This is a genomic window from Porphyromonas sp. HMSC065F10, assembly GCF_001808555.1.
Taxonomy (GTDB): Bacteria; Bacteroidota; Bacteroidia; order Bacteroidales; family Porphyromonadaceae; genus Porphyromonas_A.
Window position 1 is genome coordinate 25466 of the sequence record NZ_KV793803.1, and the last position, 45969, is coordinate 71434.

At 54.1% G+C, this 45969-nt stretch carries 34 protein-coding genes, 1 tRNA gene and 1 other RNA gene; 18 read left to right on the top strand and 18 right to left on the bottom strand.

Going from position 1 to position 45969, the window contains the following annotated elements:
* Positions 1-182: 182 nt before the first annotated feature.
* Genes HMPREF2890_RS07105 through HMPREF2890_RS07115 form a run of 3 tightly spaced genes read right to left on the bottom strand, consistent with a single transcriptional unit; the run spans position 183 to position 1906 of the window.
* On the bottom strand, positions 183-662 hold the full coding sequence (locus HMPREF2890_RS07105; protein WP_070467069.1) for a DUF4293 domain-containing protein: 480 nt from the start codon (positions 660-662) through the stop codon (positions 183-185).
* Positions 663-671: 9 nt separating this feature from the next.
* Entirely contained in the window at positions 672-1034 is a 363-nt protein-coding gene (locus HMPREF2890_RS07110) for a DNA-directed RNA polymerase subunit omega (protein WP_070467072.1), read from the bottom strand.
* A 44-nt stretch (positions 1035-1078) separates the two neighbouring features.
* On the bottom strand, positions 1079-1906 hold the full coding sequence (locus HMPREF2890_RS07115) for an outer membrane protein assembly factor BamD (protein WP_070467074.1): 828 nt from the start codon (positions 1904-1906) through the stop codon (positions 1079-1081).
* Between the two features lie 197 nt (positions 1907-2103).
* Between HMPREF2890_RS07115 and HMPREF2890_RS07120 the strand changes: the two genes are divergently transcribed.
* Both HMPREF2890_RS07120 and HMPREF2890_RS07125 read left to right on the top strand, forming a co-directional pair.
* The gene (locus HMPREF2890_RS07120; RefSeq protein ID WP_148130718.1) at positions 2104-2943 is read left to right on the top strand and encodes a hypothetical protein; all 840 of its coding nucleotides are present in this window, start codon (positions 2104-2106) and stop codon (positions 2941-2943) included.
* A gap of 42 nt (positions 2944-2985) precedes the next feature.
* Complete coding sequence (locus HMPREF2890_RS07125; RefSeq protein ID WP_070467078.1) at positions 2986-4305, top strand: mechanosensitive ion channel family protein; 1320 nt, start codon at positions 2986-2988, stop codon at positions 4303-4305.
* A gap of 88 nt (positions 4306-4393) precedes the next feature.
* Here HMPREF2890_RS07125 and HMPREF2890_RS07130 read toward each other — a convergent pair whose 3' ends face one another.
* The 11 genes from HMPREF2890_RS07130 to HMPREF2890_RS07180 all read right to left on the bottom strand — a co-directional run bounded on the left by HMPREF2890_RS07130 (position 4394) and on the right by HMPREF2890_RS07180 (position 17533).
* Positions 4394-5221 carry an N-acetylmuramoyl-L-alanine amidase family protein gene (locus tag HMPREF2890_RS07130; protein WP_083289873.1) on the bottom strand — a complete coding sequence of 276 codons (828 nt, stop codon included), beginning with the start codon at positions 5219-5221 and terminating at the stop codon, positions 4394-4396.
* A gap of 137 nt (positions 5222-5358) precedes the next feature.
* Positions 5359-6780 (bottom strand): trigger factor, encoded by a 1422-nt coding sequence (locus HMPREF2890_RS07135; RefSeq protein ID WP_070467081.1) that lies wholly within the window; start codon positions 6778-6780, stop codon positions 5359-5361.
* Between the two features lie 175 nt (positions 6781-6955).
* Complete coding sequence (locus HMPREF2890_RS07140; RefSeq protein ID WP_070467083.1) at positions 6956-8032, bottom strand: metallophosphoesterase; 1077 nt, start codon at positions 8030-8032, stop codon at positions 6956-6958.
* A 2-nt stretch (positions 8033-8034) separates the two neighbouring features.
* The gene (locus HMPREF2890_RS07145) at positions 8035-9450 is read right to left on the bottom strand and encodes an MATE family efflux transporter (protein ID WP_246825361.1); all 1416 of its coding nucleotides are present in this window, start codon (positions 9448-9450) and stop codon (positions 8035-8037) included.
* 19 nt (positions 9451-9469) lie between these two features.
* Positions 9470-10186 carry a Crp/Fnr family transcriptional regulator gene (locus tag HMPREF2890_RS07150; RefSeq protein ID WP_070467088.1) on the bottom strand — a complete coding sequence of 239 codons (717 nt, stop codon included), beginning with the start codon at positions 10184-10186 and terminating at the stop codon, positions 9470-9472.
* 27 nt (positions 10187-10213) lie between these two features.
* On the bottom strand, positions 10214-11257 hold the full coding sequence (locus HMPREF2890_RS07155; RefSeq protein WP_070467090.1) for an NAD(P)H-dependent glycerol-3-phosphate dehydrogenase: 1044 nt from the start codon (positions 11255-11257) through the stop codon (positions 10214-10216).
* A 2-nt stretch (positions 11258-11259) separates the two neighbouring features.
* On the bottom strand, positions 11260-12816 hold the full coding sequence (gene lysS / locus HMPREF2890_RS07160) for a lysine--tRNA ligase (RefSeq protein WP_070467091.1): 1557 nt from the start codon (positions 12814-12816) through the stop codon (positions 11260-11262).
* A 125-nt stretch (positions 12817-12941) separates the two neighbouring features.
* A complete protein-coding gene (locus tag HMPREF2890_RS07165; RefSeq protein WP_083289874.1) occupies positions 12942-15683 on the bottom strand; it encodes a TonB-dependent receptor in 2742 nt (913 codons plus the stop codon).
* Positions 15684-15831: 148 nt separating this feature from the next.
* Positions 15832-15904 (bottom strand) — tRNA-Thr (locus tag HMPREF2890_RS07170).
* A gap of 1 nt (position 15905) precedes the next feature.
* Positions 15906-16005: signal recognition particle sRNA small type (gene ffs, locus HMPREF2890_RS07175), an RNA gene on the bottom strand.
* A 217-nt stretch (positions 16006-16222) separates the two neighbouring features.
* Positions 16223-17533, bottom strand: a complete 1311-nt coding sequence (locus HMPREF2890_RS07180) for a replication-associated recombination protein A (protein ID WP_246825362.1) — start codon at positions 17531-17533, stop codon at positions 16223-16225.
* Positions 17534-17663: 130 nt separating this feature from the next.
* Between HMPREF2890_RS07180 and htpG the strand changes: the two genes are divergently transcribed.
* Positions 17664-19757 (top strand): molecular chaperone HtpG, encoded by a 2094-nt coding sequence (gene htpG, locus HMPREF2890_RS07185; protein WP_070467098.1) that lies wholly within the window; start codon positions 17664-17666, stop codon positions 19755-19757.
* 78 nt (positions 19758-19835) lie between these two features.
* Here the strand turns inward: htpG and HMPREF2890_RS07190 are convergent, their stop codons facing one another.
* The 3 genes from HMPREF2890_RS07190 to HMPREF2890_RS07200 all read right to left on the bottom strand — a co-directional run bounded on the left by HMPREF2890_RS07190 (position 19836) and on the right by HMPREF2890_RS07200 (position 23772).
* Positions 19836-20468, bottom strand: coding sequence for a superoxide dismutase (locus tag HMPREF2890_RS07190; protein ID WP_070467103.1), 633 nt, complete (start codon positions 20466-20468; stop codon positions 19836-19838).
* Positions 20469-20593: 125 nt separating this feature from the next.
* Positions 20594-21550 carry an NAD-dependent epimerase/dehydratase family protein gene (locus HMPREF2890_RS07195; protein WP_070467105.1) on the bottom strand — a complete coding sequence of 319 codons (957 nt, stop codon included), beginning with the start codon at positions 21548-21550 and terminating at the stop codon, positions 20594-20596.
* A 236-nt stretch (positions 21551-21786) separates the two neighbouring features.
* A complete protein-coding gene (locus HMPREF2890_RS07200) occupies positions 21787-23772 on the bottom strand; it encodes a 6-phosphogluconolactonase (protein WP_070467242.1) in 1986 nt (661 codons plus the stop codon).
* A 287-nt stretch (positions 23773-24059) separates the two neighbouring features.
* Between HMPREF2890_RS07200 and HMPREF2890_RS07205 the strand changes: the two genes are divergently transcribed.
* The 15 genes from HMPREF2890_RS07205 to HMPREF2890_RS07275 all read left to right on the top strand — a co-directional run bounded on the left by HMPREF2890_RS07205 (position 24060) and on the right by HMPREF2890_RS07275 (position 44770).
* Positions 24060-24788 carry a succinate dehydrogenase cytochrome b subunit gene (locus HMPREF2890_RS07205; protein WP_083289875.1) on the top strand — a complete coding sequence of 243 codons (729 nt, stop codon included), beginning with the start codon at positions 24060-24062 and terminating at the stop codon, positions 24786-24788.
* 37 nt (positions 24789-24825) lie between these two features.
* Positions 24826-26793, top strand: coding sequence for a fumarate reductase/succinate dehydrogenase flavoprotein subunit (locus HMPREF2890_RS07210; protein WP_070467108.1), 1968 nt, complete (start codon positions 24826-24828; stop codon positions 26791-26793).
* A 25-nt stretch (positions 26794-26818) separates the two neighbouring features.
* Positions 26819-27580 carry a succinate dehydrogenase/fumarate reductase iron-sulfur subunit gene (locus HMPREF2890_RS07215; RefSeq protein WP_070467109.1) on the top strand — a complete coding sequence of 254 codons (762 nt, stop codon included), beginning with the start codon at positions 26819-26821 and terminating at the stop codon, positions 27578-27580.
* A gap of 679 nt (positions 27581-28259) precedes the next feature.
* On the top strand, positions 28260-29552 hold the full coding sequence (gene glyA, locus HMPREF2890_RS07220) for a serine hydroxymethyltransferase (protein WP_070467111.1): 1293 nt from the start codon (positions 28260-28262) through the stop codon (positions 29550-29552).
* Positions 29553-29588: 36 nt separating this feature from the next.
* On the top strand, positions 29589-31997 hold the full coding sequence (locus tag HMPREF2890_RS07225) for a family 20 glycosylhydrolase (RefSeq protein ID WP_070467115.1): 2409 nt from the start codon (positions 29589-29591) through the stop codon (positions 31995-31997).
* A gap of 281 nt (positions 31998-32278) precedes the next feature.
* A complete protein-coding gene (locus HMPREF2890_RS07230; RefSeq protein WP_070467117.1) occupies positions 32279-32560 on the top strand; it encodes an HU family DNA-binding protein in 282 nt (93 codons plus the stop codon).
* A gap of 367 nt (positions 32561-32927) precedes the next feature.
* On the top strand, positions 32928-34634 hold the full coding sequence (locus HMPREF2890_RS07235) for an Rne/Rng family ribonuclease (protein ID WP_070467244.1): 1707 nt from the start codon (positions 32928-32930) through the stop codon (positions 34632-34634).
* Positions 34635-34797: 163 nt separating this feature from the next.
* Entirely contained in the window at positions 34798-34971 is a 174-nt protein-coding gene (locus HMPREF2890_RS08870) for a phage minor head protein (protein WP_083289876.1), read from the top strand.
* 766 nt (positions 34972-35737) lie between these two features.
* Positions 35738-35938 (top strand): hypothetical protein, encoded by a 201-nt coding sequence (locus HMPREF2890_RS07245; protein WP_070467121.1) that lies wholly within the window; start codon positions 35738-35740, stop codon positions 35936-35938.
* 766 nt (positions 35939-36704) lie between these two features.
* Positions 36705-37886, top strand: coding sequence for a M24 family metallopeptidase (locus HMPREF2890_RS07250; protein WP_070467123.1), 1182 nt, complete (start codon positions 36705-36707; stop codon positions 37884-37886).
* Positions 37887-37922: 36 nt separating this feature from the next.
* On the top strand, positions 37923-38786 hold the full coding sequence (locus tag HMPREF2890_RS07255) for a CPBP family intramembrane glutamic endopeptidase (RefSeq protein WP_083289877.1): 864 nt from the start codon (positions 37923-37925) through the stop codon (positions 38784-38786).
* Entirely contained in the window at positions 38770-40602 is a 1833-nt protein-coding gene (locus HMPREF2890_RS07260) for an alpha-L-fucosidase (RefSeq protein WP_070467127.1), read from the top strand. Before HMPREF2890_RS07255 ends, HMPREF2890_RS07260 begins: the two co-directional genes overlap by 17 nt.
* 11 nt (positions 40603-40613) lie before the next feature.
* Entirely contained in the window at positions 40614-41462 is an 849-nt protein-coding gene (gene nfo, locus HMPREF2890_RS07265; RefSeq protein ID WP_070467129.1) for a deoxyribonuclease IV, read from the top strand.
* A 3-nt stretch (positions 41463-41465) separates the two neighbouring features.
* Entirely contained in the window at positions 41466-42260 is a 795-nt protein-coding gene (gene ispE, locus HMPREF2890_RS07270) for a 4-(cytidine 5'-diphospho)-2-C-methyl-D-erythritol kinase (protein WP_070467130.1), read from the top strand.
* A complete protein-coding gene (locus tag HMPREF2890_RS07275) occupies positions 42257-44770 on the top strand; it encodes a S9 family peptidase (protein WP_070467132.1) in 2514 nt (837 codons plus the stop codon). Before ispE ends, HMPREF2890_RS07275 begins: the two co-directional genes overlap by 4 nt.
* A gap of 95 nt (positions 44771-44865) precedes the next feature.
* Here the strand turns inward: HMPREF2890_RS07275 and HMPREF2890_RS07280 are convergent, their stop codons facing one another.
* Positions 44866-45777, bottom strand: a complete 912-nt coding sequence (locus HMPREF2890_RS07280) for a metallophosphoesterase family protein (RefSeq protein WP_083289879.1) — start codon at positions 45775-45777, stop codon at positions 44866-44868.
* Between the last annotated feature and the right edge of the window lie 192 nt (positions 45778-45969).

Sequence of the window (45969 nt, forward strand, 5' to 3'; positions counted from 1 at the left end):
TATTAGAGAAATCTTTTATCGGTATTAGAGATTTCTTTTACCGGTAAAAGATTTTGCCCATCGGGAGAGGTGTAAATCAGCAGTCACCGCTCCCCTTGTCTGGATGCCTGCGAAAAAGACAAGAGAGAGACGGGCTTATCGACCCATCTCTCTCTTCTGTACTTAGTATAAGGTATGGTGAGTTACTTCCTATCCCTCAGCCTATACATAGACCGGACGGTCATCTCATCGATCGCAATGGCGCGGTACGCCAATACGTCCAGCACAATAGCCAGCAGGGGGAGGATGGCTACCAGCCACTTAAGCCGCCAGCCCATATAGCCCTCGCCCAGTGATGAGATGAAGCTGTAGGTGGTGACACCCGCTAGGATCATCACTCCGACTGTCAGTAGGATATTGAACACCGTGAGTCGCATCTGGAGGGGCCTCTTCTTGTAGAGGAATATCGTCACGAGGCTGACGATGATGATGATGAAATTGAGTATCATCAGTGGCCACTCAAAGGTGACAAGCTCATCCCCTGCACCCAGTTGCGTAAAGCCTGTGGTGTCTCCCTCAAAGAGGGTGTCTGCAGACGTGATCACCACGTAGGGGAAGAAGAGTGGCACCAGTAAGAGTAGTGCTGCGAGGAGGAGCCAGAGTGATTGTTTCCGCTGTATCATCCCGTGGTGTCAGTCGTCCATAATGTTGTCCATCAGGTCATCGTCCATCTTGTCTAAGGGCAGATGCCAGGTAAGCTCTCCATCCTCAAACTCCTTGATCGCCATCAGGAGGGGCTTGGGCTGCTTCTCGAAGTACTTCGAGAGCTCAGCCTGCTCGTTGTTGATCTCCTCGACATCCTCACCATCATCGGTGGTATAGGTCGAGAATTCCTTGACCTTGTCATCAAATTCCTGCTTCATGTCGGCGGCGATCTGATTGGCACGCTTTGCCATGATCAGGATGGAGTCATAGATATTCCCCGTAGGCTCGACAAACGCATTGATGTCGCGTGTCACGAGGGTCTGGGGTGCATTTTTGCTCTTATTGTCCATTTGTGCTTCTTGGATCAAGTGATCGTGATGTGAATTATGTGTGCTTACTCGTCATTGCCATCGATGAGACGATAGGCAAAGTCGTAGTATTTATCCGCTTCCTTGCGATGCTTCCCCTCAGGAAATTCGTTGACGAAAGCGAAGTACTCATCTCTGAGGGAGCGTACCCGCTCCTGTTTCTTGGACTCAATGCTGTACCTCGCAATCTCGTAGAGCGAGGAGAGGACGTAGAAGTGTATGTCCTCCCTATACTTGCTGTACGGGTAGTCCTTCAGGGCATTGCGCCCTGTGATGATGGCCGACTCGTAGTTGTTGAAGATATAATTACCGAGGTTGTAGTACAGCTCGACATTCAGCAGCTCCTTGAGAGCAAGGTTCTCCTGGAGGTCGAAGAGAAGCTGGGTAGCCTCCTCTGCCTTCTCGCTCTGGGGGTAGAAGTCGAGGAAGAGCTGCAGCTCCTTGATTGCGCGGTAGGTAGGCTCCTGGTCAAGACGCGGGTCGGGCATCTGCTTAGCCAAGCCATAGCCGCTGTAGAAGCGAGCCAGCTCGGTGTACTCGCCATTGGGGTAGGTGGTGTAGTATTTCTCAAAGACGTCTGCTGCCTCCCGATAGTTTTTGCTCGCATAGTAGCTCTTAGCGAGGAGGTAGAGGGCATCCTCCCCCTCCCCGGTGCCGCGGAGATAGGGTACTACCGTCTCAAGCAGCTCAGCAGCTTGCTTGTACTTCTCGGTATTGTAGTACTTCTTGGCGTACGAGTAGCGCTCTGTGACGTCGGTGCTTTGCTGCACACGCACATACTCACCGCACGAGGAGGCGATCAGTAGGATGAGTGTGCTAAGGAGGACGCAGGCTGGATAATGTTTCCGGATCATTATTCTCTGAGTATATAACGTGCAAATATACCGCTTTTTTTGAGATGATGGCATCACCCACTCTTTTTTGCTGGGGACCTCCCCTCTTTTTCTATCCTTTCTCTTCCGGAGGTGATCTTTCTTTGGGGATAAAATGGTAGATTTGTGTGTCTTGATCAAGTTAGCAAACCATTCAATAATAAATATCCTTATATAGTATGAGTCAAACTTCTATCAATGCAGCTGCTCGTGATGTCTTGAGAGACCTGGCGGCGATGTCTGTGGGAGCAGTGGGCGGCATAGTCCTGTACAATGCCCTGAAGAGCCGCTATCGTAGAGTGGAGACGCCCACGTCTCTGATTGACTCTATCACCTGCTATGAGGGACGGCATCCCTCGTCGGTGCTGACTTTTGGTTGGGATGAGGATGAGAAATTCTCTTGGGCGAGACGGATTTCTCTAGATAAGGAGGGCAACCGTCTCCATGAGTCACTTATAGAGTCTGAGGTGTACGATCGGAAGCTACTCGTCGTGGAGACCGACTGCATGGAGGGGTGCAATACACCTGAGATCACCACGGTCGATCTTGACCCCTTTGGTATGGGAACCTCCCTCTCCTTCCGCCGGACGAGTGGTAGAGAGGAGCACTGGGATCTGAGGCTCTATGGCGGTCAGCTTGACAGCATCATCAGTCAGGATGGTGAGATGGATGTGACTTGGGACACGGAGGGAAATATCACCTCTATCACCGGACACGAGGGAGAGTATCGTCAGGAGATGACCTACTATAGTAATGTTGGGAATCGGGTATTCCCTGACCTGAATTACCTCAGCGATGTGAGCTCGGTGAATTTCCTCTCCAGCTTCATACTCGGCTCCAGATCCTCCAACCTCATCTCCTCTATGGTGATCCGCCGACCGGACTACCACTACCACTTACTTGCCTCCTACCTGTGTGACCGCTTTGACCAGCCCCTACAGGTACGGCACGAGATCAAGGAGATCAAGGAGGGGGAAGTCAAGGAGTCAACCCTTCGGTACGATATAAAGTATCTGTAACTGATAACGCATTAGATATCCACCCAAAATAAATTTGTATCAATGGATGATATTAGAGCCTTGCTCCTGAGGATTATCACTGGCTTTGACCTCGGGATTGAGCATGGATCCCTTGCCTACGAGATGCTTGTGCTTGGGATCGTTGTTGTATTCTTAGTGATCGTGGACTTCATACTCCGGCTGATCTTCATCAAAGGGCTGAGGGGGCTCCTGGGTAAGATTCCGTGGTTCAGTAGCTCAACGGCCGACGCTCGCAGTAATAAGGTCCTGAGTAAGCTTGTGAGCTTGATCGTTAGCTCAATATTTATTGGTCTGCTTACACTGCCCTTCCCCAATGGCGGTGCGTGGTATGTCGGTTTGTTGTTAGTGGCTCGACTTTGTCAGACCTTCTTCTTCTTTAGCTTACTTACCGCTGTCATTGACACCGGTCGGGCATGGATGCTTAAGCAGCCGCAGTATAGGGATAATCCTATGGTCGCACTCTTGCAGGCCTTTAAGGTGCTGGCTATCTTCCTTGCGGTCTTGGTGGTGATATCGCTGCTCTTCCGCATTGATATGAGCACAATATTCGGCAGTCTGGCAGCACTATCTGCAGTGCTGATGCTGATCTTTAAGGACACCATCCTCGGATTTGTAGCCAGTATACAGCTGACAGGTAGTGATATGGTCCATGTGGGTGACTGGATCACCGTGCCGGGTAAGAGCGTTGATGGAAACGTCGTAGAGATCTCGCTTACAACGGTCAAGGTGATGGGCTTTGATAACTCAATGTACACCATACCACCCTACGACTTAGTGAGCAACCCTGTGCAGAATTGGTCTAATATGCAGCGCTCCAATGCTCGTCTCTGTGCTCGCTCGATCTATATCGACATCTCCTCGATACGCTATGCTGATGATCAATTGATCAAGCGCCTGCGTCAGTCGGGCCTGCTGAGCCAGGTGATGGATCAGCTGATTGCCGAGGTGGAGGATGAGAATAAGAAGCAGAGCCTGACGGATGACCTGACGCGGGTCAGGGTGACCAACCTGGGGCTCTTCCGAAATTATGTGCTTAAGTTCCTCGAGCAGTCCGATGCTGTGGACCACAACTACGATGCGATGTGCTTCCAGAAGCCGATGACTGAGATGGGACTGCCACTCCTCGTACGGTTCTTCACAAAGACCTCTAATTGGGGGATGCATGAGACCATCGCTGCCAATACCTTTGAGCATCTGATGGCAGTGATCTCGCTCTTTGATCTGAAGATATATCAGAAAGTCTCCTCCAGCAACTTAGCCTCGGCTACAGAGTCAGAGCTTAAGGAGATGCTTGCGACTAAGCAGGCTGCAGCGGACTCAGACAGCGAAGAGGCTAAGTGATCTGAGGGTCACACTTGGTAATGAAAAAGGGAGATGCACCCAAGCTGGTGCATCTCCCTTTTTGGTAGTTGGTATGGTCGTGTGGGGACTATTGCTTGCCGGATCGCCTCCGGATCTGCCGCTCGTACTCTATGACAGCCTTGGCGATCTCATTGGCGATCTTGGCCTGCCCACTCTGAGAGTTGATGTAGCGCTCTTCCTCTCTATTGGTGATGAAGCCGATCTCAATGAGGACGCTTGGCATGGCAGCCTCTCGCAGCACCAGAAAGCCCGCCTGGCGTACTCCTCGGTCGTATCGACTGGCGGACTTGAAGCCGCTTTGGACCAGCTTGGCAAGCCTCAAGCTATTCTCCAAGTGCTTATTTGCCATGAACTGGAAGATGATGTACGACTCGCTTGAGGTGGGATCAAAGTCCTCATACTTCTTGGAGTAGTTGTCCTCCAGGAGGATGGCACTGTTCTCCTTCATCGCCACCCTTAGGTTGTCCTCTGTCCGGTGAAGACCGAGCACATAGGTCTCGGTGCCGCTGGGGGAGTGGCTATTGCTTGCGTTGGCATGGATGGAGACAAAGAGGTCAGCGTTTTTCTTGATCGCAAATCGGGCTCTGTCCTGCAGTCCGATGAAGTTATCGTCTGGTCTGCTGTAGTATACCTTGATCTGTGGTGCCAGTTCATTGATCTTGGCCCCCACTTTCTTGGACACCGCGAGGACGACATTTTTCTCGTAGGAGACTTTGCCCTTTGCTCCGCTGTCGTGTCCCCCATGCCCGGCATCAATAACCACGATAAACCGTCCCTCCTTGTCCCTCGCATATAGGGTGGGAGATCCTATAAGGGTTAAGAGCAAGATGACTAAGAGGGCGCAGGTGGTTGACACTCCGAGGTATGAGGTAGTATGGGAATGGTATCTGGTCATATGGTATAAATGCTTGATGGATCGGAAAGATACCCAAATTGTCCGGAAGGATAAAGAAAGCCTGAAACTACTCAGGAAAAGTAGTCTCAGGCTTTACATAGCTGTGATAAGTGAGTCTCTACGGACGCACGAAGTCCTTACTCGGCAGGCTTCTCCTCAGACTCAGCCTCCTCACCGCTGTCCATAATGATCTTCTGGAGCTCATCGGCAGTCACCTCCTTAGTCTCCACAGTGATCACGTTGTCCTCGTGGATCTTCTGGGCAACCATCTGGCGAAGCATATTTTGCTGGGTGTTGTAGCGGAAGTTGTCATTGCTGAGGGCGCGCTGTACCTGTCCCTCAATCATGTCCTCCGTAGGAGAGGAGAGACCGATCTGTGCCAGCTGGTTGATCACGTAGGAGCGGGTGAAGTTCTTCAGATCCTCCTCAGTGACCTCAAGGCTGTACTTATCCGTAAAGTGGTTGATGATTATGTCCAGCTTAAGACCCTTCATCAGCTCCTTGAAGTTACTGTCGATCTCCTCGTCTGACTGATCCTTGGCCATCTCGGAGCCCTTGTACCACTCCTTGATGGTATCCTCTGCGAGATCCACCTTGTCGGTCTTCTCCTTTGTGATAAGGCTTATGAGATCCTCGGTGAACTTATAGTCAGCGTTGGCCTTGATATTCTGCTCCATCTTGGACTTCAGCTCCTCGCGAGCCTCCTCCTCAGTGTGTACCTTGTCGGGACCAAAGATCCTATCGAAGAACTCCTGATTAAGCTCAGCACGCTGGGAGTAGCTGATCTCCTTGATCTCGTAGGAGAACTCGCTCTCCTTGTACTTCTCCACCTCCTCGTCGGTCATGTCGTCAAGGTGGAAGAGCGCCTTGAGCTCAGACTTCTGACCGCCAAAGGCCTTATAGGGATTGAAGATTACGATGCTGTCCTTGGGGGCGTTCTCAAACTTCGCCTTCTCATCCTCATCGGTCATAAAGTCCACGTAGATCGTGGTCCGATCGAGCTGAATGCCTCCCTCGCGTGGCGAGTCTCCGTCAAGCTCTGCCAATGCTCCGGATACGAACGCATTGGGGACAATGTGGTCTCCGTCGACAAACTTGGAATTGGCCCTCTGGAGCTGCTCCATCTGCTTGGTTACCTCCTCGTCGTCCACGGTGGGCTGATAGTAGGTAAGGGTGTCCTCGCTGCTGAGAATGTCGTTGCTCAGGGTGGGGATCAGTGCCAAGTGGAAGGTGATGGTCATCTCATCCTGCAGAAGCTTATCTCCCTGGTTGAGCTCCTTTGGCATAATAGGCTGACCGATAGTCTTCAGCTCCTTCTCCCGGATGAAGTCCATGAGCTTAGAAGTAACAGCTTCGCTAACTGCATCGACGTGGATGCTGTCACCGTACATCTTAAGGATGAGTCCCTTAGGCACGTGACCCTTGCGGAATCCGCGCATTGAGGCGTTGGCGCTGATGTTATTGAGACGCTTCTTGTAGTCCTCTGCGTAGTCCGACTTCTCGACAGTTACGTCAATACGGGCAAAGTTGTCTTTCTGCTCTGCGAGAGTGATATCCATTGTTATGTCTTTATGTGATTTGGTTTCAGTTGTTAGCGTGCAAAGTTAGCATTTTTGCCTCTATTGCCCAACCCTCAAGCTCTACTCGGCATAGTCGCGCACCTGTGGTAGGAGTACCCCTGGGGGAGTCAAGTAAAATGGAGGGACCTAGCCTTTCCATTAGCCCTATCCGGGCTTATGTACCCTTGAAGTGGAGGTCGATGATTACGATCTCAGACCTGCTCCCGATACGGAGGCGCGAGGTGGAAGCGCCATAGCCGGAGGAGATGATGATCATGCCGTCACCGGAGGGATGGCAGCCGTAGTTGTGGCAGAAGAGGAGTGGTTGGAAGACCTGCATCGGGAAGATCTGCCCGGCGTGGGTGTGTCCCGTGAGAGTGAGGTCTATCCCGCTGACCTCTGGGTCCCTCTCCCAGTGCTCACGAGGCCGGTGCTGTAGCAGTATGGAGGTCGCACCATCGGGCACCAGATCCGCTAAGCTACTGAGTGGCACCACGTCCTTATCCAGGGCTTTGTAGTAGTCTCTGCCTATGAGGTAAAGGCTTGGGCGGAGCTTCACGACGCTGTCGCGGAGCAGTGTCCCCAGCGAGGAGATCCACTGCACATTCTCATCCAAGTCACCATAGTACTCATGGTTGCCAAGGACGAAGTAGAGACCTTGGGTGCTCTCTCTTATGCGGGCGAAGTGGTATGCAGCCGTGATGGTGTCCACATCGCTTAGACTTCTATCGATCAGGTCTCCCCCGATGAAGACATAGTCCGGCGAAGCTTTCTCTATCATTTGCTCCATCCTTGCAAGATGCTCCTCCCCGAAGAGTTCGCCCAAGTGGATGTCAGTCACGAGTGCTATGCGGACGCTGTCCGAGGGCTTCTCGTCTGGCAACATGATGCGGTAGCGGGTGGTGATCGGCTCCCTTACATTTCTTCTCCCCGCGATCATCACCGGTAGGATCAGCGATAGACAGAGTAGGGCGGTCACGCGACCATAGTGGCACTTCGTGGCGCTGTCGAGGAGTGTGAAGAGTGTGGCAAAGTAGATCTCAGCGAAGAGTAGATCTGTCACCAGCTCGGGTGTACTGCCACCGGAGAGTGAGGTGGTCAGGATTAGCCCTATGGAGAGGACCGGGATAGCTATGACGCTCCACTTGAGCACTTTACGGAGCAGCTGATCCCTGGGGACTCGACGTCCGGCATAGTGACAGAGGGCATAGCCCAGTGCGATCTGTACGAAGACAAAGAAAATGTATCGCATGCTTAAGCGCAACGCTTAGACCGACGATAGGGATGAGCCAGCTTGCGGAAGTAGGATGAAGTCATCGTCATGCATAAGATCATCGACAGTACATCCGCTACTGGTAGTGCGGTCCATACGCCTGTGAGACCCATGACACGTGGCAGGATCGCCAGTGCAGGCACGAGGAAGATCAGCTGTCGCGAGAAGCTCAGCAGGAGGGCACGGGCTGCCTTACCAAGACTCTGGAAAAACTGTACTCCGGTCAACTGGATGCCCACTGCCCACATGGCTGCCAGCTCGATCTTCAGCCCTACCTTGCAGACTGCGATCAGCTGAGGGTCAGACGTGAATGCGCGAGCAACAATCTCAGGCCATATCAGGGTCACGGAGGCTCCAAAGACACCGATCAGGAAATTCATCTTCCGAGCGATCCGGAAGGTATCTCTCACTCGCCCGAGGTTCCCCGCCCCATAGTTGTAGCCAAGGATAGGCTGTGTCGCCTGAGAGATACCAAACATAAACATCAGCGTCAGCATGGCCACGCTCTGGATCACTCCATTGGCTGCCACCGCCAGATCCCCGCTGTAGAAGTCTATCGGAGAGATCATCCCATAGTCGTAGAGCAGTCGGTTTTTGTAGATATTGACGATGCTCGCCATCAGGTGGGTCACAAAGGGTGCCACACCGATAGAGACGATTGCAAGGGTGTAATCCCAGTTGAACTTGAAGTTTCTCACCCTTAGCTTGACGTTGGTATCCGGTCGTGTGAAGTGATGCAGTACCCAGATCATGCCGATAAACATACTGATCACGGTGGCGAGGGCGACCCCTGCGATACCCATATGGAATACGAAGAGGAACACGGGGTCGAGTACAAAGTTGAGTGCTGCACCGATGAGCATCGTCTTCATCGCCTTCTTGGGATAACCGGTTGCCCTCATCACCGCATTGTAAGAGTAGGTGATGTTGGCAAAAATATTTCCCGGCAAGACGATATTTAGATAGTCGAGGGCATAGGGTAGGGACGCCTCCGAGGCACCAAATTGCATCAGAAGCGGCCGAGCAAACATCATCAGCAAGACGATCACAAGACTGCTGATCGTGAGCGACAGGAGGAAGGCACTGCCCAGCATTTTCTCTCCCTCCTCTCTCCTCTGCTGCCCGAGCAATATGGAGATCCTTGAGGCGGCACCCATACCGACGAGGGTACCTACAGCCTGAGTTACGCCCATCACGGGCATAGTGACCGAGAGACCGGATAGGGCCAAGCTATTGACCCCTTGTGCAATATATATCCGGTCGACAACATTGTATAGGGTATTGACGACAGCCCCTATGACTGAGGGCCAAGCGTAAAATTGTAATAGTTTCCTGATCGGAGCAGTGCCGAGGATGTCGGCATTCTCCATGTTAATTCTTTTCTCTTCTCTCTTCATCCATCCACTGTTTTGTCGTTCATCCGTGACGACTGACATCTACGAGGGCGGTCTCCTTAAGTATCTGTATCTCCTTTCCCTGTAGTGCTATCATCCCATCCTCCTCTAAGGATCGCAGGACTCTGGTGGCATTGCTGGTGGTCATATTGCTCAGACCGCCCAGCACACCCCTCGTCAGTCTCACCCGTAGCGTCTGCCCGTCCTCCTCTCTGCCGAAGAGCTGATCCAGATAGAGCAGCGTCGAGGCCATCCTCCCCGGCATGCGACGTGTATTGAGCACGATCAGGCGCATGTCCTTAGTGTGCAGAGTCCTGAGGGCTCGTGTCAAGAGTAGCTTGGAGGCCCGTGCATTATTGTCTATCACCATCTCCACGATCTCCGCCGGGAGAGCGAGGACGAGGCACTTTGTGAGCGCCTTGCAGATGTACCACTCCTCCATACCGGTGAGCAGTCGAGCGAGACCCAGCATCTCCTTACCGGTAAAGTGTATCGGCACTTCGCCATTGTATAGATAGTAGGTCAGCGCCTGACCCTCAACCAAGGTGATGACGCTCCTCTCCTCTCCCCGCTCCTTAGGTGTGATCGGGTAAATACGCTCCCCCTCCTCACAGGTGTACACCTTGCTCCGCAGGATGAATACCTCCCTCTCTCGGTCGGTGAGACAGTCCCACAGCTCCGGGATCAGCTTGGAGATGTGGGGAAAAGGGGTCCTCGACTCAGAGGTATGGTGCGACATATTTCTCCTATCTCGGTGGTCTTTGACTCACTTCAGGAGCGGCTTAAGGTCCTTAAATGCCTGCTCCGGCTTGACGTGCTCATAGAGTATGTCGTAGACCGCATCCGCAATCGGTATCTCGACGCCATATCGCTTATTCACCTCGTGGATGCACTTTGCTCCATAAAAACCCTCTGCGATCATCTCCATCTCGAGCTGCGCCTCATAGACGCCATAGCCCTTGCCTAAGAAATTTCCGAAGGTCCTATTGCGGCTGTATCGGGAGTAGGCAGTCACTAAGAGATCCCCTAAGTAGGCAGAGTCGTAGACCTGCGGTCGACTCTCGGTGGCGGTGCGGATAAAGCGCTTGATCTCCCCGGTGGCGTTGCAGATAAGCACCGCCATAAAGTTGTCTCCAAGCTTCATCCCCTGAGTGATGCCCGAGGCGATGGCGTAGACATTCTTCAGCACGCTGCTATACTCAATGCCCCTCACGTCGGTGCTGATCACCGTATGGACATAGGGAGCATGAAATAGCGGGGCGAGCCGTAGGGCTGTCTCCTTGTCTTCGCATCCAATAGTTAGGTAGCTGGTCCGATCTATCGCCACCTCCTCAGCGTGTGTGGGTCCGGAGATGACAGCGATCTGAGACATCGGTATGCCAAATTCGCTGGACAGGAAGTCTGATACCAGCTGATAGCTATCGGGGATAATTCCCTTGACGGCATTGAGGAAGACCTTTCCCTTATACTTCTCGGGATCAACCTTCTGCAGTACGCCCTTGAGGTAAGGAGAAGGGGTGCAGAGGAGCAGGGTGTCGCTCTCCTCTACCAGCTCTGTGAGATCGCTGTAGAAGTGGATCTTGGAGGTGTCAAAGCTGACAGAAGTGAGGTAATTGGGGTTATGCCCCTGCTTCTTGAATGCCCGGATCTGGCTGCGGAACCTGAAGTACCAATTGAACTCCTGGCCGGTCTCGTGCAGGATCTTGGCTAACGCCGTAGCCCAGCTCCCGCTACCAATGAGCCCGATCTTGGTCGCCGGTGTGGCGGAAGACTTAGGGTCTGTCGCACTCTTAGAGGCTGTCTCCTTCATACTCACTCGCTATCAGAGTCCGCTTCCTCCTCCTCCACTTCGCCCTTGGGCTGAGATATAGGCTTCATCGTGGGGAAGAGCAGCACCTCCTGGATAGTATCCTGCTCAGTCAGGAGCATCGCCAAGCGATCCATCCCTATCCCGAGACCACTCGTCGGCGGCATACCATACTCCAAGGCCCGGACAAAGTCTTGGTCGATAAACATTGCCTCATCGTCACCCTTCTCCGACAGTCTCAGCTGATCCTCAAAGCGCTCCAGCTGGTCAATTGGATCATTGAGCTCGGTGTAGGCATTGGCAAGCTCGCTGCCATTGATCATCAGCTCAAAGCGCTCCGTCAGTCCGGGCTTGGTACGGTGCATCTTCGTCAGCGGAGACATCTCCACAGGGTAGTCGGTAATGAATGTGGGCTGGATCAGGTGCTCCTCACAGATCTCGCCAAAGAGCTCATCAATCAGCTTGCCCTTACCGAAGGAGTCATCCACCTCGATCCCAAGCTCCTTGCACTTGGCTCTCAGCTCCTCCTCGGTCTTGCCGGTGATGTCGTAGTCCCCATACTCCTTGATGGCGTCGGTCATGGTGAGTCGCCGGTAGGGAGCCTTGAGGTCGATGGTCTTGCCATCCAGCTCCACGGTCGTCTTGCCATTGACCTGAAGTGCCGTGTACTCGAGCAGTTGCTCGGTCATCTCCATCATCCAATTGTAGTCCTTGTAGGCGACATACACCTCCATCCCGGTAAACTCGGGATTGTGTGTGCGATCCATCCCCTCGTTGCGGAAGTTTTTCCCAAACTCGTACACCGCATCGTACCCTCCGACGATCAGTCTCTTGAGGAAGAGCTCGTCCGCAATCCTTAGGTAGAGAGGGATATCCAGAGCATTGTGGTGAGTGATGAAAGGCCGAGCCGACGCCCCACCCGGGATCGTCTGCAGGATGGGCGTCTCCACCTCGAGGAAGCCTCGAGAGTTGAAGAAGTCCCTGAAGGCACTATACATCTTCGTCCGCTTGATGAATATGTTTCTATTCTGCGGATTGACGATCAGGTCCACATACCGCATGCGGTAGCGCTGCTCCGGGTCGGTGAAGGCATCATAGGTCTCCCCATCCTTTACCTTCACGACCGGGAGAGGTCGGAGGGACTTGGAGAGCAGGATAAGCTTCTGCACATGGACGCTGATCTCGCCCATCTTGGTGCGGAAGACAAAACCCTCCACCCCGATGATGTCGCCAATGTCAAGGAGCTTCTTGAAGACTACATTATAGAGCGTCTTATCCTCCTCAGGTGCAATATCGTCGCGAGTAATGTAGAGCTGTATCCTGCCCTCGCTGTCCTGGAGCTCAGCAAAGGATGCCTTGCCCATGATCCGGCGAGACATCAGTCGCCCGGCTATTCTTACCTGTCGAGGCTGCTGCTCATCATCCGAGAAATGGTCCTTGATGTCCTGCGAGGTGGCATCCACCACATACTCCTCAGCGGGGTAGGGGTTGATCCCCAGGTCACGCAACTTCTGTAAGCTATCACGACGCAGGAGCTCCTGCTCACTATATTGTCTCTCCATGTCTTTTCTGATGATGAGTTCTTAACTAATTAGAGTACAAGTGCATCATGGCTATCTGCCTGGTACACTTTATCTGCAAAGATAACGCTTTTGTAGAGCACTATAAAAGTACACCCCCCTCTTCCTCACATCCTGTGGTAGTACCGAGACTGGTATCTCAACCGTGAGGAGCGATCGGCAGAGGGGTCTGCTGTCGGCAGGGTATTGAACTTATAAGTGAAGGTCAGCATAACGTACGATGTGACTCCCTCGTAGAGCATATCGGTGATGGATTGAGCGGTTGAGGTGCGACGAAAGGTACTCCTCTGTCCCAGCAGATCCAGTGCCTCCAGCTCCAGTGTCCCCCTCCGATCCTTGAGGAAGGAGTACCCTATGCTGATGTCCCATATCCAGAGGTTTCGCTTCACATCATCATGGTACCCCTTGGCATCGCTGTAGGAGAGACGATGGGAGAGGCTGAGACCGAAGGGTGGCGTCCAGGTAGCTACGCAGAAGAGCCTGTAGTCAAGTGTCTTTCGGTCACTCTGCCGGGATACCGTATTTGTCAGATGGTTATAGTTCCCTGAGAAGCCCAGCGACGACTGCAGATACTCGCCCGACCAGGTGACTCTCTCCGAGAGATTGACGGTGCTGCTGAGAGAGGTATTCAGCTCTCCATTGACATACCCCTTGCCTCTATTGCCACCGACCCGGCCGTTGGTGAAGGAGGTCAGGCTCTTGGATAGGGGTAGGCTCAGTGACCCGCCGGCACTGTAGGAGTAGACACCATTCACGTTCTCGTAAGTGGTTTGGCTGACACCGGTCTCTCGGTCTAGTTCGCGACGGTTGATGATCGCATTATTCACCGTCCCCATATAGCCAAATATCTGCAGGCTCTGGAGCTTCTCCCGATTCTCCATAGATCCACGCATAAATATCATATGCCTAAACGAGGGAAGCAGGTCAGGGTTGCCGGTTGTCTGAGAGAGTGGCGAGGTCTGTATGGTGACGGGACTCAGTTGCTCCATAGAGGGCTGGCCGGTGCGCCCTCTGTAGTGCAGCATATACTGTAGTCCTCTGTCGTCCCTCAGGTCTACGATGAGCGAGGGCGCATAGTTGACGATGCTTCGCTCGTGATCGTAGGTGACCTCCTCACCATCCGTGGTGATCGTGTGGGTGTGGGTGGGCAGCGCATCGACTCCGAGGGAGATACTGCTCTTGGGTCTCGGTCGATACCTCGCCATGGCACCGATCCGGTGGTTTAGGTACTGGTTGCTGGAGCCTCTGGAGTACCGTTTGTCCAGTATGGTATACTCTCCCTCAGTGTCGGCCTGATAGGCAAGGCGATTGCTCGTCCTGTACTCGCCATCGAGGCTGTAGTTGCCCTGGAGTGCCCAGTACTTGCTGAGAGGCTCCATGTATGAGAAGGAGATACCACCTTGATTACTCTCGCTGCGGGAACTGGTCAGTTGATCCAGGGTCTCGCTTCGGTTGCCCTTGGCAAAGGTGGTGACGCTCTTGAGTGTCCCGTCGCTATTGCCCGACTGGTGTCGCCCAAAGACTCTGACGTAGATATTTCGTCCCTCGTCATTAAATGTGTGGCGGAAGTGGAGGTAGCCGCTCGCTCCATCGTTGCGGCTCTTCTCCTCCCTCTCCGAGGAGCCGGAGTTGATCGTCTCGCCCTCTCTTGCCTCTGTGCTGTACTGAGAGAGTGAGTGGGATCGGCTCCGGCCGATACTGATGTCGGGCATAAAGAAAAGTGCAGTCCTCTCGGAAGGGGTCCACTCGAGACGACCACCCATGGAGCCACGGCGTGAGAGGTCATCCTGAGAGGAAGTGGTGCGGTCGGTGGTGCTATGTGTGGCTTCTCCGAGGAGGTTTTCCCGAGTCATTCGGCTGAATAGGGTGTTATCGTCCTCTTGATATGAGAGCTCGGCGGTGACGTTGAGCTTATCACTTACTTTGTTGTCGTAGTTGGCTCCCACTGAGCGTTGCGTCCGGTCTCCTCTCCCTCGCCTTACCCCGTCGGTGTTATTGAGATTAGCGAGGAGGGTGATCCGCTCGTCTCCTCTAAATGCCGATCCCATTAGGTCTACTCTGTATCGGTCCTTTGTCCCGTATCCGGCCTTTAGGCTGCCGAGGAAGCCTTTCTTTAGCTCTTCCTTCACGTTGAGGTTGAGTATTTTCGTCTTCTCTCCGTCGTCCATACCGGTGAGCATGGATTGCTCAGACTTCTTGTCGACTACCTGTACGTTCTTGATCAGGTCAGCAGGGAGATTCTTAGTCGCCATGGTCGGGTCGGAAGAGAAGAAGTCTCTGCCGTCCAGCTCCACCCGCTCGATGGCCTCCCCATTATAGGTGATGTTACCCTCTGCGTCTACCTCGATCCCGGGAATACGGCGCAGCAGCTCCTCCACCGAGGCTCCGGGGCGAACCTTGAAGGCGCTGGCGTTAAATTGCACCGTGTCCTTCTTGATCGTCACCGGACTCGCCTGTCCCACGACCTTCAGCTCGCTCAGTGCCGTCGCAGAGGGGGAGAGCTTGATCCGCCCGAGGTCGATCTTAGAGCTCTCCCCAATGGATACCGTCTTGCGGTAGGGTGTGTAGCCAATGAAAGAGATGTCCACGAGGTAGCTTCCGGGCGTGGAGACCAGGAGCCTGAAGTGTCCCTGCTTGTCAGTCATCACCCCTTGTATCAGAGTGGAGTCGGTGGCACTCAGGAGTCGCACACTTGCTGCGGTCATCCACTCCTCCTCATCGGTGTCGTAGACACGCCCCTTGATCTCACTGGACCTGGTCTGGGCATGGGCTCTCAGCAGGAAGATCATACAGAGAGCTACGCCTATAAGCAGTAGAGTGGGGCGCTTAGGGGTGGATGTGCGCTGCATCGGATGATTAGGTAAGGAATGGTGAATGTGCAAAAACTGTCGAATGGAGTGCGGAGGTACTCCCAGGAGCAAACTTACCCAATATGGCACAAGTAAGGAAGCGACTGTAAGTACGATGACTCGTCACTTACAGTCGCTTCTTGATGAGAGCCTTCTATAGGACTCGAACCTACGACCATCTGATTACAAATCAGAAGCTCTACCAACTGAGCTAAGAAGGCGGGTGGGCAAGCTGTCTACATCGCGCCGCTACAACCCACTACCCTTGCTGCGATCAAGCCCTGGGGGGATTCGTGGGGAGCTGGCCGTGTAGGACTTGCCCGGATATTGTCGGCTTGACTATGCAAAGGTACAGACTTTTTCCCGTCCCTCAAAGGGGACCCTTCCTTCGGTCACTTCCGCTGCTCTCAATAAGTGATTGAGGGGTCAGGTAAAATGGGCGAAAATCAACTCTGCCTCCTTTGGCATTTTTCTTTTACCGATATTAGGCGCAACTAATATCGGTAAAAGAAAAGTCTAATATCGGTATTAGACTTCTCTCACTCCTGCTCTCCTTTCATTTGTCTCAGCCGCTGGAGTAGCTGAGCCTCTTGGGCATTGTCCGCCGGTCTCCAGAAGGAGGTGCCCACCACTTCGTCCGGGAGGTATTGCTGGGAGGCATAGTGTCCCTTGTAGTCGTGGGGGTAGATGTACCCCTTACCATACCCAAGCTCGTCCATGAACTCCGTGGGAGCATTTCTCAGGTGCATCGGTACAGGGTGGGGTGGGCTCTCCCGGACGAATGCAAGAGCTTGGTTGATAGCAGTGTAGGCACTATTGCTCTTGGGGGAGGAAGCGAGGTAGATGGTTGCCTCAGCCAGGGGGATACGCCCCTCAGGCCAGCCGATGCGCTCCACAGCGGTAAAGGCCGCTTCGGCGATCAGCATAGCATTGGGGTTGGCGAGACCGATGTCCTCTGACGCCGAGATGACCAGTCGGCGGGCGATAAACTTTGGGTCCTCTCCCCCATCGATCATCCTGGCGAGCCAGTATACGGCTGCATCGGGATCACTTCCACGGATGCTCTTGATGAAGGCCGATATGATGTCGTAGTGCATCTCGCCACCCTTGTCGTATACGCCGGGGTTCCTCTGGATCTGCTGAGACACGATCTCATCGGAGATGGTGAAGCTCTTTCGCTCCAGAGCCTCCGGTGTTGTCGCGATGAGCTCCAGGATATTGAGGAACTTGCGGGCATCTCCTCCTGAGGCTGCAAAGAGAGCGTCTGTGGAGTCGATCTGCACCTCGTACTCCGTCAGCACCTCATCCCGAGAGAGGGTGTAGTGAAGGAGCTCATCCAGGTCACCCTGTGTGAGAGGCTTCAGGACGAGTACCCGGCATCGTGAGAGGAGTGGGCGGATCACCTCAAAAGACGGGTTCTCGGTCGTGGCGCCGATCAGCACCACGCTGCCCTGCTCCACGGCATGTAGCAGAGAGTCCTGCTGGGACTTACTGAAGCGGTGAATCTCGTCGATGAAGAGTATCGGTGCCCCCTGAGCAAAGAGACCATTTCTGTAGTCCTCGGCCTGCTTGATCACATCGCGAACCTCCTTGACCCCCGAACTTACTGCGCTGAGGGTGAAGAAGGGGAGGTCAAAGTGCTTGGCTACGATCCTCGCCAAGGTCGTCTTACCCACCCCGGGGGGACCCCACAGGATGAAGGAGCGAAGGAGCCCCGTCTGAAGCATATCGTGAATAGGTCCTCCGGGGCGGACTAAGTCGCTCTGACCGAAGTAGCCCTCAAGTGTGCCGGGTCTCATCCGTTCTGCGAGAGGGGGTAGGTTGGTATTCATCTTTAAGTCAGTGATCATAAGTGTTATGTACAAAGGTACCACTATTGTGTGTGACAATCATACCCCCACGTGGCGTCTCTTGATTCTTTGGCACTGACTTTGCCTACTGAGATATAAACGAAGAATTAAGTCATAAAATAGATAGATAATGGACAAAAATCAGACGACAGGGAAGATTGGCGTGACAAGCGACAATATGTTCCCCATTATTAAGAAGTTTCTCTACAGTGACAATGAGATCTTCCTCCGGGAGATCGTCAGCAATGGTGTGGATGCCGTACAGAAGCTGAAGACTCTGGTCTCTAAGGGTGAGTATTCCGGTGAGGTCGGGGATCTCCAAGTCGAGGTGAAGATCGATGGAGACAAGCTGATCATCTCGGATAACGGCATCGGCATGACGGCCGATGAGATCCACAAATACATCAATGAGATCGCCATCAGTGGCGCTGAGGAGTTTGTCAAGAAGTATGAGGATCAGCACAGCATCATAGGGCACTTTGGTCTCGGCTTTTACTCCGCCTTTATGGTGTCCGATAAGGTCGAGATCTACACTCAGAGCTATGACGAGACGGCCCCCAGCATCCGCTGGTCTTGCGAGGGCAATCCGGAGTATCAGATGGAGGAGGCTGAGAAGAGGCCTCGGGGGACGGATATCATCCTCCACATCTCTGAGGAGGATAAGGAGTTCCTCGATGAGAATCGCATACTGGCGCTCCTAAAGAAGTACTGCAGCTACCTCCCTGTGCCGATAGTCTTCGGTAAGGAGAAGGAGTGGAAGGATGGCAAGCAGGTCGATACGGATAAGCCACGGGTGATCAACGAGACGGACCCGATGTGGATTAAGCAGCCCTCTTCCCTCACGGATGAGGATTACAAGGAGTTTTACCGGACGCTCTTCCCGGGTAATGATGCTCCGCTCTTCTGGATCCATCTCAATATCGACTATCCGTTTAACCTAACCGGGATCCTCTACTTCCCGCAGATCAAGTCCAATCTTGATATGCAGAAGAGCAATATCTCGCTCTACTGCAATCAGGTCTACGTGACCGACAACGTCGAGGGCATCGTCCCTGACTTCCTCAATCTCCTCCACGGCGTGATCGACTCACCGGATATCCCGCTCAATGTGAGCCGTAGTTATCTACAGTCCGATGCCAGGGTAAAGAAGATCTCGACCTACATCACGCGCAAGGTGGCAGACAAGCTGGCAGAGCTCTTCAAGTCCGATCGTGCTGCCTACGAGGAGAAGTGGCCGGCGCTCGATCTCTTCGTGAAGTATGGTATGCTGACGGATGAGAAGTTTGCCGAGAAGGCTAAGGGGATCCTGCTCCTCAAGGACACCGATGAGAAGTACTACACCTTTGAGGAGTACAAGACGCTCATAGAGGGCAACCAGACCGATAAGGATAAGAAGGTTATCCACCTCTACGCTCAGGATCCTGATCGTCAGTACAGCTATATCCGTGCAGCGAAGGATAAGGGCTACAGCGTACTCTTGCTCAATGGACCCTTGGATATGCACCTGATCGGGATGCTGGAGCAGAAGTCGGAGGATAGCCACTTTGTCAGTGTCGACAGTGACACACTGGAGAATCTCGTACGTAAGGATGAGAAGCCGGTCGGTCAGGTCGATATGACTGAGGAGGATCAGTCTATCCTTAGACAGCTCTTCCAGAGCCGAGTGCCTGAGGGTGACGAGAAGCAGATGATCCATGTCGCCACGGCCAATCAGGGCGCAGAGGCTAAGCCGATCGTGGTGATCCAAAATGAGTATATGCGGCGTATGAAGGATATGGCCCATATGCAGCAGGGTATGGATATGTACGGGTCTATGCCGGACAGCTACATGATGACCCTCAACATTGACCACCCGCTGATCGGTGCGGTGCTTAAGAGGTTCAGGGCATCTGACCAGATCGATACGTACACTCAGCTGATGGGTGACCGAAATGGCTTTGTTGCTCGGAGGGCTGAGATAGATAGTCAGCTCTATGATGATAAGAATAAGCCCGACGAGGCAAAGAAGAAGTCTCTCGAGGAGGATCTCAAGGAGACCAATGCCCACATTGATGAGCTGGATGCTAAGCTTAGCAAGATCTATGCTGACTTTGCAGCCGGTCAGCCGGTGATCGAGCACCTCATCGACCTTGCGCTCCTTGCGAGCGGTCTGCTGCGAGGAGAGGCGCTGGATCGCTTTGTCTCCGACTCCATGAGTGCTATCTCGGATAAGCTGGACGACTGACTCTGACGTCCGAAAAGCAAAAGGGGCTGCATCGCTAGCGATGCAGCCCCTTTTGCTTTATATTATGGTTGTCAGAGCTTACTCAGCCTTGCTGGCCTTGCAGGCGCACTTCATTGCCTGCTCCGGCTCTGCGTACCACTCCTCGATGGTCTTCCAGTCGATGATCTCCCAGAGGGCCTTGAGGAAGTCAGGGCGTACGTTGCGGTAGTCTACATAGTAGGCATGCTCCCAGACATCGGCAGTCATCAGCGGGTAGAGACCCTTGGTGATGGGGTTATAGGCGTTTGAGCCCTTGTCAATGCTGAGCTTCCCGTCCTTGTCGGCTACGAGGAAAGCCCACCCGGAGCCGAAGAGACCGGCAGCCTCCTCTTGGAACTTCTGCTTGAAGTCCTCAAAGGAGCCCCACTCCTTCTCGATCGCCTCCAGCAGCTTGCCGGTAGGAGCCTTCTTGGCCTCGTCCTTCGGACGGAGCTGCAGGAAGAAGAGGTTGTGATTGAGGATCTGACCGGCCTGATTGTACATCTTGCCCTCAGCCTCCTTCACGATTGACTTGAGGCACTTGTCCTCGAAGGCGGTACCCTCGATCAGCTTATTTAGAGTGTTGACGTATCCATTGAGATGCTTGCCGTGGTGAAGAGAGACTGTCTCCTCACTCATCACAGGCTCCAGAGCATCCTTGGCGTAGGGAAGGTCAATGAGCTTGAATTTCATGGTAAGAATAATATTTGTGGATTAGAAAAAACAAGAGCGTCATCACCTCCGATCACTCAGAGGAGTGGCTCCACTATCAGTGGAGTGAAAACTGTCGTGAGGTCTCCGTGCTCCACTATATTACATTACTTGCTGTATCTCTCCTTGAGTACACTAAGCATATCCGTGGTCATGGTGTCGAGGTCATACTCGGGCTTCCATCCCCACTCCTCTCTGGCGCAACTGTCATCAAGAGAGTTGGGCCAAGACTCAGCGATGCCCTGACGCAGCTCGTCGACATCGTAGGTCATGGTAAAGCTTGGCATCTGCCTCTTGATGGCCGCATAGATCATCTCCGGGTCGAAGCTCATGCTGGCGATATTGAAGGAGTTACGGTGCTTCAGCTTGGCAGGATCAGCCTCAAAGATCTCGTACATGGCGCGGAGGGCATCCGGCATGTACATCATATCCATATAGGTGCCGGCCTTGATCGGGCAGACAAAGCTCCCGTCCTGAACCGCCTTGTAGTAGATATCCACAGCGTAGTCGGTCGTGCCACCACCGGGGAGGGTGACATTGGAGATCAGACCGGGGAAACGCACCGATCTGGTATCGACACCAAACCTCTTGAAGTAGTAGTCGCTCAGGAGCTCACCGGATACCTTCGTCACACCATACATTGTGGTGGGGCGCTGGATGGTGTCCTGAGGGGTCTTATCCTTAGGCGTGGAGGGACCAAATGATCCGATGGAGCTGGGGGTGAAGACAGCGCACTTCTTCTCCCTCGCAACCTCGAGGACGTTGCAGAGTCCACCGATGCCGATGTGCCATGCGAGCTGGGGTTTCGCCTCTGCCACTGCCGATAGGAGGGCAGCGAGGTTGTAGATGGTATCGACATCATACTTCTCCACCACATCAGCGATCTGCTGTGCGTTGGTGATGTCTACGATCTCAGAGGGACCACTCTCCTTGAGCTCTCCCTTGACGGGAGCTGCGGGGATATACCCGGCGACGATTTGACCATTGGGGATGATGCTCCTCAGCTTCATCGTAAACTCTGACCCGATCTGTCCGGTCGAGCCAATGATAAGGACATTCTTCATAAGACAAACACTTGTCAGACGTTGCCGTCTTGCTCAGTTATTGTTTAAAGGTTGGTATGGATAAAACTATATGTGTAATTAACGGCGAGAGGGTATAATCCGCTCGACAATACAAAGGTGCACAAATTACTTGACACTACATACATACCCTCGTGACCATCTCCCTCATAGGAGACAGGTCCACGACCGACTTGTCAGTCATGGACCTGTCTGGATGATGTCACTTCGGTGGACGATCAGTCTACAGGGTGGTACTGTACAAAGGCCTCGATAGCCTCGTAGCGAGCAAATCCAAGGTCGTGATAGATCTTGGCCGTCCCTCTATTGCGATCCTCCGATCGCTGCCAGAAGAGACGCTCATCGTCACCGAGGAAGGGGGCAGCGTCCATCTGTGTCTGGTGCTTAAGGATAGAGTCACGCTTGAATCGGAGCTCCTCAGGACTCATCGGCACAGCCATCTCAATGTCGTCGATATTCCACTCTGCCCAGGCTCCTCTGTACATCCAGATGCGGCAGTCCTTAAGCCACGATTCGCCCCTCAGCTCATCGAGAGCCGCGAGTACCGCATTTGTGGCAACGCGGTGTGTCCCATGGGGGTCACGGAGATCCCCGGCGACAAAGATCATATGGGGCTTAATGCTCTGGATGAAGTCCTTGACAATCAGCACATCCTCCTCAGAGAGTGGCTTCTTCTTGATCGCACCGGTCTCGTAGAAGGGGAGGTCGAGGAAGTGGACGTGGTCATCCTTGAGTCCCACATGGCGATCTGCCGTGCGAGCCTCCTGACGACGGATTGTCCCCTTGAGGTACCGCGTCTCATCTGTCTCATTGTCTCCCTCTTTCTTGACTTCGGTCAGGTAGCAACGTGTCTCAAGCAGCTTCTTGCAGAGCTCATCGTCCTCTCGTCCTGCGTTTTGGTAGAGGGCGTGTACAAAGTCAATGTACCGAATCACCTCCTCGTCGTTGACAGCGATGTTTCCCGAGGTCTCGTAAGCGACGTGCACATCGTGACCATGCTTGACGAGTCTATGGAACGTCCCTCCCATGGAGATGACGTCGTCATCGGGGTGAGGGGAGAAGATAATCACGCGCTTGGGGAAGGGGAGAGCTCGCTCAGGGCGCTTGCTGTCGTCTGCATTGGGCTTGCCTCCGGGCCATCCGGTAATCGTATTCTGGATGTCGTTGAAGACCTTGATGTTGCACTCGTAGGCTGAGCCATACTGGCGTAGCAGGTCACTCAGCTGGTGGGTGATGTAGTCCTGGTTCGTCAGGTTGAGAATCGTCTTTCCGGTCTGATTGCAGAGCCAGACCAGAGCGCGACGAACCAACTTATCCGTCCATCGGGGATCGGTCACTCTCCATGGAGTGTGGATCCGGGCCAGCTCGTCAGCCGCCTCCAGGTCGGTGTAGACGCATGCCCTCGGGTGGGTCTGAAAGATAGAGGCCGGGATATTGTCATCCTGTGGCTCCTCAACGACCTGTCTTAGGATCTCCTTCTTCGCTTCGCCCCATGCCAGTAGGACGACACTCTTGGCCGCACGTATCTCATTCATCCCGATGGAGACAGCAGTCTCGGGGACGTTGTCGGAGAGATTGAAAGAGCTGATCGCCTCATTGCGTGAGGTGTCGTCAAGTACCACAAGGTGGTACGAGGAGCTGAGTACGTCACCGGGGGCGTTGGTTGCGACAGTGCCGCGGAGCCCGATTCCCATAAGGCAGAGGTCAAAGCCTCCGAGGTCACTGAGCGCTCTCTCGTAGTCTGTCCAAGACGAGGGGATGTCATCCTTGTCTATGCGGATGTCAAAGGAGTGGACGCACGAGTCTGATATGCTGATCTTGTTGAGGAACTCCTCACGCAGGTGGGCTAAGACGCCTTCGTTGTCATTAAGAAGGGGGTAAAACTCATAGAGGGGGAAAATGTGTACGCCCTCAAAGGAGAGCTTCTCACTCTCGTGGAGCTTAATCAGCTCGCGGAGGACCGGCAGGGGGCTGGTGCCTCCCGAGATGCCGAGGACATAAGTCTCCCCCTTGTCTTGGTGAGACTTGATGTCCTTAGCGATGCGGAGAGCGAGCTCAGCGCCTGCCTGCTCATCGGAGGGGTAGATGTGCGTGAGGATCCGCTCGTAGCTGGTCAGCATAGTCTCCTCATACTCGTTCTGAGGATTGTAGAGCCGCTCCTCTACCTGCTCTAGAGAAATCTGTGATGTGAGATTAAGTCGCATGGTCATATAGATATATATATTGTTTGATACTATGGTTAGGAAGATCGGCGTGCGACCTTCTAATTCGATGATAAAGATAAGAAAAAAATTTACCATCAAGTCGTGATGTCCTGATTTTTATACCTATTGCCCGCTTTCTATCCCACTATAGTGTTGATAGTTATAATTATGGAAATATGTCGGTAATCTTCTTGGGAAGATCGCAGAAATGGGCTAAATTTGCAACACCGACTGATTGTCGCACGACAAAGTTACTTCGAATACCAACAACAGTTTTATCAAATCCCATGTGGTTGACTAATTCTTCTATCGGAAGGAAGGTGGTGATGAGTGTCACCGGTGTCTGTTTCTTCCTCTTTCTGCTTTTCCACGGAGCAATGAACCTGGTGGCAGTCTTCTCGGCTGAGGGCTACAATGAGATAGCCCACTTCCTGGGGACTAATCCCGTCGTCCAGTTTATGGTGCCGATCCTGGCAGCCATCATCCTGATCCATATCATCTTCTCGATCATGCTCTGGAGCCAAAATCGCAAGGCTCGCGGTAATGATCGCTACGAGGTGGCTGGTAAGGCCAAGATTGACTGGGCATCCAAGAACATGCTGATCCTCGGACTTATCATCCTTGGTGGACTGGTGCTTCACCTGATCAATTTCTGGGCAAAGATGCAGCTCCAGGCCTGGATGGGCAATGCCTCTGTCTTAGCCTCTACTCAGATGGAGTACATCTTTAGTAAGGAGTGGATCGTGATCATCTATCTGGTCTGGTTCTGCGCCATCTGGTTTCACCTCTCTCACGGGATCTGGAGTGCGGCTCAGACAGTGGGGCTTAATAATAAGAAGTGGATCAATATCTGGAAGACGATCGGCTATGTCTTTGCGACACTTATCTTCATCATGTTCGCTTTCGTCGCCATCGCCTTCTACCTCAAGTCTGTAGGTGTCTGGCCTCAGGTCGGTGATATCTGGCACCTTGGTGCAGCCGGGGAGATCCCTGCATCACAGTACTACGGCTTCTGATCCGATTGTTTCACGCTCTAAATAGATAAGAATGACTATGTCTACACAAGATATAAATCTCGAGAAGAAGCTGGACGCCAAGATCCCTGAGGGTCCCCTTGCCGAGAAGTGGACCAATTACAAGGGTCATCAGAAGCTGGTCAACCCCGCCAATAAGCGTAAGCTCGATATCATCGTCGTGGGAACCGGTCTTGCCGGTGCCTCTGCCGCCTCTTCGCTGGCTGAGCTGGGATTTCATGTCAAGTCCTTCTGCATCACCGATAGCCCCCGTCGCGCTCACTCCGTAGCTGCTCAGGGAGGTATCAATGCGGCGAAGAATTACCAGAATGATGGTGACTCTGTCTACCGCCTCTTCTATGATACCATCAAGGGTGGTGACTACCGCTCTCGTGAGGCTAATGTCCATCGTCTCGCTGAGGTCTCTGCTGATATTATTGATCAGTGTGTGGCTATGGGTGTCCCCTTTGCCCGTGAGTATGGTGGCACGCTCGCCAATCGCTCCTTCGGCGGTACGCTCGTCTCCAGGACCTTCTACTCCAGAGGGCAGACCGGTCAGCAGCTCCTCCTCGGAGCCTACTCCGGACTGATGCGCCAGGTAGGGCTCGGTCACGTGGAGATGTACGCTCGCTATGAGATGGTCGACCTCGTCATCATTGATGGTCGTGCACGTGGTATCATCGCCCGCAATCTCGTCACCGGCAAGCTCGAGCGCTTCGGTGCTCACGCTGTGGTCGTCGCTACCGGTGGCTATGGCAATGCCTACTTCCTGACCACCAACGCTCTTGCCTGCAACGGCTCTGCAGCGTGGCTCTGCTACAAGAAGGGCGCATACTTCGCCAACCCCTGTATGGTACAGATCCACCCGACCTGTATCCCCAAGCAGGGCGATTACCAGTCCAAGCTGACCCTTATGTCGGAGTCGCTCCGCAATGACGGGCGCATCTGGGTACCTAAGAAAAAGGAGGATGCAGAGGCGATCCGAAATCGCACGAAGACCGCCCTCGACATCCCTGAGGAGGATCGTGACTACTACCTCGAGCGTCGCTACCCGGCATTTGGTAACCTCGTACCTCGTGATGTGGCCTCTCGTGCTGCTAAGGAGCGCTGTGATGCCGGATATGGTGTCGGCACGGGAGAGGCTGTCTACCTTGACTTCTCTGAGCCGATCCAGCGACTGGGACGGGAGGCGATCACTGCCAAGTATGGCAACCTCTTCGATATGTACAAGCTGATCACGGATGTGGATGCGTACACCTACCCGATGGAGATCTTCCCTGCTGTCCACTTTACCATGGGCGGTCTCTGGGTAGACTACGAGCTACAGACTACCATCCCCGGTCTCTTCGCCATCGGAGAGTGCAACTACTCTGACCACGGAGCCAACCGCCTCGGTGCATCTGCCCTCATGCAGGGCTTGGCGGACGGCTTCTTTGTGCTGCCCTACACGATGCAGAATTACCTCGCAGACCAGATCGAGCAGGGTCACGTAGACACCAATGCGCCTGAGTTTGTGGCTGCAGAGAAGGAGGTACATGAGCGTGAGAAGAAGCTGATGGATATCAAGGGCGACCTGACCGTCGACGACATCCATAAGAAGCTTGGTGCTATCCTCTGGGAGCACTGTGGCATGAGCCGAAATGAGGCGAGCCTCAAGGAGGGTCTCCGCAAGCTTGATGAGCTGACCAAGACCTTCTGGACCCGGGTCCGCATCCCCGGTGAGATCGAGGATCTCAATACCGAGCTGGAGAAGGCTTGGCGTCTCGCTGACTTCATCGAGATGGGTAAGCTGATCGCCCACGATGCGCTTGACCGTAAGGAGTCCTGTGGTGCCCACTTCAGAGAGGAGTACCAGACGGAGGAGAATGAGGCTCTCCGCAACGATAAGGACTTCAGCTATGTATCTTGCTGGGCTTACACCGGTGAGGATACACCCCCTGTGATGTATAAGGAGGAGCTTAACTACCAGTATGTAGTGCCTCAGACACGTAATTACAAGAAGGCATAATAGAGACGACGCACACTTAAGTATTATGGATAAGTTTATTGACATTAAAGTTAAGGTTTGGCGTCAGCGGAACCGTCATGAGAAGGGTCACTTCGAGACCTACGAGGTGAAGCATGTCGATGAGAACGCTTCCTTCCTTGAGATGATCGATATGCTCAATGATCAGCTCATCCGCGAGGGCAAGGACCCGGTTGTCTATGATAATGACTGCCGCGAGGGTATCTGTGGCGCCTGCTCCATGTATGTGGATGGTCACCCCCATGGTCTCCTCCCCGGAGCAACCACCTGCCAGCTCTATATGCGTAACTGGAAGAGTGGTGACACCATCACCGTAGAGCCGTGGCGCTCTGCAGGCTTCCCGGTCATCCGTGACCTGATGGTGGATCGCTCCTCTTTTGATAAGATCCAGCAGGCCGGAGGCTTCATCTCGATGAACGCCGGCTCCGCCCCTGATGGCAACGCGATCCCTGTATCGAGGGTTAACTCTGAGCTGGCTATCGATGCCGCCTCCTGCATCGGCTGTGGCGCATGTGTCGCAGCATGCAAGAATGGCTCCGCGATGCTCTTCGTCAGCGCCAAGGTAAGCCAATTTGCTCTCCTCCCCCAAGGTAGGGTCGAGGCCAAGAAGCGCGCTCGCGCCATGGTAGCCAAGATGGACGAGCTGGGCTTCGGTAACTGCACCAACACCCGCGCTTGTGAGATGGAGTGCCCGAAGAGCATCTCGATCTCCAATATCGCCCGTCTCAATCGCGAATTTATCAAGGCTAAGTTCGGTCAGACCGACTGATAGTAGCTATCCGGATCGTTAATATCCTAAGGAGAGACTCCCCCTGCGAGAGTCTCTCCTTTTTTTTGCATCTCACTCTATGGCTTAGTGAGGGTAGGGGGCATTGAGATTTTGTAGAGGGCGGTCAGGCGGCCTGCATCAGGGTGGATCATGATGAGGAGGCACACACCGGGGCATCACACGCTCTTGTCCGCCCGATAGCGGAGGAGAGAGTATCCGTGTGGCTGCGGTCATACCCAGGTCTGTTGGTCCTCTAATACACCCTCCCACAGCCGTCACTCTAATACCGATATTAGTGAAATCTAATATCGGTATTAGAGAAACCTAATATCGGTAAAGGATTTGACCCTGAAGTATAGGCTGATTTATCCCGAGACTCTTGTAGCAGGTGTAGGTGTCACAGACTGTCTGCTAAGCGAGCTCTGGCGAGCGCTTTGGTACACTGATAGCTCCGAGACTTTAGCATATTAGTCCGAAATACCTGTGGAGCGGACGCTCTCGAGGGTGGATTACTCCCTTACTCGAGTGATTTCTATACGATCCTCATGTGTTACCCCGTAATGGAGGAGAATTACATTGTTAAGCTCGCTAATTATCTTTAGATTTGCATAGGGGAGTGGACGTTTCCATATCTCGAAATAAACTACTGTAAACCAATAAACTTTCAACCTTTTTCATCATGAAAAGAGATCAACAGATTTTTGACCTGATCGACCAGGAGCGTCTGCGCCAGAAGCGCGGAGTGGAGCTGATCGCATCAGAGAACTTCGTCAGCGAGGAGGTACTCCGCGCTATGGGTAGCATCATGACCAACAAGTACGCTGAGGGCTATCCCGGCAAGCGTTACTATGGTGGCTGCCAGATCGTCGACCAGAGTGAGCAGCTGGCCATCGATCGCATCAAGAAGCTCTACGATGCCGAGTATGCCAACGTGCAGCCTCACTCTGGTGCTCAGGCCAATATGTCTGTCTTCCAGGCTTGCCTCAATGCCGGTGACACCTTTATGGGTCTAAACCTCGACCACGGTGGTCACCTGACCCACGGCTCGCTCGTCAACGCCTCCGGTATCCTCTACCACCCCGTAGCTTACGGTGTGCGCAAGGAAGATGGTCGCGTAGACTACGATGATATGGAGCGCAAGGCTAAGGAGACCCACCCGAAGCTGATCGTCGGTGGTGCCTCTGCCTACTCTCGCGAGTGGGACTACAAGCGTATGCGCGAGATCGCTGATAGCGTCGGTGCAATCCTCATGATCGATATGGCTCACCCTGCAGGTCTCATCGCTGCCGGCCTCCTCGCCAATCCGGTGAAGTACGCCCATATCGTTACCTCTACGACCCACAAGACCCTCAGAGGTCCGCGTGGTGGTATCATCCTGATGGGTAAGGACTTCGAGAACCCCTGGGGCAAGGCTACCAAGAAGGGTCGCATCAAGATGATGTCAGAGCTGATCAACTCTGCTGTCTTCCCCGGAGTGCAGGGTGGCCCTCTGGAGCACGTGATTGCTGCCAAGGCAGTTGCCTTCTACGAGGCTCTGCAGCCTTCCTTTAAGACCTACCAGACTCAGGTGCATGCCAATGCGGTAACCATGGCAGATACCTTCCTTGAGCTGGGCTATGACGTGGTCTCCGGCGGTACTGACAACCACCTGGTGCTGTTGGATCTCCGTAAGAAGTTCCCCGAGCTGACCGGTAAGGAGGCTGAGGATGCACTGGTGAAGGCTGACATCACGGCCAATAAGAATATGGTCCCCTTCGATGATCGTACCCCTGCCAAGACAAGCGGTATCCGCATCGGAAGCCCTGCAGCCACGACCCGTGGACTGAAGGAGGGAGACTTCAAGACCGTCGTACACTGGATCGATGAGATCCTCAGCAATCCTACCAGCGAGGAGGTGATCAAGAAGGTCCGCTCTCAGGTCAATGAGCTGATGGAGGATCGTCCTCTGAACGTCTGGGAGGATCGCGACTAATCTATCTGTAACTTAAGCACATTTAATATCGACTTAATGAGATTCATCAAGCATGTAGTCGTGGCTTTTGCCGGCATGCTTCTCTTTTCCGGTTGTGGTAATGGTGTGGAAAAGTCTCTCGACGAGGCTCCCTACAATCAGGGGATACACATCATACCTCAACCGGTAAAAGTGAATATGGGCCAAGAGCAGGGTCGCTGGACACTGACCTCTTCGACTAAGATTATCGCAGACGAGAGTCTTGCCATTGTCACTGACTTCCTCAGGGACAAGATCGCAAGCTCCACCGGATACGATCTGTCCGTGGAGCCCACGAGCAGTAACCCCGCCAAGGAGATCCGCTTCGTCATCGTGACTGACGAGGTGATCCCTCACGAGGAGGGATACACTCTCGACGTCACCTCTGACGGTGGTGTCCTGATCCAAGCATCCACCACCCGCGGTGCCTTTTGGGGTATGCAGTCTCTCCTCCAGCTCTTCCCGGCTGAGATCGAGAGTTCCTCCAAGGTCAATGCCAAGAGCTGGACCATCCCCTATGTCAACATTGTGGACTATCCGCAATTTAGCTACCGTGGTCAGCACGTGGATCCGTGTCGTCACTTCCAGACGATAGATGACGTGAAGAAGACCATCGATGTCCTCTCTATGCTCAAGATCAATAAGCTGCACTTCCACCTCACAGAGGATCAGGGATGGCGCATTGAGATCAAGAAGTATCCCCGTCTCACTGAGGTGGGTGCTGTGCGTACCGAGGGTGATGGCTCGACCTATGGTCCCTACTTCTACACGCAGGAGGAGATCAAGGATCTCGTCGCCTATGCCGATGCTCGATTTGTGGAGATTATTCCCGAGATCGAGCTGCCCGGCCACGCTGTCTCTGCCCTTTCAGCATACCCCTGGCTTGGATGCAAGGGTGAGGACTTCCCTTATGAGGTGCGTAACATCTGGGGTATCTCCAATGAGGTGATCTGTGCCGGTAAGGACTCCTCGATCGAGTTTTACAAGGACGTGCTGACGGAGGTGATGCCCCTCTTCCATACCGACTTCATCCACATCGGTGGTGATGAGGCTCCCAAGACGGAGTGGAAGCGCTGCCCCAATTGCCAGAAGCGGATCCGCGAGCAGGGACTTAAGGATGAGGATGAGCTGCAGAGCTGGTTTATCTCCCAGATCGGGACCTTCCTCAGCGAGCACGGCAAGCGGATGATCGGCTGGGATGAGATCCTCGAGGGAGGTATCCCGGAGAATGCCACGATCATGTCGTGGCGTGGCGAAGAGGGTGGCATCAATGCCGCCAAGGCTGGTCACGATGTGATCATGACCCCTTCCTCTCACGGCTTTTACCTTGATTACTACCAGGGTGATCCCAATGTAGAGCCGGTGGCTCTCTGCTGCCGCTCAACGCTGCCTCAGGTGTACGCCTACGTGCCCATCTCCGAGCATATCACTGCTGAGATGGCACCCCATATCCTCGGTGTGCAGGGCAATAACTGGTCGGAGTATATCCCCGATGGTCGTCATGCTCAGTATATGGCTCAGCCCCGTATGGCTGCGATTGCTGAGGTGGCTTGGACCCCGGTCAAGCAGAAAGACTTTGACAGCTTTGTCGGTCGTCTCGAGAACTTTACCGCCCGTCTCGGACTCCACGACTACAATTACTTTATCCCGCAGCCTGAGCAGCCCGACAATCGGAGCATCGACTGTGTGACCTTTGCCGGTGAGAGCATCACGATCCCCTTTGGCACTGTATACCCGGTACACAAGATCATCTACACGACTGATGGCACCGATCCCGTGGAGGGTAGTGCTCAGGAGTACACTGAGCCGCTGACCTTCTCCTCCGATACGGAGCTGAGGATCCGCACCTTGACCCAGAGTGGAGCTCTGAGTCCCGTGCGTGTCATCACGATACGTCATCAGGACTATGCGCCCGCTGTCTCTGCCACTGCGGACGGATATGAGTCGGGTCTCGACCTGACGACAGTCCGCAGGCAGTTCAAGTCCTCTGATGACTTTGAGTCCTACTCCGGTGATGATGCCATCCACCTCCATGGTGTGAAGCTCAGCGAGAGTGGGGAGAGGGTCTACAAGGAGGATATGGAGGAGCACCTGATGAGTAACGTCAACTGGAATGCTCAGGATTACTCCGGCTACGTGATGATCCCTGAGGATGGGGTCTATCGTATCCGCTGCAATAGCGACCGTCTCTGGCTTGATGGTGACCTCATCATTGACAATGGCGGCCTCTGCAAGCGCAATACGCACTCTGATGTGACCCTTGCTCTCGGTAAGGGTCTGCATAAGATCCGCTTTACTCAGGTGCTGGACTTTATCGGAAATTGGCCTAGTGGATTCTACGACCAGAGACCCTATATGGGTCGCTTTGATAAGGGCGAGCCACTTAAGGCGCTTCCCGACGAGGCTTACTTCTGTGACCCGAAGTAAACAAGAAATCAATTAATTACCCATCTGAGGGGGTGCATCCGGAGATCGGGTGCACCCCCTCCTGCTTGTCGCTCACTCCCGCCTGGTGCCCAAAAAGGGTTAAGATATGGGACGGAAGTCTGAATTTATAGTGATAGCTAACAAGTTACGACATAGATGGGGGACGAAATAGTTAGGGGGAAAGGGTAAAAAGGTGTATCTTTGCATACTCTTTGCGTAGAGGCTTGGAGAAGCGGGGTGGGATTAGCGTAGTAGTAATCCAAAATTTATTGCAGCATATTATGATAAAAGCAGACCTTGTCAATGAGGTTTCCAAGAAGACCGGTATCGAGCGCAAGCTTGTCATGACTACGATCGAGTCGGCTATGGATGTGATCAAGGAGACTATGATCAATCAGGAGAACGTCTACTTGCGTGGCTTTGGCAGTTTCGTCGTCAAGGAGAGAGCAGCCAAGACCGCTCGTAACATCAGTAAGAATACGACCATCCAGCTCCCTGCTCGTAGGGTCCCCACCTTTAAGCCTTCTAAGACTTTCGCTGAGAAGGTCGACAAGAATAAGTAATGATATCGATCAGCGGTCGTGGTTTACGGCTGCCGACTAAGTACTTTCAATTTTAAACGTAAATATTATGCCAAACGGGAGAAAGAAGAAGAGACATAAAATGTCTACTCACAAGCGTAAGAAGAGACTGAGAAAGAACCGTCACAAGAAGAATAAGTGATCGCTCTACCCTGTATCTCTGACTTCGATCTCGCATCGAGATCCGACAGCTGAGAGTACAGTGTGCTCATTTTACGCCTTGAATGGTTTTGAGAGTGAGTCTCTACGGGAAGCGGTTTTTAGTCGCATGCTCATGTAGGCTCGCTCTTGTTTTTTACTAATAGGCTACCGGCTTCATCGCCGTAGCCGGATGATTAAATTTACTCGTGTGAAAAGTCAACTTGTCATCGATGTGCGACCTAAGGAGGTCCTCATCGCGGTCCTTGAGGATCGTAGACTGGTGGAGCTCCGGAGAGAGAAGCAAAACATCTCTTTCTCGGTGGGAGATATCTATCTCGGCACGGTGAAGAAGGTGATGCCCGGGCTCAATGCGGCATTTGTCGACATTGGGCATCAGAGGCAGGCCTTCCTCCACTATCGTGACCTGGGTAGCAGCTTCCTGACAGCTCAGAGCTTCCTCAGCGCACAGCGTAAGTATGGTAAGAGCTTTTCTCCCGAGCGAGTAAAACTAGAGAAACCGATCCCCAAGACCGGGGACATTGCCGATCAGCTCAAGGCCGGTGATGAGGTGATGGTGCAGATCACCAAGGAGGCGATCTCTACCAAGGGTCCGCGGCTTTCGGCAGAGCTCTCCTTTGCCGGTCGCTACCTGGTCCTCATCCCCTTTGCCGACAAGGTCTCTGTCTCCCAGAAGATCGGGAGCAAGGCCGAGCGAAATAGGCTCAAGCAACTGGTCCTCAGTATCAAGCCCAAGAATGTGACCGTCATCGTCAGAACCTCTGCCGAGGGCGTCAAGGTGGCTGAGCTGGATCATGAGCTCCGTAGCCTGATCAAGAAGTGGGACTCCACTGTCGCAAGTCTCAATACTGCAGTGCCGCCCTCCAACTCTCGGAAGAAAGGGCAGGGCAATGGCAGGAATAACCCCTCCCCCTCCTCAGACGGCAAGCCTTGGCAGATGCTCCACGAGGAGACCAATCGTGTGATCAGTCTCCTCAGGGACACGTACGACTCCTCTCTGAAGGAAGTCTATGTCAATGATCAGAGCATGGTGCGGGAGGTGACGGACTACGTTGACCTCATCGATCCCGGCAAGGGTGATATAGTGCGGTTTTACGATGGGCGCAACCCCATCTTTGATCACTTTGACATCACTCGTCAGGTCAAGCATCTCTTCGGTAAGATCGTTACTTACCGTCAGGGTGCATACCTGTACATAGAGCAGACCGAGGCGATGCATGTCATTGATGTCAATAGTGGCAATCGCGCACGAGGATCCTCTCAACAAGAGGATACCGCAGTAGACGTCAATCTATCTGCCGCCGAGGAGATCGCCCGTCAGATGAGACTGAGGGACTTGGGAGGCATCATCGTCATTGACTTCATCGATATGGCTGAGGCTGCCAATAGGCAGAAGCTCTATGAGCATATGATCCAGTGCATGACCAATGACCGAGCCAAGCATACAGTCCTGCCGCTCACGAAGTTTGGCCTCATGCAGATCACTCGCCAGAGGGTCCGCCAGGCTATGATCGTGGAGACGCAAGAGACCTGTCCCACCTGCTTAGGCACCAGCAAGGTGCAGCCTACGCTCTTCTTCACAGACAAGCTTGAGCAGATGATCAAGCAGCTGACTCAGGAGGAGGGCATCAGGACACTGACGCTTCACGTTCATCCTTATGTAGCTGCCTACATTCGCAATCGACAGGGCAAGGGATTCTTGGGGCTGATGGGTACCAAGTCTCTCCTCTCCACCTGGAGGACCTCCTATGGGAAGGGCATCGATGTGCTCCCCGACCAGTCCATTGGGATGATCGACTACGAGCTGACAGATGCGGAGGGCAACGACTTGTCGCATTTCCTCGATGAGGATGTGAAGGGGCTGGACCCCGAGGACGAAGAGGCCACCGAGGACTGATGGTACGTATGTGACCAAAGCTGATTTTACTCGCTCTCGATAAGAGAAGCAACCTAAAGAAACAAAGAGCCGGAGTACTCCCTGACAGCAGGGTAGTGCTCCGGCTCTTTTTGCTTCACAGTGATCTCTCTATCCCAGTCTCGAGTACCTCGAGAGCGACTCGGTGGAGAAGAGGGAGGAGCACCTCGCCCTCGTCGGCACCATCCGCCCCATCGAGGACCCGTGGTGGGACACCCACATGCCGCCCAGTGCGTGGAATTGCAAGTGCTCTGTCCGCAAGACGCGCCGGGCAGTGACCCCGGTGCTGGCTCTACGACCGGCTCCGCCGAGACCCTGACTACACTGATGTCGCCTTTGACCCCAAGACCGGAGGACTGAGGGCCACCCACGTCAGACACAAATTCTCCAAGAGTGTAGGTAGTCGCAGAGAGCTGGCTGTGCAAGAGGTGGGCTTCCGAGAAGGACACGCAGTGATACTGGGGGATGAGTCCTCGGACTTTAATGTCAAAGTAACAGATGGCACCTGGGACGGCAAGCCTATGGAGATTGCGACACTCACTACCGGAGGGGCAAGCAATGTGAGAAATGCACTTAAGCACTGCGCCGAAAAGAAAAGTGCACAAATAGCAGTACTCTACTGCAATCAAGAGACGTGTGAATTTGTGCAAGGGCTAGGTAGGTACTATGGACTAAAGGGGACATCCCAGTGGAGACAATTTGAGGAAGTGGTGCTCATCTATGGTAAAAGAGTAGTGACGTACCACCGGAGGTAGTACGTCACTATCGGAGCGATGGACGGCGGGTACCGAGGTGCCGATCTCTTACCGAACCTTCGCAGGGCAAATGTAGGGAGAATAATCAGTACGACCAAATAGTAACCGATGGACATAGAGGAGCTTAGCGAGAAGTTTGACGACAAGATGGCGGAGATGAGGACCTATCCGGAGGGGGGTGCTCATCTATGGTAAAAAGAGTAGTGACGTACCACCGGAGGTAGCACGCCACTAAACGGAGCAGCACACGGCGGGTACATGTACCGATCTCTTACCGTATCCTGCACGACAAATGTAGGGAGAAGAACTGATACAACCAAATAGTAACCGATGGACATAGAGGAGCTTAGCGAGAAGTTTGGCGACAAGATGGCTGAAATGAAGGCCTATCTGGAGGGGGGTGACGTGCGGGAGCTGATGGCGGGTCTCGCCATCGAGCACTTCCGCGACAGCTTCCACCGAGAGGGCTTCGTCGACAAGGCGGTCAACCCCTGGAGGGAGGTGAAGCGCCGCGACCCCTCCTCGCCCTGATACGGTCACTCCGGACAGACGGGGCGACCCTAATATCACGTCCGAGTATTTCGAACCGGGAGCAGGGCTGTCAAAGTATATCGGACGAAGGGTGACTTCGAAGTGGGCACTGTTCGGAGGGATCGCAATTATCCACAAAAAGAAAATCGTAGCGCATTATTATCTGTAATGCACTACGATATGGAGCAGCGAACGGCGGAAGTTTTGCTTCAATCTTTAACCGCATCCTGCACCGCAAATATAGAAACTATTAGCATATGGTACCAATTCTAGGATATATCCTCCACGGCGAGACGCGCGAGCTCTCCCGAGCGATGAGCCGTAGGAAGAAGAATAAGGTCAGGGAGATGCTTAGGCAATTTGTAGTTAGTAATTGAGGGCAGAGCCTTGGACGAAAAGCGGACGACAGCCGGACGAGGACCGGCCGAATGGCACTCGAGGACCGGACGGGAGGCACTCGAGGACCGGATGGCTAACGGGGTCTATACCCCGCATTCACCAAGTATAGACCCTGTGATCACGGGGTATAGACCCCGTTTTCGCCTAGTATAGACCCCGTCTCATCATCTATAGGATCTCTCAAAAGTGCGTATCAGCGTGCAAACTTCAGACACTGTTGCCCGAACTATTTTTTCAGCCCCTTTCTTTGCCCTTTGATTAGCGGACAAGAGCCTTTAAGGCAAACTTTGGTATCTTAGTACAGTCGTAGGATCACTTGGAGTGGTCCGGATACTCACAATTTGAATACCATACAAGAAATAGATCTATGTCACTGTCTCACGAAGAGCTGAGCTGTAGGCTCGCAAAGATCAGACAAGCTATGACTGCAGAGGGCTGCGAGAGCCTCCTCTTGCGGAGCATCCCATCCCAGCTGTACCTCACGGGGAGCGTAGTCTCCGGCTGGATCTACGTACCAGGCGAGGGTGACCCCATCTTCTTCCCTGACCGGACAGGCAACCGGCTCTCAGAATATGATCCTGCAAGGGTAATCCCGGTACGAAAGCCGGAGCAGATCCCTGCTGAGCTAGAGTCCCTTGGGTATCGCATTGATAAGGGGACTGCTCTCGAGAAGAGCTACCTCACAGAGGTGGACTACGAGCGGCTGAGTAAGCTCTCCCCCTCAGGTGTGAGCTCCGTCGACGCCGGTGCTCTGCTGCGGCAGGTGCGTATGACTAAGACGCCGGGTGAGATACGCTTGATCAGGGAGACCGCCGCTCGTCACTCTGAGATCTATGAGATTGCCCCACAGCTCTACGAGCCGGGTATGACTGACCTGGAGTGGCAGTTTGCTCTCGAGTATGAGATGCGTAAGCGTGGCTGGGTTGGTCTCTTCCGCACCTTTGGGACGCAGATGGAGAGCTTCTCAGGCAGTGTCATCGCCGGGGACAACGCCTCCTGCGCCTCCCCCTACGACTTTACGATGGGCGGTAGGGGAGTGGCTTCCTTCCCTCTCGGAGCTGCAGGTCACGTCGTTCGTCCCGGAGAGTCTGTGATGGTGGACTTGGCTGGGGACTACACCCAGTATCAGTCGGACTGCACGCGGACCTACTACGTGGGCACTCTTCCAGATGAGGCCTTCCGCTGCCACGAGATCTCGCTACGTCTGCACGAGTGGCTCGAGGAGGTGGGAGAGCCCGACTTCCCCGTCGGTGAGATCTACAATCATTGCCTTCACTTGGCGGAGCAATTTGGCGTGGCGGATCACTTCATGGGAGATGAACTGAGGGCTCGCTACGTGGGGCATGGCGTCGGGCTGGAGATCAATGAGCTCCCGATCCTCACCGGTCGCTGGCCGGGTGTGCTGGAGGAGGGTATGGTGATCGCATTTGAGCCCAAGATCATCCTCCCAGGTGTCGGTGCGCTTGGGATTGAGGACACTTACCTTGTGCTGCCCGATGGGCTGGAGTGCCTCACCACACCGGAGCGGACACTCGTCAAGCTTTGCTAAGTCTGTACCCTCGCTCGGGGTCTTAACCATCTGCGCATGACTATCCATCCCACATACGACCTGCAGAGCAGGGCCCGCTTCAGTCAGTTGGTCTTCCTCTTCGCTGTGATGCTGATTATGGCGGGAGTGTTCTCCTTCTTGATTACTCCGATCCTGAGTATGATTCCCCTCTCTGAGACGGAGTCTTTGTTTGTCTCGCAGATCTGCTCTTCTCTATTGATCATCTGGGTTCCGCCCGTTTTACTCAATACCTACTATAAGGCTCGGTACCTAAGTCCATTCTTCCACCCTCTCGCGATGGTGAGGCTACCTCAAGTGGCATTGGGGCTTGCAGTGGCTCTCTTGGCTCTCGTCCCCTCGTCCTTGCTGGAGGACCTGATGCGGATGATCCCGGAGCCGGAGGCACTTGCTCCTTTGTCGGCACAGGTGGAGCGCACTACCGAGATGATGATCTCTGACCACAGCGTGGGAGGGATCACCCTTGCGTTGATCGCCCTCGTGGTGGTTGCTCCGCTGACCGAGGAGTATCTCTTCCGCGGCGTGCTGCAGCAGTGGGTCCTCTCGGTCACCCGGAGCGGGCATACTGCAGTGTGGGTGGTGGCTCTGCTATTCTCGCTGATACACATGGAGTGGGGCGGACTCCTGTCTCGCACCTTTATGGGAGTGCTGCTGGGCTATGCCGCTCTCTATGGGGGGCTAAGGGTCTCTGTCCCTATGCATGCCCTGAATAATCTACTGGTCTATCTCCTCCTGCTCTGTGGCGACCCCGAGCCGTGGAGCCCTCTCCCCCTTGGGATCGTCTCCGTGCTGATCTCCGTAGTCTGCCTCATCGCCATTGGCGTCCTTCTCCGATATATGTCTCAAAGAACAAAATCCGAATATCATGAAACGATCAACTAAATTACTTGCTCTCTTAGCACTATCTCTTCCTCTGCTCGGTCTCTTGACCTCTTGCGAGGGAGCAAAGCAGAGTACCTACTATACCCAGCGTGTGGACTTCCCTGAGGGAGCAACGCTTGACACAAAGGTGGAGATGGCCTCGCAGCTGATCCCCTCCGAGAAGCAACAGGCGTGGCAGGAGCTGGAGCTGACCGCTTTTATCCACTTTGGGGTCAATACCTTCACCAATCAGGAGTGGGGCGATGGGACGGAGGATCCCGCCATTTTCGTCCCCGAGCATCTGGATACCGATCAGTGGGTGAGGACGCTCAAGGATGCCGGCTTTCGGCTCGTGATACTTACCTGTAAGCACCACGATGGCTTCTGCCTCTGGCAGACAGAGACCACGGACCACTCGGTGAAGTCCTCCCCGTGGCGCAATGGCGAAGGCGACGTGCTGAGGGATCTGTCGGCATCGTGCAAGAAGTATGATATGAAGCTGGGAGTCTACCTCTCCCCCTGGGATCGCAATGCAGCCTCTTATGGTACCGGCAAGGACTACAACGACCTATACATCGCTCAGCTCACGGAGTTGCTCTCGGACTATGGCGATATTGATGAGGTGTGGTTTGATGGCGCTTGCGGTGAGGGTCCCAATGGTAAAGTACAGGAGTACGACTGGGAGCGGGTCTTTGAGACGATCCATAAGCTGCAGCCCAATGCCGTCAGCGCGATCATGGGTGAGGATATCCGCTGGGTGGGTAACGAGAGTGGCCTCGGTCGTGAGACGGAGTGGAGTGCCACCGTCCTCGCACCAGACTCCTATCCTGAGAGTGACAGCCTCTACAAGGCACTTGATATAAATGCTATGTCAGAGGACCTCGGCAGTCGGGAGATGCTCGCCAAAGCAGGGTCCCTCTACTGGTATCCGAGCGAGGTGGATGTATCCATCCGCCCGGGATGGTTTTGGCACCCGGAGGAAGAGCCAAAGTCTCTCAAGCAGCTGTCGGACATCTACCTCCAGTCTGTGGGGCGCAACTCGGTCCTGCTGCTCAATATCCCTCCCACTCGGGATGGACTGCTGGATGAGCGGGATGTGAAGCGCGTGGGGGAGCTGGGGCAGTGGATCCGTCAGCTCAATGAGCAGCGTGCCGCTACCGAGGATCTTGCTCACGAAATCAGAGTGGGAGGAAGTGTTGTGACGGAGCTCGATCCCGATATGCAGGTGGGGGTGATCCTTCTGCAGGAGGATATCTCCCGTGGGCAGAGAGTTGAGAAGTTTCACGTAGACGGTCTGATGGACGATGGTACTTGGTCGCAGATTGCCAAGGGAACCACCATCGGCTACAAGAGACTTCTCCCGCTGGAGGTACAGGCGAAGTATAGCAAGATCCGTCTCGTCATCGATGAGGGTCGTGGAAGCTCGGTCTTCATCCGTCACATCAATGCCCTCGTACTGCCGCCACTGTCAAGCTCAGAGCTGGCCGACGATATGCCCGGGATTACCCCTATCTCCAAGCAGGGCTGGACCGTCTCGAGTGTTAGTCCACTGGAGATCCTCTTTGGCAGAGAGCTGAGTGTGCAGGGACTTATCTACACGCCTGCTAAGGGTCGAGATGCCACCACGCTCCCCTTCACCTACCTGCTGGAGGGGTCGGAGGATGGCAAGAGCTGGAAACCGCTGGCGAGGGGCGAATTCTCCAACATCGTCAATAATCCGATCCCGCAGAAGATCAAACTTGACCGCGTCTATTCGCTTCGTGGGATGCGCCTTACCGGCACTACAGTGGAGGGTCATGGAGTGCCGCTTGAGGAGTCTGAAGTAGTACTCTATTAATCCCTTTGACAATGACGAAATATATCGGTGCGCACGTCTCCAGTGCGGGTGGAGTGCAGAATGCTCCGCTGAATGCCAAGGGGATCGGCGCCAATGCGTTTGCTCTCTTTACACGAAACCAGCGTCAGTGGTTCCCCAAGGCGCTGAAGGAAGAGGACATCGAAGCCTTTAAGGTCAATATGGCGGAGTGCGGCTTTGAGTCACAGTATGTCCTGCCTCATGCCAGTTACCTGATCAACCTTGGTTCGCCTCGGGAGGAGGTGATGAAGAAGAGCCGGCACGCCCTCACGGATGAGATGCAGCGGTGTGAGCAGCTGGGCTTGGGGATGGTCAATTTCCACCCGGGAGCCAATCTCGGAGAGACCTCCGTCTCTGCCTGTCTGGCTCAGATTGCTGAGGGTATCAACATCTCGCTCGAGCGAACTGAGGGTGTGAAGGCGGTGATCGAGAATACCGCCGGTCAGGGATCCAATCTTGGTTTCACCTTTGAGCAGATCGCTGAGATCATCGATGCTGTAGAGGATAAGAGTCGTGTCGGTGTCTGTATCGACACCTGCCACGCGACTGCAGCAGGGTATGATATCCTGACTGAGCAGGGGTACCATGCGATGATGAAGTCCTACGAGGAGCTGATCGGGCTGGAGTACCTCTGTGGCATGCACCTCAATGACTCCAAGAAAGGGGTGGGCTCTCGTGTCGACCGCCATGAGTCGCTTGGGGATGGCGAGATTGGCATAGCCCCCTTTGAGTGGATCATCCGTGATCCCCGTACCGATCATATCCCGCTGATCCTTGAGACCCCCAATCCTGATCGCTGGGCTGAGGAGATCGCCTTGCTGAGGACCTTTGAGACCAAGTAAGGGATGATCGCTTTTCCTCAGGCTAAGATCAATATCGGTCTCCGCATTACCGGCGTGAGACCGGACGGCTACCACGAGCTGGAGACACTCTTCTACAGGATACCGCTCTGCGATGCCTTAGAGGTGGTGCCGGCAGAGAGGGATACCCTCGATGATGGAGGCTTTGGTGACCCGCAGCATAACCTGGTCGTGCGGGCTGTGGAGATCATGCGTGAGGGGGGGGTGGCTATTCCCCCACTGGAGGTGATTCTCCGTAAGCGGATCCCCACCGGTGCCGGGCTTGGGGGAGGCTCCTCCGATGCCTCCTCGATGCTTCTCATGCTAAGGCAGCTCTATGCCTCTGACCTCTCGGATAAGCGTCTGGCTGAGATGGCACTTAGTCTGGGGGCGGACTGCCCCTTCTTCCTCACCTCAGGTGCCCAGATCGGTCGGGGGGTGGGGGAGCTGCTTCATCCTTTCCCTCTTGACTTATCTGGGTGGGTGCTGACCTTAGTCCTTCCGGGGATCCATGTCTCCACGGCTGAGGCTTATCGTGAGATAGGGATTTCGGAGCCTGCTGAGCCTCTCAAGGAGATACTGGAGCGACCGGTGGCTGAGTGGCGTGACCTTGTGGTCAATGACTTTGAGGTTCCCATCTTCGCCCATCATCCCGAGCTGGCTGAGGTAAAGGATCAACTCTATGCCTCCGGCGCTACCTATGCATCTATGACCGGGTCCGGCTCCTCCCTCTATGCCTTGAGCCCGGCTCCACTAAGTCGACTTACTACCCAATACACTACATATACCTATCTATTATGAAGAAAGTACTCTTTCCGATAGTTCTTTCTCTACTGGTGGGCGGACAGGCATTTGCTGCACATCCGACCGATACCTTAACCATCCTGCACTACCGGGCACTCCCTGTGACAAAGCTCACTGCTCCGATGGAGACCGATAGTGTCAATCTCTATGGCAAGTCTCGCGACTCCTTTACGTCCTTGACTGATCTGCCGATGGTAGCGCCCGAAAGCCCCTTACTGGCGGACGTCACTGCACCTGCGGATACGGTTATCCGACTCGAGGGGGGGAGGCTGTATAGGCTCTCAACCGCCATACTCTCCACATCGTACGAGAAGGCCTCCCTGGTTGTCTCCTGTACGATGCCCTACAAGCTCTACTTCGATGGCAAGGTCCTTGGAGAGAAAAATAGAGTGCTGACTAACCCGCAGGAGGATCACTATGACTTGACCATCTATCCCTCAGCGCGTCGCACTCTGTCCATTGCCATAGAGGCAAGAGACTCGGCCAAGTTGGTTATGTCGGTCGTCCCCAAGAGATCCGGTCATACCCTCTCCCTCAGGACTGATCCTGTAGAGTATATGAGTATGGACTTTGGACTCACCGAGGAGACTCTGACAGGTGTACGTATGTCCCCCAGTGGTCGCTTTACTGTTCTCTCCTCCGTCCGTATTGTTGACCTTAAGCGTCTCTACTCCACCGTGCTCTATGAGTGGACCCGTCGCATAGGGACCCTTCCCGATGGGGTCGCTAATGGTAGCTGGATGCCCCGCTCGGATCGGCTCTACTATACGGTGCAGACCGATCTCGGCAGGAGTCTGATGACCTACGACCCGGCTACGGGTGCTGAGGAACTCCTCTGTGAGGCCATCCCCGAGGGATCCTTCACGATGGCTCCAAGTGAGGATCGCTTGATCTTCTATCGAGAGACAACAGGTGACAAGCACTCTACCTATGTGGATCGAGCGCTAGGGCGCGATGACCATAGGGGGCTGACGGGACCCAGGACGCGATATGATCTTTACCTCTTTGACTTCGCCACGCGAGACTATCGCCCTCTGACCTATGGCTATCGCTCCGTGGGGCTGGAGGACATTAGTCCGGACAGCAGGCGGATCATTTATTCAGTGACAGATGAGGATGTCACGGAGTCTCCCTTCTACGCCACTGCCTACTACGAGATGGATCTGGAGACGATGGCGGTTGATACCCTCTTTGCTCCCACTTCTGATCTCTCCTACGTTGGCTATACCCATGCCCCGGGTCAGTTGCTTGTCCTGGGCAATCCTGATGCCTTTGACGGTCTGGGGCGCAACCTCCCCGATGGTATGACGACAAATACCTACGAGACGGATATCTACCTCTATGACCGGAGGAGCAGGACGGCTAAGGTCTTTACGAAGGACTTTGCCCCCTCCGTGCAGTCAGTTCGCCTCGCTCAGGACCGGATGCAGGCGCTCTTCCGTGCTGCGGACAGGGACTACCAGAGGCTCTACACGCTTGACCTGATAAGTGGAAAGATCAGCCCTCTGCCGGTGAGTGTTGATTATGTGGGATCCTACGCTGTGGATGCTCAGTGCAAGACCTTTGCTTACGTCGGTGAGTGTGCCAATAGGGTGGCGAATGCTTACCTGGGAGATGTCACACGTCGCACCTCCTCGGTCCTCAGAGATCTGGCCTCTGAGCGGATGAAGGATATGAAAGTGGGAAGTGTGCAGGACTGGAGCTTCACCATGCCGGATGGCAGTCAGGTGCCGGGACGCTTTTACTTGCCACCGACCTTTGATCCCCAGAAGAAGTACCCGCTCTTGGTGTACTACTACGGCGGTACCTCACCCGTGGGGCGGATGTTTGACTGGTACTACTCTCAGCCGATGTATGCCGCACAGGACTATGTCGTGCTGGTGCTCAATCCGAGCGGTACCATTGGCTGGGGTCAGGAGTACGCATCCAGGCATGTCAATGCCTGGGGTGACCGGACCGCTGATGAGATCATCGCTGCCACTAAGGGCTTCGTCGATAGTCATCCCTATGTCAATGGCAAGCGGATCGGCTGCTTCGGTGCCAGCTACGGAGGCTTTATGACCCAGTATCTCCTCACTAAGACGGACCTCTTTGCCTGCGCCATCAGCCACGCCGGCATCAGTGCACTCTCCTCCTACTGGGGGCAGGGTACCTGGGGCATCGGATACAGCACGGTCGCTAGTACAGACAGTTATCCGTGGAATAATCCCGACCTCTATGCCAAGCACAGTCCGCTCTTCCGTGCCGACAAGATCCACACTCCTCTGCTCCTCACCCATGGCACATCGGACACCAATGTCCCCTTCGGAGAGAGCGTCCAGCTCTACAATGCGCTCAAGATCCTCGGACGACCGGTGGAGCTGATCCGCGTCTATGGTGAGGATCACCATGTGATGGAGCTCCACCGCCGGCAGATCTGGATGCGCTCGATGATGGCATGGTTCCAGAAGTGGCTCAAGGATGACCCCACCTGGTGGGACGATATGTATCCTGAGCGACACTACTGATCCGACAGACCTTATCCCTTAGGTGGGTAAAAGGAAAAAGAGGCCTCCTTGTTATTCGGCAGGGAGACCTCTTTTTTTCTCTACCTTTTACTCCACTACTCGTCCCAGCCGTCGTCGATATACTCCCAGCTGTACTGATCCTTCTCCGGGTCAAGCGTCAGCAGGAGGTAGCCCTCCTCTGTGCCATCTAAGGGTCCCTGCCACCAGGCACCACTCACAGCACCTCCCATCAGGAGCCAGGTGCCGTGACTGAATAGCTCCTCATGGACGTGATTGTGTCCCTGCAGCACCGCCACCGTATGATACTCTGCGAGGAGATCCCAGAGGGGCTTGAAGTTGCTTATCAGATCCTTGTCACACACCTTCCCCTCCGTGGCAGCATAGTACAGCGACTGGATCGGCACGTGGGTAACCACGATCAGAGGGCACCCCTCCGGCATTTCCTTTAGGTCCTCCTTGATCCACTCCATCTGCTCCCGAGAGATCGAGTAGCTGCCCTTCTTGCTCGGGACGACCGAGTTGATCACCACATAGTGGACCCCCTTGTGGTCAATGGAGTAGGTCGAGCGACCAAGGTGCTTCTCAAAGAGCTCCACCCCTGTCGGCTCCTTGCTGCCATCCTCGCGGTAGTAGTAGCGGTCATGATTCCCGATGGTATAATAGGTCGGGATGCCGGTCTCCTCGGCCATACTGCGTATCCTGTCCAGAGCAAGCCCGGCCCTCTCGTAGTCCTCCGGCAGACGTCGATCTAGATCGGCCAGGTCACCCCCCAGGATCATAAGGTCCACGTCGTGATCCTTTACGCTATCAAGAGCACGCCTGTAGCCGGCGCACTTACGGGGCGTCCCCTGTACGTCGAGGTGAATGTCTGTAAGGAACGCTACTCTGAATGGTCCCGACTCTTCGGCCTCTATTGTTAGCGGGGTGATCAGTAGAGCTAAGAGCAAGGGGAGGAGTAGTCTTGAGATAAGACCTGTACTTGAGGGACTCATAGTGTGTTGTGTCATGAGATAGATGATTGATTGTTGCTTTTTGCTTTTTGCTTTATGCAAATCTACCACGCTCCTGTCTCATGTGCGTGTCGATATTGATACAGATTTGTTTCAGTCACCATAGGTGAAATTGCCTATCGGCGAAACGCCTGAAGATCACAGCGAAAGATCCTCTACCTACAGGGTCATTTCTTTTACCGGTAAAAG

Coding starts and splice junctions, on each gene's coding strand:
- glyA (WP_070467111.1), top strand. CDS start 28,260: ATGAAAAGAGATCAACAGATTTTTGACCTGATCGACCAGGAGCGTCTG.
- HMPREF2890_RS07250 (WP_070467123.1), top strand. CDS start 36,705: ATGTCACTGTCTCACGAAGAGCTGAGCTGTAGGCTCGCAAAGATCAGA.
- ispE (WP_070467130.1), top strand. CDS start 41,466: ATGATCGCTTTTCCTCAGGCTAAGATCAATATCGGTCTCCGCATTACC.
- HMPREF2890_RS07260 (WP_070467127.1), top strand. CDS start 38,770: ATGAAACGATCAACTAAATTACTTGCTCTCTTAGCACTATCTCTTCCT.
- HMPREF2890_RS07140 (WP_070467083.1), bottom strand. CDS start 8,032: ATGCGATACATTTTCTTTGTCTTCGTACAGATCGCACTGGGCTATGCC.
- HMPREF2890_RS07155 (WP_070467090.1), bottom strand. CDS start 11,257: ATGAAGGAGACAGCCTCTAAGAGTGCGACAGACCCTAAGTCTTCCGCC.
- HMPREF2890_RS07150 (WP_070467088.1), bottom strand. CDS start 10,186: ATGTCGCACCATACCTCTGAGTCGAGGACCCCTTTTCCCCACATCTCC.
- HMPREF2890_RS07210 (WP_070467108.1), top strand. CDS start 24,826: ATGTCTACACAAGATATAAATCTCGAGAAGAAGCTGGACGCCAAGATC.
- HMPREF2890_RS07120 (WP_148130718.1), top strand. CDS start 2,104: ATGAGTCAAACTTCTATCAATGCAGCTGCTCGTGATGTCTTGAGAGAC.
- lysS (WP_070467091.1), bottom strand. CDS start 12,816: ATGGAGAGACAATATAGTGAGCAGGAGCTCCTGCGTCGTGATAGCTTA.
- HMPREF2890_RS07190 (WP_070467103.1), bottom strand. CDS start 20,468: ATGAAATTCAAGCTCATTGACCTTCCCTACGCCAAGGATGCTCTGGAG.
- HMPREF2890_RS07195 (WP_070467105.1), bottom strand. CDS start 21,550: ATGAAGAATGTCCTTATCATTGGCTCGACCGGACAGATCGGGTCAGAG.
- HMPREF2890_RS07230 (WP_070467117.1), top strand. CDS start 32,279: ATGATAAAAGCAGACCTTGTCAATGAGGTTTCCAAGAAGACCGGTATC.
- HMPREF2890_RS07115 (WP_070467074.1), bottom strand. CDS start 1,906: ATGATCCGGAAACATTATCCAGCCTGCGTCCTCCTTAGCACACTCATC.
- HMPREF2890_RS07165 (WP_083289874.1), bottom strand. CDS start 15,683: ATGCAGCGCACATCCACCCCTAAGCGCCCCACTCTACTGCTTATAGGC.
- HMPREF2890_RS07255 (WP_083289877.1), top strand. CDS start 37,923: ATGACTATCCATCCCACATACGACCTGCAGAGCAGGGCCCGCTTCAGT.
- htpG (WP_070467098.1), top strand. CDS start 17,664: ATGGACAAAAATCAGACGACAGGGAAGATTGGCGTGACAAGCGACAAT.
- HMPREF2890_RS07280 (WP_083289879.1), bottom strand. CDS start 45,777: ATGACACAACACACTATGAGTCCCTCAAGTACAGGTCTTATCTCAAGA.
- HMPREF2890_RS07135 (WP_070467081.1), bottom strand. CDS start 6,780: ATGGATATCACTCTCGCAGAGCAGAAAGACAACTTTGCCCGTATTGAC.
- HMPREF2890_RS07145 (WP_246825361.1), bottom strand. CDS start 9,450: ATGAAGAGAGAAGAGAAAAGAATTAACATGGAGAATGCCGACATCCTC.
- HMPREF2890_RS07105 (WP_070467069.1), bottom strand. CDS start 662: ATGATACAGCGGAAACAATCACTCTGGCTCCTCCTCGCAGCACTACTC.
- HMPREF2890_RS07130 (WP_083289873.1), bottom strand. CDS start 5,221: ATGACCAGATACCATTCCCATACTACCTCATACCTCGGAGTGTCAACC.
- HMPREF2890_RS07110 (WP_070467072.1), bottom strand. CDS start 1,034: ATGGACAATAAGAGCAAAAATGCACCCCAGACCCTCGTGACACGCGAC.
- nfo (WP_070467129.1), top strand. CDS start 40,614: ATGACGAAATATATCGGTGCGCACGTCTCCAGTGCGGGTGGAGTGCAG.
- HMPREF2890_RS07215 (WP_070467109.1), top strand. CDS start 26,819: ATGGATAAGTTTATTGACATTAAAGTTAAGGTTTGGCGTCAGCGGAAC.
- HMPREF2890_RS07275 (WP_070467132.1), top strand. CDS start 42,257: ATGAAGAAAGTACTCTTTCCGATAGTTCTTTCTCTACTGGTGGGCGGA.
- HMPREF2890_RS07180 (WP_246825362.1), bottom strand. CDS start 17,533: ATGATCACTGACTTAAAGATGAATACCAACCTACCCCCTCTCGCAGAA.
- HMPREF2890_RS07205 (WP_083289875.1), top strand. CDS start 24,060: ATGTGGTTGACTAATTCTTCTATCGGAAGGAAGGTGGTGATGAGTGTC.
- HMPREF2890_RS07225 (WP_070467115.1), top strand. CDS start 29,589: ATGAGATTCATCAAGCATGTAGTCGTGGCTTTTGCCGGCATGCTTCTC.
- HMPREF2890_RS07200 (WP_070467242.1), bottom strand. CDS start 23,772: ATGCGACTTAATCTCACATCACAGATTTCTCTAGAGCAGGTAGAGGAG.
- HMPREF2890_RS07245 (WP_070467121.1), top strand. CDS start 35,738: ATGGACATAGAGGAGCTTAGCGAGAAGTTTGGCGACAAGATGGCTGAA.
- HMPREF2890_RS07125 (WP_070467078.1), top strand. CDS start 2,986: ATGGATGATATTAGAGCCTTGCTCCTGAGGATTATCACTGGCTTTGAC.